Origin of the sequence: Flavobacterium cheongpyeongense, from assembly GCF_003202435.1 — a bacterium.
Classification (GTDB): domain Bacteria; phylum Bacteroidota; class Bacteroidia; order Flavobacteriales; family Flavobacteriaceae; genus Flavobacterium; species Flavobacterium cheongpyeongense.
In genome coordinates this window covers 57,672-115,342 of sequence record NZ_QJHK01000013.1, presented here as the reverse complement: position 1 = coordinate 115,342, position 57,671 = coordinate 57,672, and the positions used below count along the sequence as shown (strand labels likewise).

54 protein-coding genes and 2 pseudogenes (2 of these 56 cut by a window edge) are annotated in these 57,671 nt (G+C 35.0%); 23 read left to right on the top strand and 33 right to left on the bottom strand.

What is annotated here, in order from left to right:
- A protein-coding gene (locus DMB65_RS14875) for an exodeoxyribonuclease III (RefSeq protein WP_110307430.1) crosses the window boundary here: on the bottom strand, positions 1 to 174 show its 5' portion. Its footprint begins 588 nt before the window's first position; the window shows 174 of its 762 coding nt (coding positions 1-174); its start codon is at positions 172 to 174; its stop codon lies beyond the left edge, outside the window.
- 115 nt (positions 175 to 289) lie between these two features.
- Between DMB65_RS14875 and DMB65_RS14870 the strand changes: the two genes are divergently transcribed.
- Positions 290 to 2,098, top strand: coding sequence for a GNAT family N-acyltransferase (locus DMB65_RS14870; RefSeq protein WP_110307429.1), 1,809 nt, complete (start codon positions 290 to 292; stop codon positions 2,096 to 2,098).
- A 54-nt stretch (positions 2,099 to 2,152) separates the two neighbouring features.
- On the opposite strand, the gene DMB65_RS14865 is transcribed toward DMB65_RS14870, so the two are convergent.
- The 12 genes from DMB65_RS14865 to DMB65_RS14810 all read right to left on the bottom strand — a co-directional run bounded on the left by DMB65_RS14865 (position 2,153) and on the right by DMB65_RS14810 (position 12,962).
- Complete coding sequence (locus tag DMB65_RS14865) at positions 2,153 to 2,434, bottom strand: TM2 domain-containing protein (protein ID WP_110307428.1); 282 nt, start codon at positions 2,432 to 2,434, stop codon at positions 2,153 to 2,155.
- A 22-nt stretch (positions 2,435 to 2,456) separates the two neighbouring features.
- Positions 2,457 to 2,879 carry a DUF805 domain-containing protein gene (locus tag DMB65_RS14860; RefSeq protein ID WP_110307427.1) on the bottom strand — a complete coding sequence of 141 codons (423 nt, stop codon included), beginning with the start codon at positions 2,877 to 2,879 and terminating at the stop codon, positions 2,457 to 2,459.
- Positions 2,880 to 3,045: 166 nt separating this feature from the next.
- Positions 3,046 to 3,993 (bottom strand): 2-hydroxyacid dehydrogenase, encoded by a 948-nt coding sequence (locus DMB65_RS14855; protein ID WP_110307426.1) that lies wholly within the window; start codon positions 3,991 to 3,993, stop codon positions 3,046 to 3,048.
- A 131-nt stretch (positions 3,994 to 4,124) separates the two neighbouring features.
- Positions 4,125 to 4,901 (bottom strand): pyrroline-5-carboxylate reductase, encoded by a 777-nt coding sequence (proC, locus tag DMB65_RS14850; RefSeq protein ID WP_110307425.1) that lies wholly within the window; start codon positions 4,899 to 4,901, stop codon positions 4,125 to 4,127.
- Positions 4,902 to 5,002: 101 nt separating this feature from the next.
- Positions 5,003 to 6,352 (bottom strand): magnesium transporter, encoded by a 1,350-nt coding sequence (gene mgtE / locus DMB65_RS14845; RefSeq protein WP_110307424.1) that lies wholly within the window; start codon positions 6,350 to 6,352, stop codon positions 5,003 to 5,005.
- Positions 6,336 to 7,121, bottom strand: coding sequence for a 16S rRNA (adenine(1518)-N(6)/adenine(1519)-N(6))-dimethyltransferase RsmA (gene rsmA / locus DMB65_RS14840; protein WP_110307423.1), 786 nt, complete (start codon positions 7,119 to 7,121; stop codon positions 6,336 to 6,338). Before rsmA ends, mgtE begins: the two co-directional genes overlap by 17 nt.
- 167 nt (positions 7,122 to 7,288) lie before the next feature.
- Positions 7,289 to 7,606 (bottom strand): DUF4286 family protein, encoded by a 318-nt coding sequence (locus DMB65_RS14835; protein ID WP_110307422.1) that lies wholly within the window; start codon positions 7,604 to 7,606, stop codon positions 7,289 to 7,291.
- Between the two features lie 60 nt (positions 7,607 to 7,666).
- Complete coding sequence (locus DMB65_RS14830) at positions 7,667 to 9,448, bottom strand: tetratricopeptide repeat protein (RefSeq protein WP_110307421.1); 1,782 nt, start codon at positions 9,446 to 9,448, stop codon at positions 7,667 to 7,669.
- A 102-nt stretch (positions 9,449 to 9,550) separates the two neighbouring features.
- Positions 9,551 to 10,822, bottom strand: coding sequence for a serine--tRNA ligase (serS, locus tag DMB65_RS14825; RefSeq protein WP_110307420.1), 1,272 nt, complete (start codon positions 10,820 to 10,822; stop codon positions 9,551 to 9,553).
- Positions 10,823 to 11,054: 232 nt separating this feature from the next.
- Positions 11,055 to 11,981 carry a hypothetical protein gene (locus DMB65_RS14820; protein ID WP_110307419.1) on the bottom strand — a complete coding sequence of 309 codons (927 nt, stop codon included), beginning with the start codon at positions 11,979 to 11,981 and terminating at the stop codon, positions 11,055 to 11,057.
- Between the two features lie 185 nt (positions 11,982 to 12,166).
- Positions 12,167 to 12,709: a DMP19 family protein gene (locus tag DMB65_RS14815; RefSeq protein ID WP_110307418.1), complete on the bottom strand. Its 543-nt coding sequence runs from the start codon at positions 12,707 to 12,709 to the stop codon at positions 12,167 to 12,169.
- A 67-nt stretch (positions 12,710 to 12,776) separates the two neighbouring features.
- Complete coding sequence (locus DMB65_RS14810) at positions 12,777 to 12,962, bottom strand: hypothetical protein (protein ID WP_110307417.1); 186 nt, start codon at positions 12,960 to 12,962, stop codon at positions 12,777 to 12,779.
- Positions 12,963 to 13,370: 408 nt separating this feature from the next.
- Here DMB65_RS14810 and DMB65_RS14805 point away from each other — a divergent pair, with 408 nt between their 5' ends.
- From DMB65_RS14805 to DMB65_RS14795, 3 genes and pseudogenes are all read left to right on the top strand, one after another.
- On the top strand, positions 13,371 to 13,865 hold the full coding sequence (locus DMB65_RS14805) for a TlpA family protein disulfide reductase (RefSeq protein WP_110307416.1): 495 nt from the start codon (positions 13,371 to 13,373) through the stop codon (positions 13,863 to 13,865).
- Positions 13,862 to 14,418 (top strand): annotated as a pseudogene (locus DMB65_RS14800) (YdeI/OmpD-associated family protein). The gene DMB65_RS14805 and the pseudogene DMB65_RS14800 overlap by 4 nt, the downstream one beginning before the upstream one ends.
- Positions 14,419 to 14,551: 133 nt before the next feature.
- Positions 14,552 to 15,454, top strand: a complete 903-nt coding sequence (locus tag DMB65_RS14795) for a PhzF family phenazine biosynthesis protein (protein WP_110307415.1) — start codon at positions 14,552 to 14,554, stop codon at positions 15,452 to 15,454.
- Between the two features lie 191 nt (positions 15,455 to 15,645).
- On the opposite strand, the gene DMB65_RS14790 is transcribed toward DMB65_RS14795, so the two are convergent.
- Positions 15,646 to 15,873 carry a CDGSH iron-sulfur domain-containing protein gene (locus DMB65_RS14790; protein WP_110307414.1) on the bottom strand — a complete coding sequence of 76 codons (228 nt, stop codon included), beginning with the start codon at positions 15,871 to 15,873 and terminating at the stop codon, positions 15,646 to 15,648.
- 323 nt (positions 15,874 to 16,196) lie between these two features.
- Here DMB65_RS14790 and DMB65_RS14785 point away from each other — a divergent pair, with 323 nt between their 5' ends.
- The 9 genes from DMB65_RS14785 (at position 16,197) to DMB65_RS14740 (ending at position 26,768) form a co-directional block, all read left to right on the top strand.
- Positions 16,197 to 17,084: a 3-keto-disaccharide hydrolase gene (locus DMB65_RS14785; RefSeq protein ID WP_110307413.1), complete on the top strand. Its 888-nt coding sequence runs from the start codon at positions 16,197 to 16,199 to the stop codon at positions 17,082 to 17,084.
- A 219-nt stretch (positions 17,085 to 17,303) separates the two neighbouring features.
- On the top strand, positions 17,304 to 19,439 hold the full coding sequence (gene metG / locus DMB65_RS14780; protein ID WP_110307412.1) for a methionine--tRNA ligase: 2,136 nt from the start codon (positions 17,304 to 17,306) through the stop codon (positions 19,437 to 19,439).
- 327 nt (positions 19,440 to 19,766) lie between these two features.
- Complete coding sequence (locus tag DMB65_RS14775) at positions 19,767 to 21,158, top strand: hypothetical protein (RefSeq protein WP_110307411.1); 1,392 nt, start codon at positions 19,767 to 19,769, stop codon at positions 21,156 to 21,158.
- 87 nt (positions 21,159 to 21,245) lie between these two features.
- On the top strand, positions 21,246 to 22,133 hold the full coding sequence (locus tag DMB65_RS14770) for a DMT family transporter (RefSeq protein WP_110307410.1): 888 nt from the start codon (positions 21,246 to 21,248) through the stop codon (positions 22,131 to 22,133).
- Positions 22,134 to 22,266: 133 nt separating this feature from the next.
- Positions 22,267 to 22,974: an HAD family hydrolase gene (locus tag DMB65_RS14765; protein ID WP_110307409.1), complete on the top strand. Its 708-nt coding sequence runs from the start codon at positions 22,267 to 22,269 to the stop codon at positions 22,972 to 22,974.
- Complete coding sequence (locus DMB65_RS14760; RefSeq protein ID WP_110307408.1) at positions 22,974 to 23,603, top strand: chloramphenicol acetyltransferase; 630 nt, start codon at positions 22,974 to 22,976, stop codon at positions 23,601 to 23,603. Before DMB65_RS14765 ends, DMB65_RS14760 begins: the two co-directional genes overlap by 1 nt.
- Positions 23,604 to 23,639: 36 nt before the next feature.
- Positions 23,640 to 25,121, top strand: a complete 1,482-nt coding sequence (locus DMB65_RS14755) for a hypothetical protein (RefSeq protein WP_110307407.1) — start codon at positions 23,640 to 23,642, stop codon at positions 25,119 to 25,121.
- A gap of 80 nt (positions 25,122 to 25,201) precedes the next feature.
- Positions 25,202 to 25,720: a ferritin gene (locus DMB65_RS14750; protein WP_110307406.1), complete on the top strand. Its 519-nt coding sequence runs from the start codon at positions 25,202 to 25,204 to the stop codon at positions 25,718 to 25,720.
- 355 nt (positions 25,721 to 26,075) lie between these two features.
- Positions 26,076 to 26,768 carry a DUF2461 domain-containing protein gene (locus tag DMB65_RS14740; RefSeq protein WP_110307404.1) on the top strand — a complete coding sequence of 231 codons (693 nt, stop codon included), beginning with the start codon at positions 26,076 to 26,078 and terminating at the stop codon, positions 26,766 to 26,768.
- Between the two features lie 70 nt (positions 26,769 to 26,838).
- Here DMB65_RS14740 and DMB65_RS14735 read toward each other — a convergent pair whose 3' ends face one another.
- Complete coding sequence (locus DMB65_RS14735; RefSeq protein WP_110307403.1) at positions 26,839 to 27,162, bottom strand: single-stranded DNA-binding protein; 324 nt, start codon at positions 27,160 to 27,162, stop codon at positions 26,839 to 26,841.
- 181 nt (positions 27,163 to 27,343) lie between these two features.
- On the opposite strand from DMB65_RS14735, the gene DMB65_RS14730 reads away from it, so the two are divergent.
- The 3 genes from DMB65_RS14730 (at position 27,344) to DMB65_RS14720 (ending at position 31,306) form a co-directional block, all read left to right on the top strand.
- The gene (locus tag DMB65_RS14730; protein WP_110307402.1) at positions 27,344 to 27,874 is read left to right on the top strand and encodes a hypothetical protein; all 531 of its coding nucleotides are present in this window, start codon (positions 27,344 to 27,346) and stop codon (positions 27,872 to 27,874) included.
- Positions 27,875 to 28,531: 657 nt separating this feature from the next.
- Entirely contained in the window at positions 28,532 to 28,879 is a 348-nt protein-coding gene (locus tag DMB65_RS14725) for a hypothetical protein (RefSeq protein ID WP_110307401.1), read from the top strand.
- Positions 28,880 to 28,888: 9 nt separating this feature from the next.
- Positions 28,889 to 31,306, top strand: a complete 2,418-nt coding sequence (locus DMB65_RS14720) for a M28 family peptidase (RefSeq protein ID WP_110307400.1) — start codon at positions 28,889 to 28,891, stop codon at positions 31,304 to 31,306.
- Positions 31,307 to 31,354: 48 nt separating this feature from the next.
- On the opposite strand, the gene DMB65_RS14715 is transcribed toward DMB65_RS14720, so the two are convergent.
- On the bottom strand, positions 31,355 to 31,750 hold the full coding sequence (locus DMB65_RS14715) for a rhodanese-like domain-containing protein (protein ID WP_110307399.1): 396 nt from the start codon (positions 31,748 to 31,750) through the stop codon (positions 31,355 to 31,357).
- 140 nt (positions 31,751 to 31,890) lie between these two features.
- Between DMB65_RS14715 and DMB65_RS14710 the strand changes: the two genes are divergently transcribed.
- From DMB65_RS14710 to DMB65_RS14675, 7 genes are all read left to right on the top strand, one after another.
- The gene (locus DMB65_RS14710; RefSeq protein ID WP_110307398.1) at positions 31,891 to 32,793 is read left to right on the top strand and encodes a LysR family transcriptional regulator; all 903 of its coding nucleotides are present in this window, start codon (positions 31,891 to 31,893) and stop codon (positions 32,791 to 32,793) included.
- Positions 32,778 to 33,227, top strand: a complete 450-nt coding sequence (locus DMB65_RS14705) for a GNAT family N-acetyltransferase (RefSeq protein ID WP_110307397.1) — start codon at positions 32,778 to 32,780, stop codon at positions 33,225 to 33,227. Before DMB65_RS14710 ends, DMB65_RS14705 begins: the two co-directional genes overlap by 16 nt.
- A gap of 133 nt (positions 33,228 to 33,360) precedes the next feature.
- Positions 33,361 to 34,176, top strand: a complete 816-nt coding sequence (locus tag DMB65_RS14700; protein ID WP_110307396.1) for an NAD-dependent epimerase/dehydratase family protein — start codon at positions 33,361 to 33,363, stop codon at positions 34,174 to 34,176.
- A 59-nt stretch (positions 34,177 to 34,235) separates the two neighbouring features.
- Complete coding sequence (locus DMB65_RS14695; protein WP_110307395.1) at positions 34,236 to 34,712, top strand: methylated-DNA--[protein]-cysteine S-methyltransferase; 477 nt, start codon at positions 34,236 to 34,238, stop codon at positions 34,710 to 34,712.
- A 122-nt stretch (positions 34,713 to 34,834) separates the two neighbouring features.
- The gene (locus tag DMB65_RS14690) at positions 34,835 to 35,548 is read left to right on the top strand and encodes a 3'-5' exonuclease (protein WP_110307394.1); all 714 of its coding nucleotides are present in this window, start codon (positions 34,835 to 34,837) and stop codon (positions 35,546 to 35,548) included.
- A 486-nt stretch (positions 35,549 to 36,034) separates the two neighbouring features.
- On the top strand, positions 36,035 to 37,474 hold the full coding sequence (locus DMB65_RS14680) for a nucleoside recognition domain-containing protein (protein ID WP_110307456.1): 1,440 nt from the start codon (positions 36,035 to 36,037) through the stop codon (positions 37,472 to 37,474).
- A gap of 240 nt (positions 37,475 to 37,714) precedes the next feature.
- Positions 37,715 to 39,319, top strand: a complete 1,605-nt coding sequence (locus DMB65_RS14675; protein ID WP_110307393.1) for a fumarate hydratase — start codon at positions 37,715 to 37,717, stop codon at positions 39,317 to 39,319.
- Positions 39,320 to 39,409: 90 nt separating this feature from the next.
- Here the strand turns inward: DMB65_RS14675 and DMB65_RS14670 are convergent, their stop codons facing one another.
- From DMB65_RS14670 to DMB65_RS14600, 17 genes and pseudogenes are all read right to left on the bottom strand, one after another.
- Positions 39,410 to 42,187 (bottom strand): M4 family metallopeptidase, encoded by a 2,778-nt coding sequence (locus DMB65_RS14670; RefSeq protein ID WP_110307392.1) that lies wholly within the window; start codon positions 42,185 to 42,187, stop codon positions 39,410 to 39,412.
- Positions 42,188 to 42,532: 345 nt separating this feature from the next.
- Complete coding sequence (locus DMB65_RS14665) at positions 42,533 to 43,189, bottom strand: 3-oxoacid CoA-transferase subunit B (RefSeq protein WP_110307391.1); 657 nt, start codon at positions 43,187 to 43,189, stop codon at positions 42,533 to 42,535.
- A 110-nt stretch (positions 43,190 to 43,299) separates the two neighbouring features.
- A complete protein-coding gene (locus DMB65_RS14660; RefSeq protein ID WP_110307390.1) occupies positions 43,300 to 44,001 on the bottom strand; it encodes a CoA transferase subunit A in 702 nt (233 codons plus the stop codon).
- Between the two features lie 165 nt (positions 44,002 to 44,166).
- Positions 44,167 to 46,476, bottom strand: coding sequence for a penicillin-binding protein 1A (locus tag DMB65_RS14655; RefSeq protein WP_110307389.1), 2,310 nt, complete (start codon positions 46,474 to 46,476; stop codon positions 44,167 to 44,169).
- A gap of 8 nt (positions 46,477 to 46,484) precedes the next feature.
- Complete coding sequence (locus DMB65_RS14650; RefSeq protein ID WP_110307388.1) at positions 46,485 to 46,964, bottom strand: gliding motility lipoprotein GldH; 480 nt, start codon at positions 46,962 to 46,964, stop codon at positions 46,485 to 46,487.
- Entirely contained in the window at positions 46,948 to 48,315 is a 1,368-nt protein-coding gene (locus DMB65_RS14645; protein ID WP_110307387.1) for a PSP1 domain-containing protein, read from the bottom strand. Before DMB65_RS14645 ends, DMB65_RS14650 begins: the two co-directional genes overlap by 17 nt.
- Positions 48,316 to 48,490: 175 nt before the next feature.
- Positions 48,491 to 48,712, bottom strand: a complete 222-nt coding sequence (rhuM, locus tag DMB65_RS22460) for a RhuM family protein (RefSeq protein WP_394336114.1) — start codon at positions 48,710 to 48,712, stop codon at positions 48,491 to 48,493.
- A gap of 177 nt (positions 48,713 to 48,889) precedes the next feature.
- Positions 48,890 to 49,252 (bottom strand): annotated as a pseudogene (rhuM, locus tag DMB65_RS22455) (RhuM family protein); the annotation flags it as partial.
- Positions 49,253 to 49,309: 57 nt separating this feature from the next.
- Positions 49,310 to 49,507 carry a hypothetical protein gene (locus DMB65_RS22450; protein ID WP_230470684.1) on the bottom strand — a complete coding sequence of 66 codons (198 nt, stop codon included), beginning with the start codon at positions 49,505 to 49,507 and terminating at the stop codon, positions 49,310 to 49,312.
- A 348-nt stretch (positions 49,508 to 49,855) separates the two neighbouring features.
- Positions 49,856 to 50,086: a ferredoxin gene (locus tag DMB65_RS14635; RefSeq protein WP_110307386.1), complete on the bottom strand. Its 231-nt coding sequence runs from the start codon at positions 50,084 to 50,086 to the stop codon at positions 49,856 to 49,858.
- Entirely contained in the window at positions 50,086 to 51,327 is a 1,242-nt protein-coding gene (locus DMB65_RS14630; protein WP_110307385.1) for a peptidase U32 family protein, read from the bottom strand. Before DMB65_RS14630 ends, DMB65_RS14635 begins: the two co-directional genes overlap by 1 nt.
- Positions 51,328 to 51,333: 6 nt before the next feature.
- Positions 51,334 to 52,692, bottom strand: a complete 1,359-nt coding sequence (trhO, locus tag DMB65_RS14625) for an oxygen-dependent tRNA uridine(34) hydroxylase TrhO (protein WP_110307384.1) — start codon at positions 52,690 to 52,692, stop codon at positions 51,334 to 51,336.
- 259 nt (positions 52,693 to 52,951) lie between these two features.
- The gene (locus tag DMB65_RS14620; RefSeq protein ID WP_099717906.1) at positions 52,952 to 53,362 is read right to left on the bottom strand and encodes a BrxA/BrxB family bacilliredoxin; all 411 of its coding nucleotides are present in this window, start codon (positions 53,360 to 53,362) and stop codon (positions 52,952 to 52,954) included.
- 162 nt (positions 53,363 to 53,524) lie between these two features.
- Complete coding sequence (locus DMB65_RS14615; protein WP_110307383.1) at positions 53,525 to 54,685, bottom strand: lycopene cyclase family protein; 1,161 nt, start codon at positions 54,683 to 54,685, stop codon at positions 53,525 to 53,527.
- An 18-nt stretch (positions 54,686 to 54,703) separates the two neighbouring features.
- Positions 54,704 to 55,168, bottom strand: a complete 465-nt coding sequence (locus tag DMB65_RS14610) for a thioredoxin family protein (RefSeq protein WP_110307382.1) — start codon at positions 55,166 to 55,168, stop codon at positions 54,704 to 54,706.
- A 174-nt stretch (positions 55,169 to 55,342) separates the two neighbouring features.
- On the bottom strand, positions 55,343 to 57,544 hold the full coding sequence (locus DMB65_RS14605) for a TonB-dependent receptor (protein ID WP_110307381.1): 2,202 nt from the start codon (positions 57,542 to 57,544) through the stop codon (positions 55,343 to 55,345).
- Between the two features lie 106 nt (positions 57,545 to 57,650).
- Positions 57,651 to 57,671, bottom strand: the end of a protein-coding gene (locus tag DMB65_RS14600; protein WP_110307380.1) for an NAD(P)/FAD-dependent oxidoreductase. 885 nt of this gene lie beyond the right edge of the window; the window shows 21 of its 906 coding nt (coding positions 886-906); its start codon lies beyond the right edge, outside the window — the gene reads right to left on this strand; it ends in the stop codon at positions 57,651 to 57,653.

The following is a 57,671-nucleotide window of genomic DNA, read 5'->3' as shown; positions in this document are numbered from 1 at the left end:
GTAATATTGGTACGGATAACCTGCAGCCGTAATATCTTCGGTTGGAATTTGTTCCTGAGTAGCCTTAATTTCCTGCAGACAAATTACATCAGGATTCGCCTGCTGAAGCCAGTTAATAAAGCCTTTTGAAATAGCGGCGCGTATTCCGTTTACATTATAAGAAATAATTTTCATTCGATTTTTTTAGATTCTCAAAAGTAATAAAAATGCGGAAAGTTTGCATAACAAACAGTAAAAGTAGAGTTTTTTGTTATCTTTGTTCGCTGTTCTAATAAATTAAAAATAGTAGATGGGTTTAGTTACCGCGAAAGAAGTTGCAAAGGCAATAAATGTTGAGAAGTACGGAGTTTTCGGTACTTTTTCTGGCTGGATTCTTATGAAGGTTCTTAAGATATCGACCCTTAATAAAATTTACGATCACAACAAACATCTGGAAGACGTGCCTTTTTTAAACGGGATTCTGGACGAATTACAAATTAAGTTTGAAATTCCTGAAGAAGATTTAAAGCGTTTACCAAAAGACGGTGCCTATATTACTATTTCAAACCACCCGCTTGGAGGAATTGATGGAATTTTACTCTTGAAATTAATGCTTGAGAGAGAACCAAACTTCAAAATTATTGCCAACTTTCTGTTACACAGAATTGTTCCGTTAAAAAAATACATCATGCCGGTAAATCCTTTTGAAAATCATAAGGATGCTAAATCAAGTGTGGTGGGAATCAAAGAAACTTTGCGTCATTTAAGCGATGGAAAACCATTAGGAATTTTCCCTGCCGGTGAGGTCTCCACTTACAGGGATGGAAAATTAGTTGTCGATAAACCTTGGGAAGAAGGTGCTTTGAAACTGATCAGAAAAGCAAAAGTTCCGGTTGTTCCTATTTATTTTCATGCCAAAAACAGTCAATTATTTTATTGGCTTTCTAAAATAGACGATACTTTGCGGACTGCAAAATTACCATCAGAGCTTCTTACGCAAAAAGACCGCGTGATTAAGGTTCGTATTGGTAAACCCATTTCAGTAAACGAGCAAAACGAAATCGAATCTTTTGAAGAATACTCTGAATTTTTAAGAAAGAAAACCTATATGTTGGCCAATCCTTTTGAAAAAGAACATAAATTACTGGATCCTGCCAATTTGAAAATTCCGAAAGCCCCTAAAAAAATCGTTACTGCGGCAAACGAATCAGAAATGATTGATGAAGTACAGGCTTTAAGAAATAGTGATTGTCGTTTATTGCAGAGTAAAAACTATGAGGTATTTTTTGCTAGAGCGAAAACAATTCCGAATATCCTGCATGAAATTGGGCGTTTACGTGAAATTACATTTCGTGAAGTGGGAGAAGGAACCAATGAATCTATTGACTTAGACCAATTTGACCAATATTATCATCACATGTTTTTGTGGGATGAGGATACTAAAAAAATTGCAGGTGCCTACCGCATGGGCTTAGGTTCTGAAATTTACCTAAAATACGGAATAGAAGGTTTTTATCTGAATGATCTTTTTAGATTTGAACCGGAGTTGCATGATATGATGCACAAATCAATCGAAATGGGACGTGCTTTTATCATCAAAGATTATCAGCAAAAACCAATGCCTCTTTTCTTGTTATGGAAAGGAATCATCCATACAACGTTACGTTATCCTGAACACAAATATTTGCTCGGTGGTGTAAGTATCAGTAACCAGTTCTCTGACTTCTCAAAATCGTTAATGATTGAGTTTATGAAGTCGAACTATTATGATCCGTATATTGCGCAATACATTCACCCAAAAAAGGCTTATAAAGTAAAACTGAAAGACGCTGATAAAGATTTTATTTTTGACGAAGCTGAATCAGACCTGAACAAATTCGACAAAATTATCGATGAGTTAGAACCGGGTAATCTACGCTTGCCGGTTTTAATAAAAAAATACATCAAGCAAAATGCGCGGGTAGTCGCTTTTAACGTTGATCCACTGTTTAATAACGCCGTAGACGGATTAATGTACATCAGGATTGCAGATATACCGGAAAGCACCATGAAACCGGTTATCGAAGAGTTTCAGATAGAACTGGAACGCAAGTTAGCAGAGAAAGAAGATATTAGTTAAAATATTTATATAAAAAGACAAACCCCAACTCTTTAGAATTGGGGTTTTATGTTTTTAAAACCAGCCTTTTTTACCAACCTGGTAGGTTTGATAGAAATCTTCGTCTGTTTTTGTCAGGTAAATGATTCCTTCCACAAAACCAATTAGACTTCCCATTCCACAAGTAACTAAAGTTACTATTAATTGGATTATTCCTTCCTGAGTATAGCCTAAAACGAATTTATGCACACCAAATCCTCCTAATACAATACCAAGGACACCTGCTAAAACTTTTTTATTTTCTTCTCTACGAACTGGAGGATTATTCCAATGTTCTTCTGGTTTTGTTGTTTCCATTTTTTAAATATAAATTAATTAATTATGCTTCTTTACTTCCAATTTCGTTGATTTCGTCAAACTCTTCTTTAGGATCTAAACCATAGTTATTTTCTCCATAGTTACCTTCAGTACATAATAAAACAAGTATCCATATACCTCCAATAACAGGGATAAAACGAACAAGATAAAACCATCCACTTTTACCAATATCATGCATCCTTCTCACAATTAATGCCAAATACGGTATTAAAATTGCCAACAAATAAATTCCAACAATACCAAATGCTATAAGAAAACCATCCTCACTACTATTGAAAAAAGTTCCTATAAACGACCCTATAGCTATAACTCCGAAAATAATTAAAATTTGAGCTAATACGAAGTACCAATATTCACTTCTTCTGGCACGACCATTAAAATTTGCATAGTTTTCAAAAACCACTTTTTTGTACCATTCAATCATAATAAAATCAATTAATTGTTCCTACTCTTTGGATTTTCGGTTACTCCCTATTTAAAATTTTGTTAAATTTAACAACAATATTAAAAAAAAATAACTTGAAAAACTAATTCTGTAAATTAATTTTACAGAAAAAACCTGTTATTAAAACCTAGGTCTAAATCTGAAATTATTTTAAATACAACGCTTTTATTTTATCTACAATTACCTGCGCCAGACGTTCATGACTTTCAAATGTCCATCCCGCAATGTGTGGAGTCAGAATCACTTTTTTACCGTCTAAGAGGTACTGAAAAGCTTCCGGAGTATTTTTATCCTGAAAAAGGGTTTCGAAAGATAATTTTTCATATTCCAAAACATCCAGACCAGCACCTAAAACCTTTCCAAACTTCATAGCTTCAACTAAATCTGCTGTGACGATATTTTTGCCACGAGATGTGTTTATAATCCAAAATGGCTTTGCAAATGCATTTATAAAATTCAGGTCGATCATTTTGTCTGTTTCCGGAGTCCAGGGAATATGCAAACTTAAAACATCTGTTTTTTGTTTTAGTTCCCGCAACGAAACCTGTCTTGCGTTTTCATCTCCTTTATTATCAGCAATATCATAGCACAAGACCTCAACATCAAAACCACGTAGTTTTTTTGCAAAGGCTTTCCCCATGTTTCCATATCCAATAATCCCAACCGTTTTACCGTCGAGTTCATGACCACGATTACTTTCTCTGTTCCATGCTCCGGAACGGATTTCGCTATCTGCCTGATTTAGTTTATTAAAAAGAGACAAAATCATGCCTAATGTATGTTCTGCAACAGCATTGCAATTACCTTCCGGAGCCGCAATAAGGTTAATATCTTTATCTAAAGCATAATCACAATCTATGCTTTCAAGACCTGCTCCTACTCGGGCAATAAACTGAAGGTTGACCGCTTTGTCTATAAACTGTTTATCGATTTTAAAACGGCTCCGAATTACAATTCCGTTATAATTCTCAATTTTGGATTCGATTTCCTCTTTTGAAGAGGTAAAATCGGCATGATTTTCAAAACCTGCTTCTTCCAATTGCTGCCAAAGAATGGGGTGGTTGCTGTCGATATGTAAAATCTTTATACTCATTGTTTTTTAATTTGATTACAAAAATACAGTTTATACTCGTGAAGAGTAAATCTCCACCTAAAAACAAAATTCCAAATTCAAACGTTTAGTTTAGAATTTGGAATTTTTTATATCGGAATTTCTTTTAAAAATTATCCTTTTATCTGTTTCAAAGAAGTTTTGATTCCTTTAATTAATGACGAACTGAAACCATTATGCTCCATTTCATTCAGACCAACAATAGTACAACCCTGCGGAGTCGTTACACGATCAATTAATTGTTCCGGATGCACTCTTTCTTCTAACAGCATTTTGGCCGCTCCTTTAACTGTCTGTGCTGCAATTGCAAGAGCAGTCTGGGAATCAAACCCGATTTCGATTCCAGCCTGCATTGAAGCACGAATATATCTTAAAGCATAAGCTGTTCCGCAGGCACCTAAAACAGTTGCTGCATCCATTAATTTCTCATCAATTACCGGAGCTGTTCCTAAATCCTGAAATAAATCGACAATTGGCAAAGCTTTCTCCCTGTCTTTTTCAGGAAAAGAAATACAAGTTGCCGATTCGCCAAATTGTGCCGCGATATTGGGCATAATCCTAACAACGGGATATTGATTATTTGTTTTTGACTGAAGCATCTCCAGTGACAATCCGCTTACTGCAGATGCGATCGTTCTTCCCTGAATAACAGGTAAAATCTCGGCTAAAACAGTATCAACCTGATACGGTTTAATCGTTAAAATAATTACATCTGCTTCCTCAATATTGTGTTTATTGTCAGATGAAACTGCAATTCCAAATTCTGTTAAATATTGAATACTGTCCGTATTTCTTCTCGTTACAGTTACTTTGTGGCTTTGTGAGAATTTAGCAATTCCCAGGGCAATAGAAACACCAAGGTTTCCTCCTCCTATGATATGTACTTTCATTACTAATTAGTTGGCTTATTAATAGCATGTTTTTTCGGTCACAAATTACGTCGATTTTATAAATCTATAATCACGATAATACATCAATTTGTGGAAAAAATCTAAAATCCTAAAATGATTCTGGCTACTCCAAAATAGAGCATAATTCCAAAAACGTCATTGGTTGTTGTGATAAAAGGTCCGGTTGCTATTGCAGGATCTATTTTGTTTTTATGAAGAAAAAGCGGTACCAAAGTTCCTAATGTTGCGGCAAATAAAATGACCACAATCATCGAAATTGAAATGGCAAATCCTACCAAATATTGTTGATACATGATAGAATGAAATCCTAATAAAAGCAATGAAATAATGGTTCCTGAAATCATTGAAACCGTAATTTCTTTGGTAAAATATCCTCTGCTGAATTCTTTTAGCGTTCCATTTGCCAAACCCTGAACCACGATTGCCGATGCCTGAACCCCAATATTTCCAGCAGTAGCTGATAATAAAGGCACAAAAATAAAGAGTGTCGAATATTTTTGAAAAAGACCTTCATTGCCTTTCAATACAAATGAAGCAATAATTTCAATCACCATCCCTATTAAAAGCCAGGGCAAACGTGCTTTTGTAAGTTCAAGAACACTATCATTTGATTCTACGTCCTGCGTAATACCGGCAGCCATTTGATAATCTTTATCGGCTTCATCCTTGATTACATCTACGATATCATCAATTGTGATCCTCCCAACAAGACGACCCAATTCATCTACAACCGGAATTGCTTCCAGGTCATATTTTTGCATGATACGCGCTACCTCGACATCTTCGGTATCTACATTTACAAAATTTAATTTTCTGATATAAATATCCCCAATCTGGGTTTTGGTCGAAGTGGTCAGTAAATCTTTGAGTGACAATCTTCCTTTTAAGCGGTTCTCGTCATCAACTACATAAATAGAGTGTACTCTGGACACATTTTCGGCCTGAATACGCATTTCTTTTACGCAAGTCAGTACATTCCAGTTCTCATTGACTTTTACCAGTTCTTTTCCCATCAAACCACCGGCAGAATTTTCGTCGTAACGCAATAAGTCAACAATGTCCTTTGCGTGCTCAACGTCAATTAATTCCGAAATTACCTCTGCTTTGATTTCCTGTGAAAGTTCGGCAATAATATCTGCGGCATCATTGGTTTCGAGTTCATCAAGCTCCTCGGCAATTTCTTTTGGCGAAAGCCTGCTTAGGATATTTTCACGCAGATCATCTTCTAATTCAAGAAGAATTTCAGCGGTTTTATCACTATCTAAAACCTTAAAAATATAGGTTGCATCGTCAAAATCCAGTTCATCGAGGATTTCAGCAATATCGGCGTGATGCAGATCGTTCAATAAAACTTCAAGTTCTTTGTCGTTTTTCTGAACAATGTGCTCTTCTAATTGGTGAATTAATTCTTTGCTAACTTTGAACTCCATCGGCTTCTATTTTTTGAGTCAAAAAAATAAATTCATCAACGCTAAGTTGCTCTGGTCGAAGATCAAAGATAGTGTCTTCCCGCAAATTATCTGATAAATTTAATGTTTTCAAACTGTTACGTAATGTTTTTCGTCTTTGCTGAAAAGCCGTTTTTACAACTGTAAAAAATAACTTCTCGCCACATGGAAGACTATAATCTTCCTTTCGGGTCATTTTCATCACACCCGATTTCACCTTGGGCGGAGGAATAAAAACATTTTCGTCAACAGTAAACAAATACTCAGTATCATAGAAAGCCTGAGCCAAAACGGATAAGATTCCGTAAGCTTTTGAGCCTTTTTTCTCGCAGATTCGTTCTGCAACTTCTTTTTGAAACATTCCCGAAAACTCTGGGATCTGATGTTTAAACTCTAAAGTCCTGAAAACGATCTGTGTCGAAATATTATAAGGAAAGTTTCCGATAATGGCAAACTGCTTGTTTTCGTAAACTTCGTTGATATTGTATTTCAGGAAATCCTGAGAGATAATTTTATCTTTTAATTTTGGATAGTTTTCACCCAAATACACTACAGATTCACCATCTATCTCAATTACGTGTGTGTTAATTGGTTTTTCAAGCAAATATTTAGTAAGCACACCCATCCCCGGTCCTATTTCTAAAACCTCATCGTATCCTTTTAAGCTCAAAGTATCTGCAATCGCTTTTGCAATACTTTCGTCTTTAAGGAAATGTTGTCCTAAATGTTTTTTGGCTTTTACTTTTTCCATTTTCTTACTTGTTTTGCCACGAGGGCGCAAAAGTATTCATTTTGCTGCGAAGGCACTAAGAAGCAGAGCTTTATTTTTATTTTTTTTGCCCAAAAGGGTCAAAGGTGAAAAATTTAGTAATTTTATTCTCTATCTTCCATTATTAAAACTGAAAATTGAGACTGATACTAAGATAAATGCTCCGAAATAACTTCCAATTCTGTTCTGAAAGAAAGCATTTTATCAGCAAACAACTCTAAAGCTTCCTGACGAAATTTTGGTGCATCCTCCAGATAATATTGTTCTAAAGTTGCTTTGCTGTTTGTAGTGTATTGAACCGAATAGGTAATTCCACCCATTTCTTCTTCAATTAAAACTTTTACAATTCGTGCCGAAGAAAATTTGTTTGTAGCCAGAATTTCCGGGATGTGTTTTTCCTGCATCCATTTTAACCATTGGTCATGAACGCTTTCGTGTATATTGGTGGTAACGTTGTATATTATCATGCTTTTTTGTTTAAACGTTTATTCGGTTAAACGTTTAACGGAATAAACGTTTAAACCGAACTATAAATTTGTATCTCCCCTCAACTGTCGGTATTTTTTTCTCGCATCAACAAAATAAATACTGTCCTGATGATTGAAAATTACTTTTTCATATAAGGGTTTTGCCTTTTCAGCATCTTTTAATTCGTCGTTATAAATTTCTGCGGAGAAAAACAATGCCTCATCTACATAAATTCCGTCACTATGATGGTCAATCACTTGCTGGTATTGGCTTAAAGCCAAATTATAATCTTTCTGACTTTCGTAAATTTTGCCCAAACGCAACATTGTTACAGCCTCAATTTCCTGCCCTTTGAAAGACTTTAAAATGTTCTGAAACTGTACAATCGCTTCAGGTTTTTTATTCTGATAAATTAAAAAATCACCTTTTGCAAATTGTTTTAATGCTGTTTGTGTCGAATCAGCAACGGTATTATCGTTAATCAGTAAAAAATATTCAAGTGCATCATTGGCAATCAATTGCGTATTGGCTGACTTTAATTCTTTGAACTGCTTTAAAGCCCACTCAAAATCGGTTTTAAAATAGCTCGTTTTGGCTGCCTTCAAACTTGCTTCATGCGACATAACATCATTTTTTAAATCCAGCTGAATCTGGGAATAGTAAATTAGCGCCTGATTGAATTTTTCTTCCAAAAGCAAAATATCACCCAACTCCATTTTGGCATCTGCTTTTTGATATTCGTTTAAATTGAGTTCCAAAGCTTTTTTTATGACCGCCCTACCTTCTTCTGTCTTTTTTAAATTAAAAGCCAGAAAATGTGCCTGAATGATTTGCAAAGATAAGGTAAAAGGAGAAATTCCATATGTTCCAAGTAAATATTCCAGCTCAGTACGTATCGCAGGATACGCTGCTTCAGATGCTTTATCAATTTTAATCTGCATCAAGCTGGCATTAGTCCGGATCAGTAAATCCTGATCTCTTGTATTCAGCAAAATGAAATTTAATATTTCAGAAGCTGTATCGGTGTCATTTTCATTCATTGCAAACTGACTCAGATTTACAATACTGATTAAAGATTCAGGTTCACGTTTGTAGATGGCTTTTTCCTGAATAAAAGCTTTTCCGAATTCTTTTTGCTGTACATAAAACCAACTCAGATAATGATTCCAGAAAACATCCTGATCTTGCTGCGTTTTCAGTATTAAGGCTTTTCGCATAGCATCCTTAAAAGCAGTACTGTCGTTTTCACCATTCATGAAACGGGACAACTGTGTCTGTATTAAATTGGTGTTTTGAGGGTTTTTAAAAGATTCTGTCAATAAGAGGTCAATCATCAGATCTGTTTTCCCCAGCTGTCCATACAGCATTCCAATTTGAAAATTAAAATTGTAATTGGGCTGAATTGTAATGGCTGTCTGATAGGCTTTCAAAGCATATTCCAACAATACCTTCTTCTCGAATGAATTTGCAATTCCGTAAACATCATTCGGATTCGTTTTAATTTTCCCAATTGCCTGATCGTAGTAAGATTTGGCTTTTGATTCGTTTTTCTGCAACTGAAAATTATACCCCAGTTCAACCAAAAAAACACCTTGTTTGTATCTGTTATATCGTTCCTGAATCGCTTTTTCAGCATTGGTAAATTGCTGGAGCTGCTGATAACACTCTACTGTTCTTAAAAAATACTGGGTATTAGATGGTGAAGCATTTAAAAGCTGTTCGTAACTGATCTTGGCTTTTTCAAAATCGCCTTTATCATAGTAATATTGAGCAAGTTGCTCATTTTGGGAAAATGAAAAGGAAGACCACAACAAAACGATATAGATAAAGGCTTTTTTCATATTTCAGTCTCTTTTTAGTCGTAGTCTATTTGAATAGTATTCAGTCGCAGTCAACGTTTTCAGTTTTTCAACTGTGACTGGATACTGCGACTGTAAACTTTTTTAATTTATAATATCAAATCCGCAGTAAGGACGTAAAACTTCTGGGATTACGATTCCTTCCGGCGTTTGGTAATTTTCTATGATTCCGGCCAAAACTCTTGGCAGAGCCAGTGAGCTACCGTTTAATGTATGAGCCAATTGGTTTTTACCATCTTTGTCTCTAAAACGCAATTTTAAACGGTTCGCCTGAAAAGTCTCGAAGTTAGATACAGAACTAATCTCTAACCAGCGATCCTGAGCTGTAGAAAACACTTCAAAATCATAGGTTAAAGCCGATGTAAAACCCATATCACCTCCGCAAAGACGTAAAACTCTATATGGAAGTTTTAATTCTTTTAAAATATCTTTTACATGTTCTACCATTCCATCAAGTGCTTCGTATGACTTTTCAGGATGTTCAACACGTACAATTTCTACTTTATCAAATTGGTGCAAACGGTTTAATCCACGCACGTGCGCTCCATAAGACCCGGCTTCACGACGGAAACATGGTGTATAAGCCGTATGTAAAACCGGAAGGTCACTTTCGTTTAGGATAACATCGCGGAATAAGTTTGTTACAGGAACCTCTGCTGTCGGAATCAAATATAAATCATCAATTGTTGAATGATACATTTGACCTTCTTTATCCGGCAACTGACCTGTTCCATAACCTGAAGCCTCGTTTACTAAATGTGGCACCTGAACTTCATGATAACCTGCTGCTGTATTTTTATCCAGAAAATAATTGATTAATGCACGCTGCAATCTGGCTCCTTTTCCTTTGTAAACCGGAAAACCTGCACCTGTAATTTTTACACCCAGTTCAAAATCGATAATATCGTATTTTTTTACCAGTTCCCAGTGAGGCTGAGCACCTTCATGTAAAACCGGAATATCTCCTTCCTGAAAAACGTTTACATTTTCCTCGGGCGTTTTCCCTTCAGGGACAATGTCAGCCGGAAGGTTGGGCAGGGTGTATAATTTATGAGTTAATTCAGTTGCCAAAGCTTCTGCTTTTTCGCCTAATTCTTTGCTTTTTTCTTTTAATGAAACCGTTTTTTCTTTTAAGATAGCCGCTTTTGCTTTCTCACCTGCCTTCATTAATTCTCCTATGTCTTTGGACAATTTATTAGATTCGGATAAAGTGTTGTCTAATTCTGCCTGAGCTGCACGACGGTTTTCGTCTAGTTGCACCACTTCTTCTACAACGCTTTTAGCATCGATATTTCGTTTTGCTAAAGCCTTGATTACTTTTTCCTGATTTTCTCTAATAAATGCGATTTGTAACATAGTTTGGTTTTTATACTATTGTATTTTTTATAACGGAAGCAAATTTAAGGAAATGTTTCCTAAGATTACGACAAAGTTTTAGAGGAAAATGTAATCAGAAAAATGTTACGCAAAATTGGATTAATGTTGCACAGAGATTCGCAAATGTTTTTCCCCAAAAGCAAATTAATCTTATGTAAGGATAAAAGCATTTCGTCTTATACGATTTTTAGTTTACAAAGCTTCAGAAATTTTAATCATAATCCAGAAACCTGTATCGGTCATCTTTTTTAAACACATACATTTTTCCGTTATATTTTATCCTTTCAGATTCTTTTTTGACTTTAGTGGTACTTTGTTCATCTGTACCTTTTTCTTCATCTGCTTCTACAGCCGCTTCGTATGAAAAATTTTTTGATACAATTAAATCTAAAAAACCATTTGTTTCTGTATCAGAAATTATTAATCCTGTTTCTAATGTTTCCAATTCAAAAGAGCCTCCACCGTTTGAATCTCCTTGCGTTTTCCGAATAGGATATTCATACAACAACTTTTTAATTTTATCATTTATTAAGGCAATTACTGTAAATTTTTGCTGAGAATATAAACTTACACGGCTTCCGGAAGCTTCTTCGGTATAAAATGCAACTCCTGTAATATTTTCGTTTAACTGAATTAGGTCTTTAAGGATATAGGTCTTAGAGAAATGCATTCCTTCATTTTCATTGTAACTCAGATTAAAATCTGTTTCCTGAGCAATGATTTTCCCGTCTTCTTTATTGACAAAAAGGTATTTTCTTTCGAAATAATCACCCGGGTTATCCTCTCCTGTATTTGGCTTTTCCGGCTCTTCTGTTTTAACTAAATAAGTAATGACAAAAAAAGCAATTTCATCATTATAACTAACAGAAGTTGTTTCGTTGATTCTTAAATCAGAATACCTGATATTTAGATTTACGACTGCTCTTTTTAAGAGTTTCAAATCCAATTCTTCAGATAGTAGTATCGCATCATTGTCTTTAAAAAGAAGTTTTTTGACTGGTTTATATTTTAGATTTTCAGGCTGAACCTGCTCTGATAAATCTGGTTCTTTTTCATCAATGGCTGGTTTTTTATTCTTATCACAGGAGCTAAAAAACATAAAGATCCCGATGAGAATGGTGCAGGTTTTAATTTTCATAGTTGATTTTAGTATTTGGGAGCATCCAAATATAAAATTTTCTTACAAAGATTTTTACATAAAATCCAAAAAATGAACTTATTGTGCAAAGATTCGCTAAATGCTCCGGGATATTCAAAGCAATTTTATAAAGTCAACTATCCTGCAGAATCGCAAAATTTATGGTTTGAAAAATTGGTAATTAATCAGGCTTTCTTGATTTCATGCCCTATAAATTCTTCTAAAACTGAAAATATCTCATCTACCGGAAGCACTTCAAAATCAGGATGGTTTTTTAAAAACGCTGCATTGAGTTCAACTAAGTTTTCATCTAATTCGAAAAAAGTATCACTATTAAGCAAATCTCTTGTTGGGTTTACTCCTTCGAATTTGCCCTTTAAGAATTTATCAATTTTAACGCTACTCAGCAATTTAACTCTTTTAGCCTGATTCTGAAACAATTCCAAATGTTTTTCGGCACCAATTAATGCGAGGCCTTCTTCGATTAATTCGTTCAGTTCTTTATTCCAGCCAGATTTATAAACAAATTGGGCAAAATTTCCTTCGGCATATTGTGACCAGTAATAATCCAGATAATAACTCATCAACGCATCTTCGTGAATGAACTCGTCATCGACACCTTCTTCGCGCATTAAATTGATTACCGAAATATTTGAGTGAATGACATCCTGAAGATTTTCACTTTTCATTGCCGTTTCTGAAACTATTATTCTACCGAATTCTTCCATTTTGATTTGTTTTGGGATTGATTGTAAATTTCAGTTAAAATAAAACAGAAAAGAAATACAATCTAATTTATATAGCATCACCATCGCTGCTCTTCCTTTCATTCATTTTTGCTACTAAGGCTTTCAAACGTAATGCACGTTCTTTTTTCTCCTCCTGAAGTTTTGCCTTTTTCCGGTTTAGCAATTTGGTATGCAAAGCCTTGTTTTTGGTGTTTTTTTCAGGTCCTTTTGCCATGATTTCTTTGCTTATCATTAATTTCGTCTGCAAATATAAGAAACTGAATAATAATTATTTTTTGGGCGTTACCCTCCGGGGCGGGCTTTCGGCTTTATCTTTTGCCTTACTTCGCCGGCAAAAGGATACCGCCTCTATCCCTAACGCAATCTCGTTTTCGTAAGAAAATTGGTTTTGTGTCAAATTTTCAACATTAAAAAAGAGTATTTTAGCCTTAAATCCAAAAAAATATTACAGTAAAAGAATTTGAAAATCAATTAAAAGAATCTTTGCTAAACCATTATTAGTTTACACGAAAATATTATAAAAAATAAAACTTAAATGAAAAAATATCAATTATCAGTTGTTTTGATTTAGCTTCCTTGATTAACAATAAGAAAGAACAAGATATAAAAAACATTACTAAACCAAAATATCACAAACCGCATGAAAAAAACGATACTCGTATTAACCTGTTTAATGGTCTTAAATACATTGGCACAACAAAAAAGACTTTGGGCTAAATCAATTATTAATCAAAAAGCACCTAAACTAGATGTAGAAAAATGGATTTCGGACCAACCTGAAACAAAAGGAAAATTTATTCTGATTGATTTTTGGGCAACCTGGTGCGGTCCGTGCAAAATAGCCATACCTGAATTAAACCGCTTCAAAAAAGAATTCGAGAATGAGCTGGTGGTAATCGGAATCAGCGATGAATCAAAAGAAGCTATAAATGCCCTCGAGACTCCTAAAATAGAATATTACAGTGCCATAGATACCGGAAGAACAATGTACAATAAATTGGAAGTTCAAGGAATTCCTCATTGCATCTTAATAGATCCGGATGGCATTGTTCGTTGGGAAGGTTATCCTATCTTAAATGGTTTTGAACTTACGTCAGAGGTAATAAAAGACATTATTACGAAATATAAAAAATGAGACCAACCTTCTTCCCAACCCAGGAAAATTTCAGAGCATGGCTGGAAAAGCATCACCAAACCGAAACCGAATTATTGGTTGGTTTTTATAAAGTAAGCTGCAAAAAACCAACGATATCCTGGTCAGAATCTGTAGATCAGGCACTTTGTTTTGGCTGGATAGATGGTATTCGAAAAACTATTGACGATGAAAGTTATACGATTCGGTTTACACCGAGAAAGAAATCCAGCATCTGGAGTGCGATTAATATCAAAAAAGTTGAACAGCTTACAAAAGCAGGACTCATGACTGAAGCCGGTCTAAAAGCTTTCGAATTCAGATCTGGAGAACGTTCCCGAATTTATTCACACGAAAAAGAAGCTTATATCCTCGATCCCGAATTTGAAAAACAATTCAAAACCAATAAACCTGCCTGGGAATTTTTTGACAAACAGGCACCATCTTACAAAAAGTCGTGATCCACTTGATTATGAGTGCCAAACAGGAAAAAACCCGAATTTCGAGACTTAAAAAAACAATAAGCGTAAGTGCTGAACAAAAAAGAATACTTTAATTAGAAAAGCGAACTTTTAATCATAAAGTAATACTAAAATAACGCATGGAAGGTTAATCTTATAAGTGAAATACAAGAATAAACCGTAATTTTATTCCCTCTAAAAAGGTTTGAAAGTCTAAGATAGGAAAGTATGACAGACAGAAAAGTATTAGAATATTATGTTTTAGATGTATTCTCAAATAAAAGTTACAAAGGAAATCCATTATCTGTTGTTTTTACTGATGGCGATTTAGCACTTCAAACCTATAAGGATATTTCTAAGGAATTTGGTTATTCTGAAACTTCATTTGTTTATTATTCAAAGGAACAAAAAGCATTAAATGTTCGTTCGTTTACCCCAACCGGAATCGAAATAGATGGTGCCGGTCATAATTTACTGGGTGCAGTATGTGGTGCTTTGCTCAAAAAAATGCCCATCTTTGAGGAGCAACAGGAAAACAGCAAATTTGTAATCATGAAACAATCACCGATTGCATTAACGGTAAATTTCGATTCGGTTACTTACGATCCTGTTGTGCAAATGCATCAAAAAACAGCTGTTATCAAAAAGGAAATCCCAACTTATAAACTGGCTGTGGCTCTTGGCTTAAAAATGGAAGATTTAGACAGCAATGATTTTGTCCCGACAATTGTAAAAACGGAGGTCGCTCATATCATGGTTCCGATAAAAAACAGTCAGATCTTAAACAGCATTGTTCCTGATCACAAGCTTTTAATCGAAATCTCAAAAGAATATCAATCCGAAGGATTTTACTGCTTTACTATTTCAAATCAAAAGGAAGGCAACATTGCCGAAGCCAGATTCTTCAATCCTGTAATCGGAATTTATGAAGATCCTGCTACCGGAACTGCCGCCGGTCCGTTAATTGGTTTTTTGACTTCTAAAAAACAGGCAAAACTAAACACAGAATACAAGATTTTACAGGGCGTAAAATTAAATCAGCCTTCTGTTATTGAAGTCATGATAAGGGAAAATGATATTTTGGTTGGCGGTTCTTCTGTGATAACCATGAAAGGGGAACTTTATGTTTAAAGAAAACTGGAGAAGTTTATAAACTAATAAAAAGGAGATGATACATTAGTAATGACGCAGCCTTTTCATATTGTTAAAATTCCAGAATCTAATAAAAAAGTAATCTTCAACGAAAAATAACAATTCAAATACTGTAAACAAAAAAACCACATCCTAAAAAAATGTGGCTTCTGTATTTAAAAAACAAAAAACTAATTTGTCTTCATGGGCGGTAAATCAAACGCTACAGAATCATGTTCGAAATTATTTCTGTGCCCACCATCGCAAAAAGGTTTGTTATTTGATAATCCGCAACGGCAAAGCCCTAATGCTGATCTTCCTTGCAGTCCGTAAAGAGTTCCTTCTGAATCCATGATTTCAAAATCACCTTCGATTTTAATTGATCCATTTTTATTAATGATAAGTTTTGTCTTGCTCATAAAATTGTTTTGTTGTTGTTTTTGAATGGTAAAGATTGCGAAATATATTTTGAAAATTTTACCTGTAGTGATTGTTTAAACTGGTTCTATTTAAAAGTAAGTTTTTAAACTTTAGATAAATTTCAAGGTTACTGATGATTAGGTTCACCGTTTTTTATTCTTGCAAATTATCTTTTAATTAAAAAAACGGATCACAATGCTTATAGTATTTCAGAAAGATAAAATACAAGAATGGTACCTGATTTTGAATTAATAAGACATTATAACTGAGACATTATTTTGTAGATTTGAGAAATCATTTTATCTTAATTATCAAACCACTTATGAAAAAACACTCCATTCTGATAGCTTTTTCCTTTCTTTTTAGCCTGACTTCTGCAACTACAGCAACAAACTCATTCGAAGATGGCTGGATAAATTTATTAGACCACAACCTCAGTAAATGGGACATGTATCTAAGTTATAAACACCAGAACGGATACTCCGGTAAAATCCCAACGGATGTTAATGGAAACGAAATACCACCTATTGGTTATAATAAGAATGTAAACAATATGTTTATGGTGATTCGGGAAAACGATGAAAATGTACTTAAAGTCTCAGGCGAATATTATGGCTGCGTGTTCACCAAAGAAAATTTCAAGAACTATCACCTTAAACTAAAAGTTAGATTTGGAAATAAAAAATGGGAACCCAGAACGAATAAACTCATGGATGCTGGTGTGTTATATCATTCGCAGGGGAAAGCGGGCGTAGATTACTGGCGGGCCTGGATGTTATCACAAGAGTTTCAAATAATGGAAGGCCATTTTGGCGATTATTGGAACATTGCTAATTCAGCAATTGATATCAAAGCCTATCTCCCCGAAGGAGGAATGAATGCCGTAGCAGATGAAGGACAACCATTTATTCCGTTTGGAACGCATACTGAAAATACGGGATTTTGCATGCGAAAAATGAGAGCTGAAACAGCTAATAACGGCTGGACAGAAATAGAATTGGTTTGTTTTAAAGGAAAAAGTCTTCATATAATTAACAAAAAAGTAGTCATGGTTTTACAAAATTCCCGTTATTTTGATGGTGAAAAATTTATGCCTTTAACCGAAGGAAAAATACAATTGCAAAGTGAAGCCTGTGAAGTTTACTATAAAAATATCAAAATAAAACCATTAAGTAAAATGCCCGTTGAGTTTGGAAATTATTTCAAATAAATTAGGATTATCAGCCAATTACTTTACGCAATCACTAATTGCAGTTTCGTTAAGTGAATTTTAGTTGAAGAAAAAATCATTTTTTAATCGCTTATCTGTGGCATTAATTTAAAAAGCTTTGCAACTCTGCGACTTTGGGATTAAAAACTCAGCGATTCTCGGTGAAATAACAAATTCTCAATTCTATTGCTTATTTTTGCACCCAATAAAATTCATACAATGATTCAGAATCCAAAAAGATATACAATCACAGCGGCATTACCTTATACGAATGGTCCTATACATATTGGGCATTTGGCAGGAGTTTATGTACCTGCAGATATTTATTCGAGATACCTTCGTTTGCAGGGAAAAGACGTTGCTTTTATTTGCGGAAGCGACGAACATGGTGTTGCCATTTCGATGAAAGCCAAAAAAGAAGGAGTGACACCACAAGAAGTTATTGACAAATATGATGGCATTATTCGTAAATCGTTTGCTGATTTCGGAATATCATTTAATAACTATTCCAGGACTTCGGCAAAAATTCATCATGATACGGCTCAGGAATTCTTTAGAAAATTATACAAAAATGGTGATTTTATCGAAGAAGTTACAGAACAATTGTATGATGCAAAAGCTGACCAATTTTTAGCGGATCGTTTTGTAGTAGGGACCTGTCCGAGATGTGATAATCCGGAAGCTTACGGCGATCAATGCGAAAAATGCGGATCTACACTCAATGCTACCGATTTGATCAATCCAAAATCAACGATAACAGGAGAAACCCCAATTTTAAAATCGACAAAACACTGGTTTTTACCTTTAGACCGTTATACTGAATTTTTACAGGAATGGATTTTAGTCGGACATAAAAACGACTGGAAACCTAATGTTTACGGACAGGTAAAATCATGGGTTGACGGCGGACTTGAACCTCGTGCAGTAACGCGTGACCTTGATTGGGGAATCGATGTCCCGGTGGAAGGTGCCGAAGGAAAAAAATTATATGTTTGGTTTGATGCGCCTATCGGATATATCTCTTCTACAAAAGAATGGGCGGCTCGCGAAGGAAAAGACTGGGAACCTTATTGGAAAGATCAGGATACCAAACTGGTTCACTTTATTGGTAAAGACAATATTGTTTTTCACTGTATTATTTTCCCGGCGATGTTAAAAGCAGAAGGAAGTTATATTTTGCCGGACAATGTGCCTGCAAATGAGTTTTTGAATCTGGAAGGAAACAAACTTTCGACTTCTAAAAACTGGGCAGTCTGGTTACACGAATATTTGGATGAATTTCCTGAAAAACAAGATGTTTTGCGTTATGCATTGACAGCAAATGCTCCTGAAACAAAAGATAACGACTTTACCTGGAAAGATTTTCAGGCGAGAAACAATAATGAATTGGTTGCCATTTTTGGGAATTTCATTAACCGTGTGGTGGTTTTAACCAACAAATATTACGATGGTGTTATTCCAACGCCAAATGAATTATCCGAAGTTGATGAAAATACTTTAGCTGAATTAAAAGCCTATCCGGCTGTGATCTCAAGTTCAGTAGAACGTTACAGATTCCGTGAAGCTTTGGGCGAATTGATGAATGTTGCCCGTTTAGGAAATAAATATCTGGCAGATGAAGAGCCCTGGAAAGTAATGAAAGACAATCCGGAGCGGGTAAAAACCCAAATGTATGTGGCCTTACAGATTGCTGCTGCTCTGAGCGTTTTGGCTGAACCGTTTTTACCATTTACAGCTTCTAAGCTTTCAGGAATTCTTAAATTAAGTGATCTGAAAGAACATTTTGAAGGATTCAGCAAGTTTCTAAAAGAGAAAAACCCAGATGCAAAAGACATTATTATTGATAAAACGTTGGGTTGGAATGATATTGCTCAGCATTCCGATTTGATTCCGGCTGGACATAAAATTGGTGAGGCAGAATTGCTTTTCGCAAAAATAGAAGACGAAGAAATACAAAAACAAATAGATAAATTGGAAGCAACAAAAACCGCTAATCTTGCCGAAAGCAAACAGCCGGAACCACAAAAAGATTTGATTCAGTTTGAGGATTTTGCTAAAATGGACATTCGTGTAGGAACTATTCTGGAGGCTGAAAAAATGCCAAAAGCAAACAAACTTTTAGTGCTAAAAGTGGATACCGGAATCGACGTTCGTACCATTGTTTCCGGAATTGCAGAAAGCTTTACTCCGGAAGAAATCATCGGGAAAAGAGTTTCTGTTTTAGCCAACTTAGCTCCAAGAGCTTTACGCGGCGTAGAAAGCCAGGGAATGATTTTAATGACAACAAATGCCGAAGGGAAATTGGTTTTTATCAATCCTGATGCTGATGCTCCGAATGGTGCGACAGTGAACTAAAACGTATACATCATATAAATTGCGTGAATCGGTTAAGAGATTAATTGATTCACGTTTTTGCTTTTAAAAACAGTTTTGTTTTTAACCAGATTAATAGCAAAAATATTCAATTCTGATAAGACAATAACGCTCTCAAAAAAATAGAATAATAAAGCGTACTTCTTAATCAACGAACTTTATTATCCAGGTAGTTATGAAAAAAAGACGCAAAACAATTTATTATTAGAAAATTTGAAGATTAGCATATATCATCCCTGAAAAAAATATCAAAATGTTAAGTTTCTATTTTGCTTAATTAAAATTAAAACGGTTAAAACCAATAATACCATGAAAAATACAACTTTTTTAATCTTTTTATTACTAGGAGGCATAACAGTTTCAGCTCAGGAACTTGTCAATTCTGTACCCCTGGAGCCAAAGAAAAATCGTGATGTCTTTCAAATTATTGACGATGAAAAAAATACAGTTACATTATTTGTAAGCGATACTGAAAAAGTAAAAGCAATAAATCTTAATGAAAAGATGCAAATTATAGATAGTATTTCTGCCAACAAACCAAATACAACAACTACGAATGTGATTGGCTACAATAGCAGCAATACGGGTACGAGGTTATATTGGTCTTCTAATAATGATGAAAATATATTTGTCCAATTGTACGATTTTAACAATCATAAAACCACGACAAATGAATATAACCTAATTTTAAAAAACGAAAAAGTTATACAAAAATTCAGCGAAAATGAAAAATTTTATATTCTGGCCGTTTTAAAAAACAGTAATACCTTCAAACTGTATGTTTTTGACAAAGAAGGCATTTATACAGAGAAGATAATTCCTTCAGAAGGATTTCATTTTTTTACATCAGATTATAAAAAATCAGATTTGTATGAGGTTTTTGCCGAAAACTTACTCCCTTTTGAATCACCTTTTTCTTTAGAGAATATCACTATCGAAAATCATACATCATTAACAAAAGCAGCCAAGAAAAGAAAATGTTATTTAAATAATAAACAAATTGTAATAACGGTGGACACCAACATCGATTTTACACAGGTTATTTTAATTGATTTAAACAATTTTACTGCTACCGAAAAGATGGTAAAAAAACCCTATTTGGTTGGCAATCGAACATTTTTAAATTCAAACTCTTTTTATTTTGACAATAAACTGTATCAGATAAAAACCTCATCAGGCAGTTTTTATTTTACAATAAAAGATTTAGAAGACAACCTTATAAAAGAATACTTTGCCAATACAACCATTCCGATTAAATTTAAGAATTCAGAGATTTATGAAGGAGGAGGCAATTTTAGAAGTAAAAGAACTTTACCCAACAGTAACTTGTTTATCCTTAAAGCAAATAATATGCATCTTGGTCTTTCTTGTTATCAAACTGTCCCGAACACATTGATTACTTTTGGCGGTGTTTCTGATTTAGCGCAATCAACAGATCAAATTGATGCAGTTTTGAATCCAAAAACAGAAGTTTTATACCCTTATTCTGATCGAAAATTGATTAAAATTGAAGGATTGTTTGATGGTCATGGAAATCATGTTAAAGGAAAATTACAACCATTAGCTTTTGAAAAAATCAGCACCTTTCTGGAGAAAAATACGGATATTTCATCACAGACTTTATTCAAAACAGATGCTTATTATCTGGGATATTACGATAACAAAACAAAAGAATATGTCATTAGAAAATTCACAGATTAACCTAAAACTCCCGATTTCCCAATTTGGGATTTTTTGTCTAAAAACGTTTCAAAATGCTAATTTTGCATTCGATAAATAAAGAACAAAATGAAACTCACAAAACCAAGATTAGCCTTAATCTGCGGAATACTTTGCATTTCCATCTTCCCTATCTTGGTAAAACTCCAATTAGCTCCGGGATTAATTTCGGCATTTTACAGAATGTTTTTTGCTGTGACTTTGCTCTTGCCTTATGTGCTTCTGAGCAAAAACTTTAAACTTCCAACATTAAAATTTACACTTTTAGCAGCACTTTGTGGCATTTTATTTTCTTCTGATGTTGCCGTTTGGAATATTGCTATTCAGGATTCGAGTGCAACACAAGCTTCCTTATTGACCAATTTATCTCCGCTTTGGGTTGGTATTGGTTCTTTCTTCTTTTTGAAAGTAAGACCTGCAACCAATTTCTGGATTGGAACTGTCGTTTCGTTATTCGGAATGATCACTTTGGTTGGTTTCAGTTTTTTTATGGATTTAAATTTTAATCAGGCTTTTCTATTTGCCGTACTCTCCGGAATTTTATATGCGATTTATCTTTTGGTCAGTAAAAATGTCCTTTCGCAAGTTGATGTTTTATCCTTTATGACGATTAGTTTAATTGCCTCAAGTATGTATTTGGGAATCCTTTGTTATTCTTTAAATCAACCTTTTACCGGGTTTTCGAATACTGGCTGGTTTGTATTAATTCTTCAGGCAGTAATTTGTCAATTGTGTGCCTGGCTATCGGTCAGTTATGCAACACAACACATGCGTGCTACAAGGGTTTCGTTAAGTTTGCTGAGCCAGGCAATAATTACTTCAATATTAGCTTGGTTGTTTTTAGAAGAACAAATAACTTTACAAATGGTTTTCGGCGGGATTATTTTGCTTTTCGGAATCCGCATCACGTTTTATAACAAAACAATTGCTTTAAAGAGATTGTTTTCTTATAATTAAATTTCTTGCTGATTTTGCAGATCAAACAGATTAAAATCTTTTAAATCCAATCAATTTATGGCGAAAATTAAAATAGATATTTGCTCTGTCATGGCAAAACCTGAAACAAACAAAACCTGAAACAAAATATTTTATGTTACATAAAAATAAAATCCCTAATTTAAAAGTAATCGCATTCGATGCTGATGATACTTTGTTTGTAAACGAACCTTATTTTCAGGAAACTGAGCATAAATTTTGTGCGCTGATGGAAGATTATCTTTCGCATCAGGGCATTTCGCAGGAGTTGTTTAAGATTGAAATCGGTAACCTGCCTTTATACGGATACGGAATAAAAGGTTACATCCTCTCGATGATTGAGGCCGCCATGAATATCTCGAACAATACAATTCCGGTTGAAGTCATTGAAAAAATTATTCAATATGGAAAAGAATTACTCGAAAAACCAATCGAACTTCTGGACGGAATCGAGGAAACCCTTCAGTCTTTACACGGAAAATACAAACTGGTCGTAGCCACAAAAGGCGATCTGAAAGATCAGCACAGCAAATTGCATCGCTCTGGTTTAGGACATTATTTTCATCATATCGAAGTAATGTCAGACAAACAGGAAATCGATTATGAAAAACTGCTTGGACGTTTAGATATTCAGGCTCATGAATTTTTAATGATTGGAAACTCCTTAAAATCAGATGTTTTACCCGTACTCGGCATTGGCGGTTATGCCGTTCATATTCCGTTTCACACGACCTGGGAACATGAAAAAATCAATCACAAAGTTGAACATGAACATTTTAGCACTTTTGAAAAAATTACAGAAGTAGTTCACAAGTTATTATAATGAAAACCCTTTTAGACTTAGAAAACTGGAACCGAAAAGAGCATTTTGAGCATTTTAACAAAATGGATGAACCATTTTTTGGCGCAACAGTCGAAATAGATTGTACAAAAGCCTGTCAAACCGCTAAAAACCAAAAAACTTCTTTTTTCATCTTTTACCTGTACAAAACTTTAGCAGCAGTGAATTCAATAGAGAATTTTAGATACCGAATTTCAGAAAACAAGATTTACATTAACGACCGAATTGATGCTTCAGCAACTATTGGCCGAAAAGATGGCAGTTTCGGATTTTCATTAATGGAATATAATCCTGTTTTCAGGATTTTTGAAAAGAATGCTTATGCAGAAATTGACCGGATTCAAAATACTACCGGACTTTTTACAAGATCGTTTGATGATGATAATTTAATTCATTTTTCGGCAATTCCGTGGCTCAATTTTACTTCGCTTTCACATGCACGCAGTTATTCGTATCCGGACAGCTGTCCTAAAATTTCTTTTGGAAAAATGATTACCTTAGACAATGGTAAAAAAACAATGCCTATGTCTGTACATGTTCATCACGGATTAATGGATGGAATTCATCTAGGGAAATTCGTGGATCTTTTTCAGGAACTCATGAATCAATAGGAAAATAAACGGAACAATTTTTGAGCAGCAAAACACATGAAAAAACTACTACTTCTTTTGTGCGTGTTTTATAATACTGTCCTGCTAAGCCAAACAGTATTAAACTCTTTTGCATTAAATTTAAATGAACCTTTAGAAAATGGTCAGATTCTGAATATAGTAGACGTAAAAACAAAAGATATTTATGTTTTTGCCGCAGATGATAAATACATTAATATTTTAAAATACAATAAATCGCTTTTCCTCAAAGATCAATTTACTGATTCAATCAAAATGACAGAAAACAGATCTTTAATTGGACATAGTATTAGCGATGACGGAAACCCGCTTCTTTATTGGTCAACAAGTAATTTAAGAAACCTCCGAATTATTAAATATTTCATGGAAACGAAAACTTCCAGAGCTTTAAATTTTGATTTGCCTTCAAACACTGAATACATTATTACGACTTACCAGAAAAACAATCTTTTTTACATTCTGACTAAAGAAGCAAAACAACCGCATCTGTTACTTTATGAATTCAATGACGGAAAATGCATAATAAAAATGTTTGATTTATCTACAATTCAATTCGAAAATGAAAAAGGACAAAATGTAGCTTTCAATACCATTATTCGATATTATCCTATTGAAAAAATGGATACTGACTATTTTACTCCTTTGGATAAAACCATTAACAAAACCAAAATGTATGTATCAGACAATCATATCCTTTTGGTATTTGATTACGCTTTGAAAAAAACACAGATTTTAGATCTCAACCTCATTACTACTGATGTTACGGAGAAAAATTTTAATCAGCCTATAAGTAAAAACCCATCTAAATCTTCCAATTCTTTCTTTTACGAAAATAAAGTATTGCAAATCAAGTCGGGCAAAGAAGAGCTATTACTTGAGATCAAAGATTTTGATTCAGGTAAAACGCTTAAAAGTGTGGCTGTTTCAAAAAAAGATTCAATTGAATTTAAAAACTCTCCTTTCTTTTTACAGATAAACGCAAAAAAACCTCAGGAAATAAAAACAACAGAAAAATTCCTAAAACAGCTATCTGTATTAAACTCCGGAATAACAGCTTTTAAAAACAAGAATAACACCTTAATAACCTTTGGGGGATTTGCAGAATATCAGGTTTCAGGTTTTGACTATATACAGAGTAATGCACTGGCTGATTTTTTTGATAATGACTTTGGCGGCTATTCGGAGTACTCCAATAAAATGGTTTATTTTGATGCTATGCTCAATGCTGATTTAGAATTTGTAAACCAAAAACAAGCTGAGCCTCTGGCCATTGATAATCTCTATTATTATCTGAACACTAATAAAAACATAATACTTCAAAACACGCTTAAACTTAAAGATTACTACATTTTAAGCTATTACGACACCGCTTCCAGACAATTTATCATGCGTAAATTTACAGATGGCTTTATAAATGACAATCCCGGAAATCCAATTATGAACAAGGCATTGTTATCTCATCCTGCCGAATTTAGCAAGATTAAATTTAGAAAAGATTAATCCAAATGCATTCATGTTTTTCCAGTTTACCAGAAAAGTTATAACTTATTTTCATTATTTTTATAAAAAAGACACACATTATGCTATCAAAAAATATTGAAACGGCTTTAAACAAGCAAATCCGCATAGAAGCAGAATCTTCGCAAACTTATCTTTCTATGGCTTGCTGGGCTGAAGTACATGGATTAGAGGGAATCGCCCAATTTATGTACACCCAATCAGATGAAGAGCGTGCGCACATGCTCAAATTGATAAAATATGTAAATGAGCGCGGAGGACATGCTCAGATTACCGACCTTAAAGCACCAAAAACAAGTTATTCAACATTCAAAGAAATGTTTGAAACGCTTTACAACCACGAAATTTTTGTTTCGGAATCCATCAACGAACTGGTTCACATTACTTTTGAAGAGAAAGATTACGCAACACATAACTTTTTACAATGGTATGTTTCTGAACAAATCGAGGAAGAGGCCACAGCTAAATCTATTCTGGATAAAATCAACTTAATTGGTGATGATAAGGGCGGACTTTACTTGTTTGACCGTGATATTCAGCAGTTAACCGTTACCAGCTCAATAGCAATTAATCCAAAATAAAAAAGTTAAAATTTATTTAGAATATATAAAAATAATATTTTCTTTTTATATTTGTTCCTGTTTTTAATTCAGAACAAAAGTGGGCAAGAAAGAAAAGGACAAGGACAAAAAAAAGGATAAAAAGAAAAATAAAAACGCAGCTATCCTGGACAAACTCAAGAAGGTTGAAAATTGTAAATCGTCTTGTTGTGAGAAATATAAAAAGAGCGAAAAAAAACGCTGTTCACGCTGTCCTATGTTTGATTTATTCAAGAAAACAGCCTAACTATATATAACAAAACCCACCCGATTTTTCTGGTGGGTTTTTTAGTTTTAAATTGCGGTTAACTTCTGATTTTTAAAGACTCAAATTTATATGGAAAACCAAATCATTATTCCCAAATCTGCTCTTGATTTTTTACAGCTGCTTAAAGAAAACAATAACAAACCCTGGTTTGAAGCCAATAAACCAAAATACCTCACTGAATTAAATCATATTGAATCTTTTGCAGATGCATTGCTTCAGGAACTTTCTAAAACGGATGTTTTGGAAACTACTTCTGGCAAAAAAAGTGTGTACAGAATATATCGTGATATTCGTTTTTCTAAAGATAAAACTCCCTTTAAGACCTTTTGGGGAGGAAGTTATACTCGTGCAACTGCAGCAAGACGCGGTGGTTATTATTTTCATTTGGAAAAAGGAAACAGTTTTTTTGCAGGTGGTTTTTGGGGACCAAATGCAGCTGATTTAAAACGCATCAGAACCGAATTTGCACAGGATCCGGAAACCTTTCAGAAGATTTTAAATTCGAAATCTTTCGTCAGCAATTTTGGCACTTTACAAGGTGAACAGCTCAAAACAAAACCAAAAGGTTTCGATGTAGATCATCCGGCAATTGATCTGCTTCGTTTCAAACAATTTTTGGTAATTAAACATTTTACAGATGATGAAGTATTAAGTCCTGTTTTCTTAGAAGAGGCTTTGGAAGCATTCAAAAACATGAGACCCTTTTTTGATTATATGAGTGAAGTACTTACAACGGATAACAATGGCGCTTCAGTTTTATAAAACTATTACCTAAATAGAAAAAACCGACAGGTTTTTAAAGCCTGTCGGGTGCAACCAACAAATAAAAATCTTATTTGCTAAGCAGCAAAATTTCGTTTACTACAATTTCCGTAACATAACGTTTTTCTCCGTTTTTATCATCGTAGCTTCTGTGTGTCAGTTTTCCTTCAACGGCGACTTCCTTTCCTTTCACCACATATTTTTCGATAATTTCGGCTGTTTTCCCCCAGGCAGTAACCCGGTGCCATTCGGTTTGCTCTACTTTTTCACCTTTATCGTTAGTGTACTTGTCGTTAGTGGCGATGCTTAAATGCGCTAATTTTCTTCCGCTTTCTAATGTTTTGATTTCAGGATCATTCCCTACGTTACCGATTAATTGTACTTTGTTTTTCATTGCGTATACTATTTTTAAGGTTTATATAAAATTGAATTCATTCGTCAAATTCAACAGTGCAAAGATGTAGCGGGTTTCAAAAATTAGTCGGTTGTAAACTATTTACTTTCGGTTGTAACTGTTTGTAAACGTTTGTAAATGGAAAATAATTTAGTATATTTGAGTTAGGCAACATTTAAAGATGGACAACAACCAACAAATCTCTGAAAGAAAATACGCAGCCAATTTAGCTCGAAAATATCTTAGTGGAGAAATCTCCAAAAATGAAATATTAAGTAAATTACCTAATCAGGTAAAAGATTTTAAAATTCAACTTCTTTACAATCATATTATCAAAAAACCTAAGAAGAGCTGGTTTTTCTTGCCATCAAAAGAAAAATTTAAAAAATTCATATTAGAAGCATACGAAATAATTGAATATTTAGAATCAGATAAATTAAGATTCAAAACCATGAAAACGCTTTTTAAACAATTATGGTTGGAATCTAATGAATGTAATGAACCAATTGAAAATATAGGAATACATATTTATGAAGTTTCAAAAATAACCTCTACTCCTAAAATTGAAATTATGAGATACTTAAATTTATTAATTGAGAAAAATTATATTACAAAAATATCTGATCAACCCTATCTTTATAAATTTACTGAAAGTGGAAAAAATATAAAAACCGATTCAGCAATTGAAGAGATAATAATGACCGTTGATTAACAGCTACAAAGATTTGGTCAATCCTCTTAATGTGAAGTTGGTTTTGTTTTTCTGATAATTAGTAACTCCAAAAAAAGAACTTAATCTAAATCCTAATAAATTATAGTAGCAGAACAAAACCACACAAAATGAAAACACAAATCAACAAAGTAGAATTACGAAATTTAGAATTTGACGAATACAAACAACTAAAAAGTTCGATGGTGAAGTAGAAGGCTCAGCTTTGTCCCTCATTGTTGATGAAAAATAATTAGTAGATTTTAAGAAAAAATGATCCGAAAACAACTAAATGTTAGTTCGAGTGTTTTGGCTGATATATTTCTTTTGAAAATAAAAATTCATTAGCCAAAAATGTATCCAAAAGTCTTGTTTACATAAAAATTCTGGATAGAATTTCATAAAAAATGCTATCACTATTTTATAAAATCACTTGAACTGATGAAAAAAATTTGAAAAACCATACAGTATAATTAGCCCTGAATACTTCACTTAATTCTATTTTACTGGAGTTCAGCGAACTGTTTTTGAGACGGTATCCTCGCAACGTAGTGAAGAAGTATAGACCAAAGCAGGAACCCGTGTTAATAATACAAAACCATAATTCGGTCAAAAATAAAACAAATCAAGTTGCCCTATTTTCAACTTAAAAACTAAATAATGAAAACATGCCTTGAATGCTCAGAAAAAATTGTAGGCCGGGAAGACAAAAAGTTTTGCTCAGATAGTTGCCGTAATGCCTATAACAATAAAATAAACAAGGACAGTACTAATTTTATGCGGAATGTAAACAACAAGTTGCGTAAAAATTACCGTATTTTGTGTGAATTAAATTCGGAAGGAAAATCTAAGGCAACAAGAGAAAAAATGCTCAATAAGGGCTTTGATTTTGATTTTTTTACCAATATTTTGCAAACCAAAACAGGCAATACCTACTATTTCCTGTACGATCAGGGATATCGGTCTTTGGACAATGATTATTTTATGCTCGTAAAAAAAGAAATTTAATACCACACTATGAAAAAAAAACCTACTTCAATTCTGGCTTTTTTAGGAGTCTTAGGAATTCTGGCCATCATCTTTGCCTCTATGATGCCCCAGTATATCTCGAAAGATGAAGAAGCCCTTGCCGAATTCTCAACAGAACGAGCCCTAAACCAGGTTCAGATTATAGCCCAAAAGCCCCATTTTGTTGGCTCTACAAATCATGAATTAGTTGCTAATTACCTTATACTGGAATTAAACCGAATAGGTTTGGAAACCAGTATTCAGGAAGGGTTTACCCTTAATAATAAAGGTCTTTTGGTTAAATCCAAAAATATCCTGGCCCGCAAAAAAGGAACTTCCAGTTCAAAAGCCCTTTTATTACTTTCGCACTATGACAGCGCCCCGCATTCTTTTTCTAAAGGAGCAAGCGATGATGCCTCAGGAGTAGCCACTATTCTTGAAGGTGTCCGTGCTTTTTTATATGCCAATGAAAAGCACAAAAACGACATCATTATCCTTTTCTCAGATGCCGAAGAATTAGGTTTAAACGGTGCTGACCTATTTGTGAATCAGCACCCATGGTCCAAAGATGTTGGTTTAGTCCTGAATTTTGAAGCAAGAGGTTCATCGGGTCCAAGCTATATGCTGATGGAAACCAATCAGGGAAATCAGGCACTTGTACAAGAATTTAGTAATGCCAAAACAAAGTATCCGGTTTCAAATTCGTTGATGTACAGCATTTATAAAATGCTCCCAAATGACACTGACTTAACAGTTTTTAGAGAACAGGGAAATATTCAGGGTTTCAACTTTGCCTTTATCGATGGTCATTACAACTATCACACCCAGCAAGACGACATCCAGCATTTAAACAAAACCACATTGGCACATCAGGGTTCTTATTTGATGCCGCTTTTAAAATACTTCTCCAATATTGATTTAAACTCTACTCATACTACTCAGGACAATGTTTATTTTAGCGTTCCGTTCGGGTTCTTTATAAATTATCCCTTTTCATGGGTTTTCCCTATGAGCATCATCGCTTTGGGGCTACTGATATTATTTATTTTCGTAGGGAAAGCAAAGCGTGTTATTTCTTTCAGAGAAATTTTCAGAGGATTTGTACCTTTATTAGGTTCAACGATTATTACAGGTCTTGTTACTTTTTTGGGATGGAAAATAATTTTGCAGGTTTATCCGCAATATTCGGATTTGCTGAATGGATTTACATATAACGGACATGCTTATATCGGTGCATTTGTGACACTAAGTATTGCCATCTGTTTTGCTTTTTATCACCATTTTTCAGAAGAAAAAGTAACAATGAACCATTACGTAGCTCCACTGCTACTCTGGATCATCATCAATTTGATATTAGCCAATCATTTAACAGGTGCAGGATTTTTGATTATTCCGGTTTTTTTCGGAATCATTCTATTTGGGATTTTTATATTTACCAACCATTTCAGCGTTGGTTTAAATTTATTATTCTGCATTCCCGCACTGGCAATTATCGCTCCTTTTATTGTGATGTTTCCGATTGGTTTAGGTTTAAAGATCCTTTACGGAAGTGCCATTCTTACCGTTTTGCTTTTCGGATTATTGCTGCCTTTATTTGGATCATTCGCTAAAAAAGGAATCTGGACGATGCTTTTTTTCGCCATTTCTATCAGCTTTTTTGTTTATGCAGGTTATCATTCCGCTTACGAACCCGGAAAAGCAAAATCAAACAGTTTGTTATATGTTTATAATGCCGATACCGATTCTGCTGTCTGGACAACTTACGACACCAATCTGGACGACTGGACCAGAAACTATCTTGGAAATATAAATCAGAAAGCGGTTGGTTTAAACAACCTGCCAATAGCGAGCAAATACAATACTGCTTTTACCTACAGCGATATTGCCCCTAAAGTTGATCTTCCAAGACCAACGATTTCATTTTTAAGAGACAGCCTTATCGGAAGCAAAAGATACCTGAAAATAAAAATTACTCCAAATCGAAAAGTCAATCGTTACGATATCTACGCCAATCCAAAAATGAGTTTTTATAATTTTAAAGCCAATGGTGTTTCGACTTCAGGACAAAAAGGAAATCTTCTGGAAAGAAAAGACAGCAAAATTTTATGTTATTATGTCGTACAAAACGAGCCTCTTGTCTTGGAATTCATTATTAATAAATCAACTATTTTTGACATGGATTTAATCGAAAGCTCTTTCGATTTAATGACTAATCCGTTGTTTGATATTAAACCAAGAAGCAACTGGATGATGCCAACTCCTTTTGTTTTAAATGATGCTATTTTGATTCAACAAAAAATAAAAAGATACGTTCCTCAAATAAAACCAGTTGAAAATGATCCGGTTATTCATCATTTAGCTGTTGCAAAAGACAGTTTAAAGCCTGTAATGAAAATTAAAAAAGAAGTAATAAACCACCAACAGTAATATCTAAAAAAATTAGGGCAGACTTATCAAAATAGTCTGCCTTTTTATTTAACACGCACATTCAATTTTCAGTCCGCCTTTATTTCCTTGCGTTCCTTCCGTTGCATATCCATCAAATTTCCACCACGCTATTCCGCCAATTAATTCTTTTACCCTGAATCCCAAACGGCTCATGTTTAATGCGCCTTTTGTCGAAGCATTGCAACCAATTCCGTCGCAATAAGTTACGTATAAAACAGCCTTATCTAAATGCTGCGTGGTTTCTAAATTCATTTCACGATGCGAAATATTAATCGCGTTCGGAATATGTTCTGCCTCAAATCCAAAAGGTTTCCTGGCATCAAGTGCAATTATTTTTTCTCCTTTGTTCATTGCTTCAAATAAATCTGAGGGATCCATTTCGAACGCCAGTTTATTTTCATAAAATTTAATCTGATCTTCCATTGTTTATTTAGTTTTCGTTTTTTCAAAAGTAGCTGAACATTTAATTCCATAAAAACGAAAAGAATTCATGAATCACATTATTTTTTTTCATAGAAAAGCCAGTCTGAAATTTTGTTTCTTTGTGTATCAATACTATCAAAATGGAAATACGTCACTTAAAATTGATAAAAGCAATAGTTGAAGAAGGCAGCATTACAAAAGCGATCGACAAACTTCATCTAACACAATCTGCCCTGAGTCATCAGCTCAAAGAAGCAGAATATCAGTTGGGCACCGCCATTTTTTTAAGAACCAACAAAAAACTGGTTTTGACAAAAGCCGGCGAAAAAATTTATGAACTCGCCAATGAAATCCTGAACAAACTCTCAGAAACTGAAACCCAGATCAAACAAATGATTTTTGGAGAACATGGCGAAATCAGAATCAGCACCGAATGTTTCTCGAGTTATCACTGGCTTCCTTCAGTTTTAAAACAATTCCATCTTTTATATCCAAATGTTGAATTGAAAATTGTAATCGAAGCGACTCATATTCCTTTGCAGAAACTTCTGGACAATACAATTGATATTGCCATTATAAGTGATCCTATTAAAAACAGTAATATAAAATACACCGAACTTTTTCAGGACGAAGTAATGATGGTCGTATCTGAAAATCATTCCTGGGCAGATAAAAAATATGTCATTGCAGAAGATTTCATCAATGAACACCTGATTATTCATTCATTGCCGATGGAAACCGTTACCATTCATCAGTTTCTTTTGGCTCCAGCCAAAGTGACTCCAAAGAAAATCACGCCAATGCCTTTGACAGAAGCCTCTCTGGAAATGGTAAAAGCCGATATGGGCGTAATGTCAATGGCAAAATGGGCCGTTCAGCCTCATTTGAAGTCGAGTTCAATAAAAGCCATTAAAGTGACTAAAAATGGTTTGAAAAGAAAACACTTTATCGCTACACGAGCCAATGAAAATTATCCTGATTATTTCAATCATTTTATTCACTTCCTGCAAACCGAAATTAACCTGCAATGGAATATTCAATAAGAAACTGCGAAATAGCTGATTTACCTAAGTTAATCATGCTATGCCAACAACATGCTGAATTTGAGAAAGCCGAATTTTCCACAGAGGGAAAAAAACAAAGTCTGAAAAATGCTCTTTTTGGTAAAAATCCGAAATTATTCTGTCTGGTCGTAGCCATAAAAGAAACAATCATTGGTTATGTATCCTACACTTTTGATTTTTCAACCTGGGATGCCGCTACATTTTTATATATGGATTGTTTGTTTCTTGAAGCAGAAGCCAGAGGTTTCGGAATAGGAGAAGTACTAATCGAAAAATTAAAAGAAATTGCAACTACAAACAACTGTGTCAATATGCAATGGCAAACACCAGAGTTCAATGCCAGAGCCATTAAATTTTACAACAGAATTGGTGCAAAGAGAAAAGACAAAGTCCGATTTACTTTAACTTTGTAAAATATTAATCTCGCAAAAACGTAAAGTTTTTTAGTGTTTTATGCAGATTTAAAAAGATCTAAGCTGATTTTCGCTGATTAAAAAAATAATCTGCGAGAAAGAAAAAAGCTTCTTTATCCTTAATCTCAAAAAAATGACAAAAATAAGCATACTTGGCTGTGGCTGGTTGGGCTTACCGCTAGCAAAAAGACTAATCGAAAAAGGAAATTCAATAAACGGTTCCACTACTTCAGAAAACAAACTTTCTATCTTAAAAGAAGCTGGTATAAATCCGTTTTTGGTTGCGCTTGAAAGCGAAAGTGTTTCTGAAAGCATCAATGACTTTTTAGCGGAAAGCGAAATCCTGATTATCAATATCCCACCAAAATTGCGGACTGTCAATCCCAATTCTGAAAAAAAAATTTTTGTCGAAAAAATCAAAAATCTCATTCCTTTTATAGAAAAATCGACGGTTAAGAAAGTGCTTTTTGTAAGTTCAACATCCGTTTATGGTGATAATAATGATTCTGTAACTGAAGAAACTAAACCGAATCCAGATACTGAAAGCGGAAAACAATTGGTTTTAGCTGAAAAGCTTCTTCAAGAAAATCAAAACTTCAAAACCACTATTCTGCGTTTCGGCGGATTAATTGGAGAAGATCGTCATCCTGTGACTTCTTTGTCAGGAAAAGAAAACTTAGCAAATGCAGATGCTCCTGTAAATCTGATTCATCAAAACGATTGCATCAGCATCATTGAAGAAATCATAGACCAATCTAAATGGAATGACGTTTTTAATGCTGTTGCACCATTTCATCCAACTAGAGAAGATTATTACACGCAAAAAGCAGTGGAACAAAACCTGATTTTACCGAAGTTTAGTGCTGGGAAATCTAATAGTAAAAAGGTTATTTTAAGCGCAAAAATTGAAACCGTTTTGGATTATCAATTTAAGCTGGAAAATTATTAAGCAAAATATTAGCGAACTTTGCGAAAACCTTGTGTCTTTTGCGGTTAAAACCAAGAACTATGGAAACAGCTTATATCAATTCGCCTCTCGGTATCACCAAAATTATTGGTGATAAAAACGGTATTTCAGTAATTTCTGTTTCCGATGTTGGAACAAGTGAAGTCTCAAAAACCATTCCTGAAGTTCTGAGTGAAGCTGTTTCGCAGTTAAACGAATATTTCGAAGGCAAAAGAACCGATTTTGACTTAAAACTAAATCCAAAAGGAACCGAATTTCAACAGAAAGTCTGGAAAGCCTTATTGGAAATTCCGTATGGAAAAACAGTAAGTTATATGGATCAGACTAAAAAGCTTGGCGATGTAAAAGCAATTCGGGCTGTAGCAGCGGCAAATGGTAAAAATCCGCTTTGGATTGTGATTCCGTGTCATCGGGTTATTGGTACAAACGGATCTCTTACGGGTTATGCAGGAGAAATATGGCGCAAAAAATGGCTTTTGGAGCACGAAAGTCCTTCTGTACAACAAAGTTTATTTTAAAACACAAATTTCACAGATTTTTACAAATTAATTTATAGCTTTATATTTACAAAATGGTAGATTTGGTGTAATGTTTTTACCAAAAAATTGGTGTTAATTAGTGTAATCCGTGTTTAAAGAAAATGATTGAAAAAATAAACCTCAACAACATTTTATTTCTCGATATAGAAACTGTTCCTGAAGAAGAGAATTTCAATTCGCTTGACGCAGAAATGCAGTCACTTTGGGATTTAAAAACGCAATATCAGCGTAAAGACGATTTTACTCCTGAAGAATTTTATGACCGTGCCGGAATTTGGGCTGAGTTTGGAAAGATTATCTGTATTTCAGTTGGGTATTTTACCATCAAAAGTGATATTCGGAATTTCAGGGTAACTTCTTTTTTTGGAGAAGAAAAAAAGATCCTGAAAGACTTTAATAATCTTCTGAACAATCATTTCAATCAGCCACAACATCTTTTGTGTGGGCACAATGCCAAGGAATTTGATATTCCGTTTCTCGCACGCCGAATGATTATCAACCAAATTGCAATTCCGGACAAACTGAATTTATTCGGCAAAAAGCCATGGGAAATTCCACATCTGGATACGTTGGAATTATGGAAGTTTGGTGATTACAAACACTTTACTTCTTTAAAATTACTGACCAAAATCCTCGGAGTTCCCTCACCAAAAGGCGATATTGATGGCAGTCAGGTAGCACAGGTGTATTACGTAGAAAAAGACATAGACAGAATTGTAACCTATTGCGAAAAAGATACAATAGCCGTAGCACAGATTTTTCTTCGTTTGCGCAGGGAAGATTTATTGATTGAAGAAGAAATTATTCATGTATAGTTTTTTGGGCTGCAAAGTTACAAAGGCTCTGAGTCTCGCAAAATTGAAATGAACTTCAATAACTTATATGATTTAAAACCAAATAAATACCATCAGGAAGTTTTACATCACCGGCATGTTTCTCCTTAGGAAATTGTGAAGCTCCTATTTTATTGGAACATCAACCCAAAGCGTTTTCTAAAAACGGAAAAGCCACGGGTATCTGAAAAAGAACAATCAAAAAAAGAGCATGCCAAAATCAAAACAGACTTTTTTAATACAACCGAGAATCATAAAAAAGCAGTTCTTTTTGAAGGGATTACATCTTTTTAAAAGTACTTAGAAACAAAAATTGTGATTGAATACACTAATTTTAATGATTTATTTTATTTTCTCTCGTAAATTTTAAAGACAAATTCAAATTAAATTAATTTCGTGTTAACTACGAAATTGACTTTTGCAATTGTCATTGCAATTGATTTATTACATTTACAAAAAATTACAATTATGGTATTAAGCAGATTTTGGTTAGCGATTTTTATTTCTTCGATTGTCTTTATTGTCATCAGCCTTTTTTCACAAAATAATTATACCATTGATTATGTTTTGAATGGTAAAAAAGACGATCCTATTCTGGTTTCAGAGAAATATGCTGAACAGCTTCCTGCTTTTATAAAAGACAGCATCAAAAACGCTCCGGATCAAACGATGATTATCGATCGTGATACGCTTAATGCCGACACCACGTATGTTTATAAAAATAAAACGGTAAAAATATACAGCGGTGTTCAAAAATCGGATGGTTTATTGCCAACTTGTAAAAACACGCTTGTTGATTTAATCTTGCCTCTTATCGCTTATCTGGCTTTTTTCTGCGGATTGATGGAACTTCTGATTATTTCAGGAGCATCAGGAAAATTAGCAAAAGGCCTAAGCCCGGTATTTGTAAAAGTGTTTCCGAGTATTCCAAAAAACCACCCTTCCATTTCGTATATGACGCTGAACTTCGCTGCCAATTTCTTAGGACTGGATTCGGCTGCGACTCCTTTTGGATTAAAAGCCATGGAAAGTCTTCAGGAAATAAATCCCGATAAAGACAGGGCGAGCGATGCACAAATTATGTTTATGTGCCTTCATGCTTCCGGTTTAACTTTAATTGCAACTTCGATTATTGGCTATCGTGCAGCTGCCAATGCCAGCAATCCGGCCGATGTGATGCTACCGTGTATCATAACTTCTTTCATTGGTACAATTGCTGCTTTTTTAATTGTGGGTGTTAAACAAAAAATCAATTTCAAAAGTGCTTCTTTGGTTATCGCTTTAATCATGTTGATTGCTGCAATCATTGGATTGTTAATGTATGTGAATCACTTAGATTTGATAGGAAAGAACCTTTTTACTTCTAATCTTTCTGCATTAATATTAATTGCTATTATTGCCTTTACTTTACTTTTTTCTTTCATCCATGAAAAGAAATTTACTGAAGCCAATACAACAGTTTTTGAATCGTTTGTTGTCGGGGCAAATAACGGAGTTAAAACCGGAGTTACGATTTTCCCTTATGTTATGGGAATGCTGGTAGCAATTTCCTTATTCAGAAACAGCGGATTATTTGAAATTATCAGTGATGGAATTGCATTTGTCTTTTCGAATATGGGAGTCAGTAAAGAAATTACTAACGCCTTACCTGTAGCCATGTTACGTCCGTTTAGCTCTGCCGGATCACGCGGATTTTTAATTGATTCCATGAATACTTTTGGAGCTGATTCCTTAACAGCAAGACTGAGCAGTATTTTTCAATGCAGCGCCGAAAGTACGTTTTATGTGATTGCGGTTTACTTTGGTTCTGTGAATATCAAGAATACCCGTTATGCGTTGGGAACGATGTTATTAGTGGATTTGATTTGTGTAATTACGGCTATTTTTGTGGCTAGTTGGTTTTTTTAATTTGATGTAAACATTCAGAGTTCAAAAATTCCGTAGGAATGATATGTATTGTAGCGACGGATTTTAATCCATTGAAAACAGATTTGAACGTTTCAATAAGTTCAGTAGGAACGGATCATATAATATTCGCAAACTTTATAGAATTTAATGAGTTTCATAATCAACAATAAAGTTGCTAAACGTATATAATTCAAATTCTTTCTTAGGTAAATAATTTTTAACTTTGTCAAAAACAAAGAAATGATTGATTTTATATACCAGGATCCCTATCCTATTTTAAAAGATGAAACACAATACCGCAAAATTTCTTCAGATTTTGTAAAAGTTGAAAAATTTGGAGAACGCGAAATTCTTACTGTTGATCCAAAAGGATTGGAATTATTAGCTGAAGAAGCTTTAACAGATGTTTCGTTTATGTTGAGAACGACACATTTGCAAAAACTAAGAAACATTCTGAACGATCCGGAGGCAACGGATAATGATCGTTTTGTAGCTTATAATTTACTTCAAAATGCTTCTGTTGCTGCTGAAGGTCAGTTGCCAAGCTGCCAGGATACCGGAACTGCAATTGTAATGGCCAAAAAAGGTGAAAATATTTTTACCGGAGTAGATGATGCAGAATGGCTGAGCAAAGGAATTTTCAATACGTACCAGAAACGTAATTTAAGATATTCTCAGATTGTACCGATTTCGATGTTTGAAGAAAAAAATTCAGGATCAAATCTTCCGGCACAAATCGATATTTATGCGAAAAAAGGGGCTTCTTACGAATTCTTATTTATGGCAAAAGGTGGCGGATCTGCGAACAAAACCTACTTATATCAACAAACAAAATCGTTATTAAACGACAAATCCCTTGACGCTTTCATTCGTGCTAAAATCAAAGACTTAGGAACATCTGCCTGTCCACCTTACCATTTGGCTTTGGTGATTGGAGGAACCTCTGCCGAAGCAAATTTAGCAACCGTAAAAAAAGCATCTGCAGGCTACTTTGATAATTTGCCTACTTCAGGAAACATGGCCGGTCAGGCGTTTCGTGATTTAGAGTGGGAAGAACGTGTTCAGAAAATCTGTCAGGAAAGTGAAATTGGAGCTCAGTTTGGAGGAAAATATTTTACACATGATGTTCGTGTAATCCGTTTACCACGTCACGCAGCTTCCTGCCCGGTAGGATTAGGTGTTTCTTGCTCTGCAGACAGAAATATTAAAGGAAAAATCACGAAAGACGGAATCTTCCTTGAACAGTTAGAAACGAATCCAAAACAATTTTTACCGGAAACAGCACCACATTTAGAAGCTCCGGTTGAAATTGATTTAGATCAGCCAATGGCCGATATTTTAGCCAAATTATCACAATACCCAATCAAAACCCGTTTGAAACTAAACGGAACTGTTATTGTAGCCCGTGATATCGCACACGCAAAAATCAAAGAATTATTAGACGCCGGAAAACCAATGCCGGACTACTTTAAAAATCACCCGGTTTATTATGCAGGTCCTGCTAAAACTCCTGAGGGAATGGCTTCCGGAAGTTTTGGCCCAACAACTGCCGGACGTATGGACGTTTATGTGGATGAATTCCAAAAACATGGTGGCAGTATGATTATGCTGGCTAAAGGAAACCGTACCAAACAAGTGACGGATGCCTGCAACAAATACGGTGGATTCTATTTAGGATCTATCGGAGGTCCGGCCGCTATTTTAGCTCAGGACAATATCCTTAAAGTTGAAGTGGTTGATTTTGAAGAATTAGGAATGGAAGCTGTTCGAAAAATTACCGTAAAAGATTTCCCTGCTTTTATTATTACCGATGATAAAGGAAATGATTTTTTTGAGAATTTATAAAGTGAGAAACTAATTTTCTAAAGATATTATATAGAAAAACCGCCCTATCAGGCGGTTTTATTAATTTATATTATACTATAAAGAATAAAATTATTTTTTTATGAACTTTTTGATTACTCTTTTTTGACCAATATTCAATTCAATAAAATAGATTCCTGCACTTAATTTGCTTACATCAATTGATCCTTCAGAAAACTGACCTGAACTCACCAGCTGACCTAATGCATTTGTAATTGTAAACTCAGAACCCTTTTCCTCAAATGATGAAATATTCAGTTCATTTTCAACTGGATTTGGATATAAAGTTATTTCAGGACTTGCTTTATCTGTGTCAGCAATTAATTCATTAACAACTACAGTTCCTGCAGCGGTAATGTTTATCGAATAGTCTTCAACTTGTCCATAGGAAAAAGACTCACAGGCTGTTGGAATTCCGTTGTATTTCATAGAAATTCTCATTGTTGTGGTTCCTAAAGTCGCTGTTGCAGGAATTGTAATTGAGCCTGTAACCGGAGTAGTTGTCGAAGCTGCTTTTGTCCAAACTGTTTCGCCGGAATCAGTAAAATCACCATCTTTATTATAATCAATAAACACAGCATAACCTTCACTGTATACTGAAGATGCCCATGTTGGTGTAATCGTAATAGTATACGCGGTTCCTCTGCTGGCATTAGTAGAAACTGATGTGAAGTTTTCATAACCGGTTGTTGCAGTAGAAGTATTGCTAATAGTACCAAAAACAACTTTACCAATTCTTTCGTCTGTTGCATCATTTCCTTTTGATGTACAATATGTTACTGTACCCGCAAGTGTAGTAACATTTACTGTACTGCTTGATGCAGAAATATTTCCAGCTGCATCTTTGGCTTTTACAGAAAACGTATAAGCAGTTGAAGCGGTTAAACCTGTAACAGCATAAGTTGTAGTTGTAGACGAACCTTTTAAAGTTGTTCCTTGGTAAATATCATATCCTGTTACTGCTACATTATCTGTTGATGCTGTCCAGGATAAATTAGTAGTTGTAGCAGTTGTACCAGAAGCTGCTAAAGCTGTTGGTGCGGAAGGCGCAGTTATATCACTTGATCCACCAGAATAAGCTGCTCCAACACCCACTGCATAAAATGCATTTGTTGTTGCAATAACTTCAGCAGAACCTGCTCCGTATAAATCAATAGCTGACTGTATTCCAGAAGTTCTGGCATTCGCATACGTTGAATTGGAAGTTAAATAAACACTTTCTAAACGGTAAGCAATTTTTGCCGCTTTGTCAATTGTTATTCCGGTAACATTATAGGCATTTCCAAGATCATTTGTACCTGATTTACCTATAGACAGGATATAAAACCAGTGATTTAATACCCCTGAGTTTGTATGAACCCCACAATAATCATTACTGCTTGTTGGCGTACAGTTTACGTTTACCCAATTGGTTCCGCCATAAGTATCCGGCTGACCTTCAGAGTTTGGATCACTCATAGAACGTAAAGCTGCATGACCTGATCTTCTTTCTATATCTTCACCAATTAACCAGGTAGATTTTGTAGGTGCTGCACGATATTCGATACAGGCTCCCCAAATATCAGAAAAAGCTTCATTCATCGCTCCCGATTCTTTTTGATATGCTAAATTTGCAGTATACGTACAAACAGCATGACCTATTTCATGTCCGGCAACATCCATTGAAGTTAAGATATCAAACCCTCCTGTTCCGCTTCCGTCACCATAAGTCATAACACTTCCGTTCCAGAAAGCATTATTATTGCTAGAATATCCGGCTGCGATTAAATTATAATGCACATAACTTTTAATTTTGGCACCGGCATTATCATAACTGTTTCTTCCATGTACAGCCGACCAATAATCGTATGTCATTTCGGCTCCCCAATGAGCATCGAGTGCCCCATTGTCTTTGTTTGTATTATTATATTCAGTGGCAGTCCAGTTATTATCAGTATCCGTAAAATTTGTAGTTGGATACGTTGCTGTTCTGGCTGAATTATAAGTCTGAATTCCATTTCCACGGGTTCCGTCAAGCAAAATATATGAAGACCCGCTTAGTGTCGTCTGAATTGTTTGGGTACCGCTGTAACGGGTTGCTGCATTTGCCGCAACTATCGCCTTTAAATTCGAATTCTCTTTTTTAGAAGCCACATTTACAGATTTTGAATTTCCGTGGCCGTACTCGCCAAGATGTTTTATAGTTGCATTATAAAACAATACTTTTCCGGTTATGGCATCTATATATAAATCACCACGACTTAATGGGTTTGTCGCATAAATATCAAATTTATATGCTAAATTAACTTTATCTGTAGTTCTTTCTGTTCCCTGAGCTTCCATATCAGGCAAAAAAACCAACTCTCCTTTAGGTTTCTCATAATTCATAGCTGCCGCATCTTCTGGAGAATCCCAAAGATATTGCTTGGCATCTGTGTAGAGAACGGCTTTGTTAAAAGCTTCCTGTGCCGAAAGTTTAGGCATTGTAACTGCATTTGTGATATTGTAAAACTCACCATTCATTGAAGCCAGCTTACCGTTTTTTGAATGTAATGTATAGTTTGCAAATTCTACTTTGATTCCTTGCTCGTATAGTTGAAACTTTTCATGCACATAACCTTCCTGGTCTGATTCTGTTTTAATTTTTGCAAAAGACTGATTGTCTTTTAAACCTAATTGCTCCTTAAAGACGGCATTAAAATCAGAGCCTTTGTAAGTAGATTGTTCACTAAAGGTAATTAAGCCAGGAAGTCCGTTTTCAGATAAATTTTTCTGACTTACGCGTTTGTCAGTTACCTGGGAAAATGCAGTTAAAGAAAATGTGAGCATAACAACTGTCGTAGTGACAATTTTTGGTAATTTTTTTTCCATAATAAAAGGGGTTTAAAATTGGTAATGGATTAAAAAAACAAAAATATTTACTGTAAGTAAATACTTTGATTTATGGCAAAAGTATTTTAATTTTGTTATTTAATCGATGAAATTTGCTTTTAATCGATGAAATACAACACTTTTTTCCTTAAACGCACTTTTATTTAACAATTTGTAAAGATTTTACAAAAATATATACTAAAATTAACATATTATTGAATCACAAAACGTTGTAAAACAGGCTTTATTAACTCCTTTTAAAAATAAAACAGGCCATTTTTTAAATTTATACTACAAAAAAAGCCAGCGTTTAAGCCAGCTTTTGATAAGTTCAAAAAAAAGAAATCATCTTATATCCATCTCCGGAATTTCTCCCTCTATAATTAATTCAGCTTCTGTTGAAGCTATGATATGCTCTACAGAAACTCCTGGTGCACGTTCTAAGAGCTTAAAACCCTTTGCGGTTACTTCGAGAACTGCCAGTTCCGTAACTATTTTTTTAACACAGCCTACACCAGTCAATGGCAAAGTACATTTTTTAAGTATTTTGGATTCTCCTGCTTTGTTGACATGCATCATGGCAACTATAATATTTTCGGCTGAAGCCACCAAATCCATCGCACCTCCCATTCCTTTTACCATTTTGTCAGGAATTTTCCAGTTGGCTATGTCTCCGTTTTCAGAAACTTCCATCGCGCCCAGAATCGTTAAATCTACTTTCTGGCTGCGTATCATTCCGAAACTAAAAGCCGAATCAAAAAAACTCGCTCCGGGAAGTGTGGTAATAGTCTGTTTTCCTGCATTGATAATGTCTGCATCTTCTTCTCCTGCAAAAGGAAAAGGTCCCATTCCCAAAACACCGTTTTCACTTTGAAATTCAACCGAAATATCATCCCGGACATAATTCGCAACCAAAGTTGGAATTCCGATTCCGAGATTAACAAAATATCGGTCTTTTACTTCTTTTGCAATTCGCTTTGCTATATCTTCTTTTGTTAACATATTTTCTTAATGTGTCAATTTATTGAATGTGCCAATTAAAAAATTTGATAATTAGATAATGCTCCGTTTCACGAAATCAACATTAATTATCTAATTGACAAATTATCTAATTACGCTCTTTGCCTTACAGTTCGCTGTTCAATTCTTTTCTCAAACTTTTCTCCCTGAAAAATACGCTGTACCATAATTCCCGGAATATGAATCTGATTTGGATCTAAGGTACCAACAGGAACCAGCTCTTCGACTTCAGCAATCGTAATTTTTGCTGCGCCCGCCATACAGGCATTAAAATTTCTTGCCGTTCCTTTGAAGATAAGATTTCCAGCCTCATCCCCTCTCCATGCTTTGACGATGGCAAAATCTGCTTTGAAAGCTTCTTCCATAATATGCATTTTTCCGTTGAACTCCCGAACTTCTTTTCCTTCGGCAACTTCGGTCCCGTAGCCTGCCGGAGTAAAAAATGCGGGAATTCCGGCTTGCGCAGCCCGACATTTTTCTGCCAGAGTTCCCTGAGGTGTGAGTTCGACTTCTAATTCACCCGAAAGCATCTGACGCTCGAACTCGGCATTTTCACCAACGTATGAAGAAATCATTTTTTTGATTTGTTTTTTCTGAAGAAGCAAACCTAAACCAAAATCATCAACCCCTGCATTATTAGAAATACAGATCAAATCCGATACCTGGGTTTTAACTAAAGCCGCAATCGTATTTTCTGGAATTCCGCACAAACCGAAACCGCCAAACATCAGAGTCATTCCAGATGCGATATCCTGAACAGCCTCCTCAACATTTTTAACTTTTTTTGTTATCATAACAAACTGACTTTATAATCTTATTATTTTATTAAAAATACGATTTTATGGTTATAAAAATAGCTATTTCATAAAAATAAAAAACAGCTACAAAAAAAATATCCCTTTAGATCTTTCGGATTTCAAAAGACTTAAAAGGATATTTAATATTATGAGATAATCTAATTACAGCTCAAACTCCTCTGTATTCTGTTCTGTCTGGGTTGTGTCTTTTACAACAGCGGCTGGTCGGCTATAACAATCCACTTTTATAGAAAGATTTTCCGGACGCTCAAACTCTGATTTTGAAACCTTAAGATCAGGATCAGCATAACATTTTTTCATAAAGTAAGCCCAAACTGGCAATGCAGCAGTTGCTCCCTGGCCGTAAGTCAAACTTTTAAAACGTGCCGAACGGTCTTCGCAACCAACCCAGACGCCCGTAACTAAATTTGGAACCATACCCATGAACCAACCGTCAGACTGGTTTTGTGTTGTTCCTGTTTTACCTGCAATTGGATTTGTAAACATATATGGATAACCTGTCCAGCGGTTGTCGCCACTTCCACCGCCCTGCGTACGTAAACGTGCGCCTGAACCAGTTTCTGTCACACCCTGAAGCAATTTGATTACAGCAAAAGCAATGTCTTTATTTAAAACATCATGCGATTCCGGAATTGGCTCATAAATAACCTCTCCGCTTTTGTTTTCAATTCGGCTCAAAAATTGTGGTTTTACATACACACCCTGATTCGCAAATGTGCTGTAGGCTGCCACCATATCTTCTACTGTAATATCAACAGCTCCCAAGGCAATTGAAGGCTGTACGGGAATTTCTGTTTTAACACCTAATTTTCGTGTCAGTTCTACAACGGCTTCAGGACCAGTTCTGTCTATTAATTTTGCAGAAACTGTATTGATGGAACCGGCTAAAGCCTGTTTTAAAGTCACCATCCCGCGGTAAGTGTGGTTTGAGTTTCTTGGTTCCCAGTCTTCTGTTACATGATGCCGCCCTTTATGAATCATGAATGGTCCGTCTAAAATGGAATCACAAGGAGACATATTCAATTGCTCAATAGCTGTTGCGTAAACAAATGGTTTAAATGTAGAACCTACCTGTCTTGCTCCCTGTCCTACGTGGTCGTATTGAAAATATTTATAATTGATTCCGCCGACCCAAGCTTTAATTGCTCCTGTTTGCGGTTCCATTGCCATTAAACCCGACTGTAAAAAATGCTTGTAATAACGAATGGAATCCATTGGTGTCATAACCGTATCACGCTCTCCTTTCCAGGTAAAGACTGTCATTTTTGTTTTTACTTTGAATGAAGCAATAATATCATCTTCGCTTTTGTCCATTTCTTTCATCTGAGCCCAACGAACAGAATTTTTCATCGCCTGCATCATGATCCTGTCTGTTTCAGCTTGGGTAATATTTACAAAAGGTGCATTTTTATTGTTTTTCATATCAATAAAAAACTGCTGCTGCAAATTTTTCATGTGTTCAGCAACCGCTTCTTCTGCATACCCCTGCATTCTTGAATCGATTGTCGTGTATATTTTCAGACCATCTTTATAAATATCATAATCAGATCCGTCCGGTTTTTTGTTATCTGCCATCCATTTCTTCATGTAATCCCGAAGAAATTCCCTGAAATAAGTTGCCATTCCCTCACGGTGGCTTTCTAATTTAAATTTTAAAGCTATCGGTAATGCCTTGTATTTTTCTTTTTGAGACTCAGTAATCATCTTGGCTTTTACCATCTGGCCCAGTACTACATCACGACGGTTTTTAACTCCCTCAGGATTTCGCAAAGGATTGTAAAGGGAGGAATTATTAAACATTCCAACTAAAATTGCCGATTCGTCTATAGTCAGGTCTTTTGGATCTTTGGAAAAATACGTCTGAGCTGCCGAACTTACCCCAACAGCGTAATTCCCGAAATCATACACATTACAGTACATCGCCAGTATTTCATTCTTAGTATATTGTCTTTCCAGACGAATGGCAATGATCCATTCTTTTACTTTTTGTACTATTCTAAAAGGCAAAAAGGTAGATCCGCCACGATGAAATAATTGTTTGGCTAACTGCTGTGTCAGGGTACTGGCTCCTCCATTGGTTCCCAAAGAAAAAACAGCACGTAAAGTCCCGCGGCCATCAATACCGGAGTGTTCATAAAAACGGGCATCTTCAGTTGCAACTAAGGCGTCTACAAGATTTTTGGGAAGGTCAGAATATTTCAGCTGTGACCTGTTGGTTTTAAAGTATTTACCAATTACAACTCCATCAGAAGAAATAATTTCGGTAGCTAAATTAGAATCCGGATTTTCTAAATCTTCAAAGGAAGGCATTGAACCAAAAATTCCCCATGAAGCAAATAAAAAGAAGGCCAGAATACCTAATAAACTGTATGCAAAAATTCTCCAAAATTTCTTTTGGTAATATTTAATATCTTTCGTGCTGTTTGATTGATTGTTTTTTTTGATAGCCATAACTTTTTCTAATCTTTTTGTTCTATTCTAAAACCTACATCTGTAATACCTTCTAATTCCTGAACTCCCGGAATTTTCCCTGATTGCCTCACAGCCTGTTTGATGTGCACTTTGTACTTGCCTCTAAATCTGACATTTTCTTTCAAATACAATTTGCTTTCTTTAATATCCGTAAATCCGTTTCCTAAAAGTGTTCCGTCCGGATTTGCCATTTGATATTCAAGGGTATCTACTTTTGTAAATCCGTTTGGCATTTCAATGGCCACTATTAAAAATAAATTATTGAAAGGATAATTATTGTTGTCCCTCAAATTTACAAATAAATTGTATCGTTTTGTGGAGTCTAAGACTGGCAAATCGAAGGTTACAATACTGTCTTTATGCCACGCACTTCCAACAGATTTGTACTCATCAAATACTCTTTTTTTATCACATGAAAAAAGGAGTATAGCTGCCAAAAAAAGAATTCCGCTATTTTTTATGCTCATTTTTAGTAATAATTATAGGTTTTCTAGGTTCAGCTGGTTTATTATCGTTCGTTCTGGGTTTATTCGAATGATTTGGTTTTTTATTATTATTTGGTTTGTTCTGGTTATTTTGATTGTTTGGTTTATTCTGATTGTTTGGTTTATTTTGGTTGCCTCCTGTGGGTTTGTTGTTGTTTGTCTGCTGAGGCTTTACTGGCGCAGCTGCAACAGCCGTTTCAGCATTTTGTTTGCGTTTTCGGTTTGGTTTTTTCTTCTTTTTTGGCTGGTCAAAACGCGTCAAACTTTCCTGACCCATGGCGTTATTGAAGTCTTTTTCTGGTTCTAAAATTACTTCGATAGCGAAATCTTCCAATGAAGAAACTTTGTTTTTCTGTTTGTTTTCAGCAATGATTTCTTTAACCTGATCGATTTTTAAAACATGCCAGTTAGCAAAATTGTTGGTATAGGCAAACCACATCAATCCTTTAAAAATATCTTGTTTCTGACAGATGGCATCTCCTTTTTCGGTTACTAATTTAGTATCGTAATCCGGAAAATCCTTCAACGCATCCATGTAAGTGTCTAATTCATAGTTGAGACAACATTTCAATTTTCCGCATTGTCCGGCTAATTTTTGCGGATTAAGAGACAATTGCTGGTAACGTGCTGCCGATGTGTTGACACTTCTAAAGTCTGTCAGCCAGGTTGAACAGCAAAGTTCACGTCCGCAAGAACCGATTCCGCCCAGGCGTGCCGCTTCCTGACGGAAACCAACCTGTTTCATTTCGACCCTTGTACTGAATTCTTTTGCAAAATCCTTAATCAGCATTCTAAAATCGACACGATCGTTTGCTGTGTAGTAAAATGTTGCCTTTGATCCGTCTCCCTGAAACTCGATATCCGAAATTTTCATTTCCAGTTTGTGCTGAATTGCCAGTTCACGAGCACGAACTTTCATCGGTTCCTCTCGATCACGAGCCACAGACCAAATATCAATATCTTTTTGAGATGCTTTTCTGTAAATTTTAGGAATTTCGTTACTATCCGGATTTACCCCTTTTTTCTTCATTTGAATTTTTACCAATTCGCCTGTCAAAGTAACAATTCCGATATCATGTCCTGGTGAAGCAACAGTTGCTACAATATCACCAATACTTAAAGTTAATTTCTCTGAATTTCTAAAGAATTCCTTGCGTCCGTTTTTAAAACGTACCTCAACACAATCAAAAATTGCCTCTCCATTAGACGGACTCATGTTCGCGAGCCAGTCAAAAACCGTTAATTTATTGCAGCTGTCGGTACCGCAAGTCCCATTATTTTTACAACCCTTTGGTGCGCCACCATCAGAGGTTGAACAACTTGTACATGCCATAATTCTATATGTAGTGTTGCAAAAGTGCAACTTAAGTTCATAAACGTTTGATCGGTAAAGATAGTATTTTTTTTAGTTTGCGTTTTATGGATTAAAACTAAAGGGGTGTTAAATATAAAAACCTATTCTGTTTGACACAAAATAGGTTTTTAATGTTCCTCAGAACTAATTTATTTTAGCTGACAGTCTGTCCACTACTTTTTTTGATTTCCTTATCAAAGTCTGAAATTATTTTTTGGGTCTTATTGAAAACTTCATATTCAATAACTGCCCTTTTATCTGCTTGTAATTTAGAGATTTTCCCTTTTCCTTCGAGAATTTTATAATCATTAAAAGTTAGGAATTTGTTGACACTCGCTGCCAATTGCTCCATAGTAAACGTATTCTCGCGTTCAATAGACCCTCTATATAATCGAAGTAACCTGTTACAGTACGTTCCAGTTGTTTGATTTCTTTTTCATGTAAATATTTTTAGCAACCACTACATCCGATTTTCAAACCCATCCGTTTGGACTGTTTTCCAGGTAGTCAATCCCATATTTTCTTTTTTGGCATCAGCCGTTTTGAAAATGATTTAAGCAGCCGTTTTTCCAGTTATCGCAAAATGAAATTTGTTTTGAACGATAGCATAGAAATTTTTAGTTACTTCAGAATTGCTGTCATAATCAATACTGCATTCAGCAAAAATATCGGTTACCTGCTGGTAAATTCTTCTTTCGCTCGCCCGGATTGAACGAACCCTTTGCAGTAATTCCTTGAAATAATCTTTACAAAAAATAGCCTGACCTTGTTTTAAACAATTGTCGTCCAACACAAAACCTTTTACAATATATTCTTTTAAGGTTTGGGTTGCCTAAATCCTGAATTGGGTGGCTTTAGTAGAATTTACTCGATAGCCAACTGAAATTATGGCGTCTAGGTTATAATATTTTGTTTCTTTTTTTGAATTTTGTCTTTAATTGCGCCATGTTGAGTGGTATGTTCCAAAATGGAACTAACCATTTTTTTTTTCCAATTCTCCCGTCTCAAAAATATTACCTAAATGTTTTGTAATTGCTGGTCTTTGAACTCCAAACAAATCCGCTATTGCTTTTTGAGTCAACCAAACCGATTCATTTTGAAGCAAAACATCAACTCGAATTTCTCCGCTTGGTGCTGTGTATAATATAAACTTTTTTAAATCGTCGTTCATGATTATTCGATTTCTATTGCATCAATTGGTTTTATTAACCGGTTGGTTAATCCGGTGCCCCGCATTGCTGGCGCTTGGGTTAATTGGTTACCGTAACACACTTGCCATACTTTCTATAAGCTGTTTTAAATCGCCACGATAAATATGTTCTGCAGCGTTTCCTCTTTGATATGCCGAATGTATATTTTGAAGGTATTAGTCAATGGTCATAAACAGTGTTGTGAAATGAAGTCTGACAAATATAAACAGAAGTTGCCTGATATAAGTAATGCTCTATCCATTTTTAGCTAAACACTATGGGTGCGGGTGCTTAAAAGTATATTGGTATTCAAAGGTATCAATGCAGCGTTACGTCTCCTTCACCGAAATAATTTTTACAGGACAGGCTTTAGCGGCCAGTTCACAGCTTTCTACAATTGTATGATTTGGAGATTTCAACGTAAAAAATCCTTTTGCGTTCTGCGAATGAAGTAAGACCGATTTTCCATCTTTTTTTGACATCTGAAAATGAACAGGATCCATTTCGACACAATAATTACAGCCAATACATTTATCTCTTTGTAAAGTAATAATCACCATCAGGCTTCGACAATTTTATATAATTTATCAGACATCCGGATTCTGAAAGGCAGTTTTAAAGTACAATCGTCTCCTTTTGTTGCTTTTTCTGCTGCTGTATCATTGACAAACATTTCGTCGATAATCATTTCCTGAGCTCCTGTACTAGGTCCGGTTACTAAGATTTTATCACCCACTTTTATATCGTAAGCTTCAATCCTGAACTGCCCAATTTCGGCTTTTGGGAAAAAGTGAATTCCTTTACCTACATATACTTTCTTTTGTGTTGCTGCTGATCCCGGAAGATCGCTCCATTCGCCTAATTCCTGACCCAAATAATAACCTGACCAGAATCCTCGATTGTAAACGGTATTTAAATCTTCCATCCAAACAGCCATTTTTTCTTTCGAAAAACTACCATCATAATAGGCATCAATTGCTTCACGATAGGTTTTGGTCACTGTTGCCACATATTCCGGGGCACGGCCTCGTCCTTCCAGTTTTAAAACCTGAATTCCCGAATCGATAACCTGATCTAAGAAATCTACTGTGCACAAATCTTTTGGCGACATCATGTATTCGTTGTCCAATTCGATTTCAAAACCCGTTTCCTGATCGATAACAGTGTATTTTTTTCGGCAATTTTGTTTGCACGCACCGCGGTTGGCAGATGAATTATGAGAATGTAAACTCAGATAACATTTTCCCGAAACTGCCATACACAAAGCACCGTGACCGAAGATTTCTATTTCGACCAATTTGCCGTTTGGTCCTTTGATTTGTTCTTTCTCAATTTGTTCTGTGATTTTTTTTACCTGGCGTAAACTTAATTCACGGCTCAAAACCATTGTATCAGCAAACAAACTGTAGAATCTGATGGTTTCGATATTGGTAATATTCAATTGAGTCGAAATATGAACTTCTATCCCGATTGCCCTTGCTATTGCAATCACCGCCTGATCTGATGCAATTACAGCCGTAATATTCGCTTCTTTGGCTTTGTTCAGCAATGTTTTTACAACTGATAAATCATGATCGTAAATAATAGTGTTTAAAGTAAGATAGCTTCGAACGCCTTTTGTTTCGCAGCGAAGGGCAATTTCTTTTAAGTCTTCAATGGTAAAATTAACGGTCGATCTTGCGCGCATGTTCAGTTGTTCTACACCAAAATAAATAGAATCTGCACCGTTATCAAGCGCAGCCTGAAGTGACTCAAAACTCCCGGCGGGAGCCATAAGCTCAATTTTATTATTCAATGCCATGCTAAATTATCCTAAAATCTTATATATTTTATCTGACAACCGGATTCTGAACGGAACTTCGAAAGTGACTTTATCGCCAATAGTAGCAGATGAAGTTTCTGCTCCATTTACAATTAACTTTTCTAAAACCAATTCCTGATCCCCTGTTGTGGGACCTGAAATTAAGATTTTATCACCGCTGTTCAATTCGTGGTTTTCAACGGTAAATTGTCCAACTTGTGCTTTTACGTAGTAATGTTCGGCTTTGCCCAGTAATACTTTTTTCACTTTTACCTTTTGACGGATATCAATTGGCTTTTCTGCAGAAGCTAAAGCAGCATCAGGTAACTCTCCTGAATGTTTGAATTTTAAATTCTCTGATTTTCCTTTTCTGAAAACCTTGTTCCCAACCTGTTTTCCTGCTCTTAACCTGACCTGATCTACCAAAGGCATGTTTACCACTTCAAGACATTCTGCAGAACAGCAGTTTTGCATAGCTGCCTTACATTCATCACATTGAATAAACAATAAATGACAGCCGTCGTTTTCGCAATTGGTATGATTGTCGCAAGGTTTTCCGCATTGGTGGCATTGCGAGATAATGTCATCTGTTATTCTTTCGCCAAGACGGTTATCAAATACAAAGTTTTTGCCTATGAATTTGCTTTCGAGGCCTTCTTCTTTTAGCTGTTTAGCGTAGTTGATGATTCCGCCTTCTAGCTGGTAAACGTTTTTAAATCCCTGATGTTTAAAGTACGCACTTGCTTTCTCACAACGAATTCCGCCGGTGCAATACATGACCAGGTTTTTATCTTCTTTATGGTTTTGAAGTTGTTCGTTGATTATGGGTAAACTTTCCCTGAAAGTTTCAACATCGGGAGTGATAGCGCCTTTAAAGTGTCCAACTTCACTTTCGTAGTGATTTCTAAAATCGACTACAATGGTATTTGGGTCTTCCAGAATTTCGTTGAATGCTGCGGCTTTCAAGTGAATTCCTTTATTAGTAACATCAAAAGTTTCGTCATTTAAACCGTCGGCCACAATTTTATCCCGAACTTTAATAGTCAGTTTTAAAAACGAATGGTCGTCATGTTCTACAGCTTCGTTCAGCCTTATGCCCTTCATGAAATCATAAACTTCAAGAGTAGCCCTAAAAGCTTCGAGATTTTCTTCGGGAATACTCATTTGAGCATTTATTCCTTCGGTGGCAACGTAAATTCGGCCTAAAGCATCGAGCTTATTCCAGGCTATAAATAAATCGTCACGAAATTTTTTGGGGTCTTGAATTTTGGCATACGCATAGAAAGACAACGTGAGTCGTTGTTTACCGGCATCATCGATCATGATGGCTCTTTCTTCTGCGCTTAAGGTGTTGTACAGTTGCATGCTATAAACAGTTTAAGTTGAGAAATTATTTTGAGCGGCAAAGTTATGAAAAAGGTCCTAAGTAGCAAAGGTTCTTAAATACTAAGTTTACTGGTTAAAACGTAAGCTCTCAAGGTTCTGATTTTTTAGCCCGGATGGAAACGGCATCCTTTTGTGCCGGGGTTCGGCACAAAAGATATAGTGTACAGCCGGATTGGCTTCAAATAAAAAAGACTGCCTAAATGAATAGACAGTCTTGATATAATTTAAATCTTAAGAATTAACAGAATTCGTTAAACGCATCCTGTAAATTTTCCGCTATCATTTCAGCAGGACGTCCTTCGATATGGTGACGCTCTAACATGTGTACCAATTCTCCGTTTTTGAACAAAGCCATAGAAGGCGATGATGGAGGGAAAGGAAACATGTGCTGTCTTGCAGCATCAACCGCTTCTTTGTCAACACCTGCGAAAACAGTGATTAAGTGATCTGGTTTTTTAGCGCCTTCTAAACTCATTTTTGCTCCCGGACGTGCATTTCTTGCTGCACAACCGCAAACAGAATTTACAACTACTAATGTGGTACCTTCAGCTTTGATCGCATTATCTACAGCCTCTGCACTATGTAAATCTTGAAAACCAGCAACTGTTAATTCAGCCTGCATTGGTTTTACCATTTCTTCTGGATACATATTTTTTATTTTTAAATTTTACTTTTGAAATGCAAAGTTACAAAGTTTAGCCGCAACTAGTTAATTTGAAGTATAAAGTTTTGTTATAGTTGGATTGATGAAAGTCAAAAGTTTGAAAGTTATAAAGTCGAAAGTCAAAAACAGATATGCAAAAATGTTTTTTCATTTCATCAAAACCGTAAACAATGCTTTTATGAATGGTTTTTTTGGGCATTTTAAAATTACTTTAAGATCTTCAATCAAACTGGTTTCTTCGTCTAAGAACTTAAAAATCAAAGCCGGATTTCCTTTTTTGAATAAGGATGAAAAAATGGAACTCCCCAATTCATTGTGGCGGTAGAGGATATCCAAAAGCAATAAATCGTAAAACCAAAATTTGCTTTTTTTATGAAAGGCAGCCATTTTTGGGTTTTCATTTTGAAGATAGGCAACTAATTTTGATGACTTTTTATCTGAATTTTTAAAGGTATAACCCGTACTCGCCTTTGTCCATCCTCCGGCAGTTCCGATGTTGAGGACACGTTTTGTGTTTCTTTTCCAAAAAGGAAAACAGGTCATTGGGATACTTCCATGCTCTTTTTCCTGAATTTTATATTGGCTTACACCGAGTTTTTTCAGATAAATTTCAATCTCTTTTTCATAGTCTTCTTTCGCAAGCAATTTTTCTGAAAACAAAGTATATTCTACCAAAGCTTCGGTTTTGGATGTAGGCAAAACATACATAAACCTTGTATTGCCTTTCTGCTCTACTGAAAAATCCATAAAAGTTGCCTGTTCCGGATTGAAAATTTCATTTGCTGATTTTACAAACCAGCCTGTAAAATGTTGTTGTAGAACCGGATATCCCGTTTGGTTTTCGACGAAAGCTTTTGTGTAAATACTATTGAATAAATAATTGCAAGTAAATCGGTTTTCTTCAGTTCCGACATAAACGTGTGTTTCGAGTTCGTTGATATCGGTAACTTTTTCCTTTAGAAAAGTAATATTGTCTTGTTTAGAAAGTACTTCAAAAACGAAATTATAAAAATCTACAGCCCGGATTTGATTGTATTGATATGGTTCTAAGCCCAGATTACGTCTGAAATCTTCATTAGCAAATAATGCCGAATCCCATTTTTTTAAAATAACGGGATTCCAGATTGTTTCTTTTTCAGACCAAAAACACCAGGTTCTGTCATTTGTTTTTTTTGAATTTTCATCCAGCAGCAAAACCGATTTATCTGTGAATTTTTGAGATTGTATCATTTTGTAAACAGTCATCAAAGCTGATAAACCTGTACCGGTGAAGATGTAATCGAAGTGTTTGATTTGAGAGGAATCCATGCTCAAAAATAAGAAAATTTATTCTTTCAATTTTTCCAAAAGCAATTTAAAATCCTGTGGGTTTAAGTAGTTATTACACTGGAGAATGATTTCATTTTTATCATTTAAAACACATAAAACCGGATAAACAATTTGTTTATTCATGGTTCCTAACTGTAGGGCCAGTTCATGAATCCCGACATTATTGCCTGTTGGCTGATATTTAAAGATCTGATTATTAAATTGTATGTTGCGTTTTTCCTCAGCATTAAAATCAACAAAATAAAAATCCGAAATCAGTTTTTGCATAATTTGCTGATTTTTGAAAGTTGTGCTCTTCATTCTCTGACAAAACTGACACCAATCTGTATGGATAAAAACGATTGTTTTTCGCTTTTGAATTTTCTGTAAACGATCAATTTCTTCAAAAGCATGACTTTTGAACTGGGAAAATCCGGCTGAAGTAATTCCGAAAAAGAAAATAAGTAACGCTAGTTTTTTCATTGTTCCTTTTTTTTACTACAGAGATTAAAGGATTAAAAAGATTTTAAAAACTTAAATACCTCACTTTATTATTGAATTATTTTGTCTTTCCGCAGGAATCTCTACACAATGATTATTTAGTGCCTTGAGATTTCTACGGAATGACAAGATTGTGTAAAATCCGATGTAAAAAATTTATCTAAACGTATATCGCAATCCCCAAAATCCTCGAATGGTCTGATTCTGGCCGTACACATAAGTCGTATCAAAAGGCAGTCCGTCAGGATTTTTATCGAAAGGATCATCAGCTCCTGCAATCAAAAACGGATTATTCTGTTTTGGTGTGAAATTTAAAAGATTCTTGATTCCGCCGTAAACTTCAAAATTCTTCCAGCCTGAATAGGTAAACTGAATATTCTGAATGCTGTACCAGGGAGAATCAGGACTTCTGGGATCGGTTTCGCTCAATAAAGGCAGTTTCATCGGACTGTATACATTTCCGGTATAGTCTACAGCTAGATTCCACGGTTGAATTTTATAGGAAACAGTCCAGGTACCTGTAAAATTCTCTGTTAGAAAAGGTCTTTCCGAAATTCTGTTTTGCACATTTTTGTTATCCAAAAATGTCGCACCCAGGATAAATTTCAGACCCGACGGAAAATTCAAATCGACATTGGTACTGATTCCCTGACTGATGGCGTAACCCTCAATGTTGTCGTAGATGATTTTATTGGCATCCGTTTCATAATCCGAAATTATTTTATTGCTGAAACGGGTGTAGAACGCCGTAGTTTCAACTCCCATAAAAGTTCCGTTGCCAAAATTAATTTTCTGAATATAATTTAAATTCACATTAACCGATTCCTCCGGTTTTAAATCATTTGCAATCACAACATCCCTGGAACCCGTTAATGCAGCATGGTCTTCTGTAAAAAGATTCACCACACGAAAACCGGTTCCTGCGTTTAATCTTAAAATCGTATTTTCATTTGCCTTAAATCGGTAAGCGAATCTTGGGGTAAAAATTGAACCATGAATCGAATTATAATCGTAACGCATTCCCAATAAAACCTGACTTTTAGGTGAAAACGTAATTTCATCCTGAACAAAAATCCCCGGCAACCATGTGCTTTCGGCATCTTTTGTTGCTGTTGTATTATCGTCGTAATAAGTATATCGGCTTGCAATTCCGGCCAATAAATCATTTTTGCCGATTTTTTTATCCCAGGTCAATTGTAAAAAACCAATTTTCTGATTGGCGATATACGAAGTTGTTCCGTAACGGCTGTCCTGATAATGTACATTTCCTGAGAACGAAAGCATCAGTTTTTCTTCAAAAGGCAATTGATAACTTCCTATCAATTCGGCTCTTTTGGTGTAAATACTTTCGCCGTAGATTTCGTCTCCTCCCCGATATTTTTTCTCCCAGCGAACATCCCCACCCCACCGGTCTTCATACATTCCACGCAATGCCACGGTAAATAATCGATTATTTTCTCTGGTAAAACTCCATTTATTAAAAACAGAAATTCGTTCAGAAAGCGTCACATCGGTAAAATTATCGTGATCCTTATCCGTTACCTGATCGTAATTAAAATAATTTAAGCCTACAATTGCTGTGGCTTTTTTTCCGGCATTGAACTTCATTCCTAAATCAAGATTACTTTCGAAATAAGAAGTCGTAAAATAATCAGCAGAAAAGACAGGAGCGTTTGTTGGATTTTTGGTGATAATGTTAATTAGTCCTCCAACTGCTTCACTTCCATACAGAGAAGATGCCGGGCCTTTTACGATTTCAATTCGTTCGACCAGAGAATTCGGTATTCCGGATAATCCGTAAACTGTCGAAAGACTGCTGACAATAGGCATTCCATCAATTAAAACTAAAGTGTACGGTCCTTCCAGACCATTTATATGAATATCTCCCGTATTGCAAACCCCGCAATTGAGCTGCGGACGAACTCCATTGATATTTTGAAGTGCATCATAAATACTTGGTGTTGGGTTTTTCCTAAAGAAAGCTGGAGAATAAACCTCAACCGGAACAGCACTTTCTAATCGTTTTACCGGTTTTAAAGTTCCCGAGACGACCACTTCATTCAGTTCATTTTGATCTTCTTTTAATTCGAAATCAAGAATTACAGCTTCATTATTAACAGAAATTTTTTGGGTTATGGTTTTCAATCCAGTCGAAGTTACCTGAATTTTATAGTTTCCCTTTGGCACATTTTCTATTCTATAATTACCTAAGCTATCTGTTTGCGCTTTAAAATCAGTATTTATTAATCTGATATTAATCTCTGCTACAGGATTATCAGAAGTGAGTTTTCCGGAAATAGTTTGGGAAAATGTGGCTTTCGCTGAAATAAAAAACAATACCGAAAATAAATATTTCATTGTTATAAAATTAAATTTAGACAAATCTAAAAATTAAATTTGATAAATAATTATTATGAAATAGTTTTTTTAAAACATTTCAATTTCAATCCGTCAAAAAAGAGTATTAAAACTTCTCGCCAATAAG

What these genes read in the sequence shown, in the direction of transcription:
- DMB65_RS14870 (WP_110307429.1), top strand. Translation starts at nt 290, where the DNA reads ATGGGTTTAGTTACCGCGAAAGAAGTTGCAAAGGCAATAAATGTTGAG.
- DMB65_RS14865 (WP_110307428.1), bottom strand. Translation starts at nt 2,434, where the DNA reads ATGGAAACAACAAAACCAGAAGAACATTGGAATAATCCTCCAGTTCGT.
- DMB65_RS14860 (WP_110307427.1), bottom strand. Translation starts at nt 2,879, where the DNA reads ATGATTGAATGGTACAAAAAAGTGGTTTTTGAAAACTATGCAAATTTT.
- DMB65_RS14855 (WP_110307426.1), bottom strand. Translation starts at nt 3,993, where the DNA reads ATGAGTATAAAGATTTTACATATCGACAGCAACCACCCCATTCTTTGG.
- proC (WP_110307425.1), bottom strand. Translation starts at nt 4,901, where the DNA reads ATGAAAGTACATATCATAGGAGGAGGAAACCTTGGTGTTTCTATTGCC.
- mgtE (WP_110307424.1), bottom strand. Translation starts at nt 6,352, where the DNA reads ATGGAGTTCAAAGTTAGCAAAGAATTAATTCACCAATTAGAAGAGCAC.
- rsmA (WP_110307423.1), bottom strand. Translation starts at nt 7,121, where the DNA reads ATGGAAAAAGTAAAAGCCAAAAAACATTTAGGACAACATTTCCTTAAA.
- DMB65_RS14835 (WP_110307422.1), bottom strand. Translation starts at nt 7,606, where the DNA reads ATGATAATATACAACGTTACCACCAATATACACGAAAGCGTTCATGAC.
- DMB65_RS14830 (WP_110307421.1), bottom strand. Translation starts at nt 9,448, where the DNA reads ATGAAAAAAGCCTTTATCTATATCGTTTTGTTGTGGTCTTCCTTTTCA.
- serS (WP_110307420.1), bottom strand. Translation starts at nt 10,822, where the DNA reads ATGTTACAAATCGCATTTATTAGAGAAAATCAGGAAAAAGTAATCAAG.
- DMB65_RS14820 (WP_110307419.1), bottom strand. Translation starts at nt 11,981, where the DNA reads ATGAAAATTAAAACCTGCACCATTCTCATCGGGATCTTTATGTTTTTT.
- DMB65_RS14815 (WP_110307418.1), bottom strand. Translation starts at nt 12,709, where the DNA reads ATGGAAGAATTCGGTAGAATAATAGTTTCAGAAACGGCAATGAAAAGT.
- DMB65_RS14810 (WP_110307417.1), bottom strand. Translation starts at nt 12,962, where the DNA reads ATGATAAGCAAAGAAATCATGGCAAAAGGACCTGAAAAAAACACCAAA.
- DMB65_RS14805 (WP_110307416.1), top strand. Translation starts at nt 13,371, where the DNA reads ATGAAAAAAACGATACTCGTATTAACCTGTTTAATGGTCTTAAATACA.
- DMB65_RS14795 (WP_110307415.1), top strand. Translation starts at nt 14,552, where the DNA reads ATGACAGACAGAAAAGTATTAGAATATTATGTTTTAGATGTATTCTCA.
- DMB65_RS14790 (WP_110307414.1), bottom strand. Translation starts at nt 15,873, where the DNA reads ATGAGCAAGACAAAACTTATCATTAATAAAAATGGATCAATTAAAATC.
- DMB65_RS14785 (WP_110307413.1), top strand. Translation starts at nt 16,197, where the DNA reads ATGAAAAAACACTCCATTCTGATAGCTTTTTCCTTTCTTTTTAGCCTG.
- metG (WP_110307412.1), top strand. Translation starts at nt 17,304, where the DNA reads ATGATTCAGAATCCAAAAAGATATACAATCACAGCGGCATTACCTTAT.
- DMB65_RS14775 (WP_110307411.1), top strand. Translation starts at nt 19,767, where the DNA reads ATGAAAAATACAACTTTTTTAATCTTTTTATTACTAGGAGGCATAACA.
- DMB65_RS14770 (WP_110307410.1), top strand. Translation starts at nt 21,246, where the DNA reads ATGAAACTCACAAAACCAAGATTAGCCTTAATCTGCGGAATACTTTGC.
- DMB65_RS14765 (WP_110307409.1), top strand. Translation starts at nt 22,267, where the DNA reads ATGTTACATAAAAATAAAATCCCTAATTTAAAAGTAATCGCATTCGAT.
- DMB65_RS14760 (WP_110307408.1), top strand. Translation starts at nt 22,974, where the DNA reads ATGAAAACCCTTTTAGACTTAGAAAACTGGAACCGAAAAGAGCATTTT.
- DMB65_RS14755 (WP_110307407.1), top strand. Translation starts at nt 23,640, where the DNA reads ATGAAAAAACTACTACTTCTTTTGTGCGTGTTTTATAATACTGTCCTG.
- DMB65_RS14750 (WP_110307406.1), top strand. Translation starts at nt 25,202, where the DNA reads ATGCTATCAAAAAATATTGAAACGGCTTTAAACAAGCAAATCCGCATA.
- DMB65_RS14740 (WP_110307404.1), top strand. Translation starts at nt 26,076, where the DNA reads ATGGAAAACCAAATCATTATTCCCAAATCTGCTCTTGATTTTTTACAG.
- DMB65_RS14735 (WP_110307403.1), bottom strand. Translation starts at nt 27,162, where the DNA reads ATGAAAAACAAAGTACAATTAATCGGTAACGTAGGGAATGATCCTGAA.
- DMB65_RS14730 (WP_110307402.1), top strand. Translation starts at nt 27,344, where the DNA reads ATGGACAACAACCAACAAATCTCTGAAAGAAAATACGCAGCCAATTTA.
- DMB65_RS14725 (WP_110307401.1), top strand. Translation starts at nt 28,532, where the DNA reads ATGAAAACATGCCTTGAATGCTCAGAAAAAATTGTAGGCCGGGAAGAC.
- DMB65_RS14720 (WP_110307400.1), top strand. Translation starts at nt 28,889, where the DNA reads ATGAAAAAAAAACCTACTTCAATTCTGGCTTTTTTAGGAGTCTTAGGA.
- DMB65_RS14715 (WP_110307399.1), bottom strand. Translation starts at nt 31,750, where the DNA reads ATGGAAGATCAGATTAAATTTTATGAAAATAAACTGGCGTTCGAAATG.
- DMB65_RS14710 (WP_110307398.1), top strand. Translation starts at nt 31,891, where the DNA reads ATGGAAATACGTCACTTAAAATTGATAAAAGCAATAGTTGAAGAAGGC.
- DMB65_RS14705 (WP_110307397.1), top strand. Translation starts at nt 32,778, where the DNA reads ATGGAATATTCAATAAGAAACTGCGAAATAGCTGATTTACCTAAGTTA.
- DMB65_RS14700 (WP_110307396.1), top strand. Translation starts at nt 33,361, where the DNA reads ATGACAAAAATAAGCATACTTGGCTGTGGCTGGTTGGGCTTACCGCTA.
- DMB65_RS14695 (WP_110307395.1), top strand. Translation starts at nt 34,236, where the DNA reads ATGGAAACAGCTTATATCAATTCGCCTCTCGGTATCACCAAAATTATT.
- DMB65_RS14690 (WP_110307394.1), top strand. Translation starts at nt 34,835, where the DNA reads ATGATTGAAAAAATAAACCTCAACAACATTTTATTTCTCGATATAGAA.
- DMB65_RS14680 (WP_110307456.1), top strand. Translation starts at nt 36,035, where the DNA reads ATGGTATTAAGCAGATTTTGGTTAGCGATTTTTATTTCTTCGATTGTC.
- DMB65_RS14675 (WP_110307393.1), top strand. Translation starts at nt 37,715, where the DNA reads ATGATTGATTTTATATACCAGGATCCCTATCCTATTTTAAAAGATGAA.
- DMB65_RS14670 (WP_110307392.1), bottom strand. Translation starts at nt 42,187, where the DNA reads ATGGAAAAAAAATTACCAAAAATTGTCACTACGACAGTTGTTATGCTC.
- DMB65_RS14665 (WP_110307391.1), bottom strand. Translation starts at nt 43,189, where the DNA reads ATGTTAACAAAAGAAGATATAGCAAAGCGAATTGCAAAAGAAGTAAAA.
- DMB65_RS14660 (WP_110307390.1), bottom strand. Translation starts at nt 44,001, where the DNA reads ATGATAACAAAAAAAGTTAAAAATGTTGAGGAGGCTGTTCAGGATATC.
- DMB65_RS14655 (WP_110307389.1), bottom strand. Translation starts at nt 46,476, where the DNA reads ATGGCTATCAAAAAAAACAATCAATCAAACAGCACGAAAGATATTAAA.
- DMB65_RS14650 (WP_110307388.1), bottom strand. Translation starts at nt 46,964, where the DNA reads ATGAGCATAAAAAATAGCGGAATTCTTTTTTTGGCAGCTATACTCCTT.
- DMB65_RS14645 (WP_110307387.1), bottom strand. Translation starts at nt 48,315, where the DNA reads ATGGCATGTACAAGTTGTTCAACCTCTGATGGTGGCGCACCAAAGGGT.
- DMB65_RS22450 (WP_230470684.1), bottom strand. Translation starts at nt 49,507, where the DNA reads ATGAACGACGATTTAAAAAAGTTTATATTATACACAGCACCAAGCGGA.
- DMB65_RS14635 (WP_110307386.1), bottom strand. Translation starts at nt 50,086, where the DNA reads ATGGTGATTATTACTTTACAAAGAGATAAATGTATTGGCTGTAATTAT.
- DMB65_RS14630 (WP_110307385.1), bottom strand. Translation starts at nt 51,327, where the DNA reads ATGGCATTGAATAATAAAATTGAGCTTATGGCTCCCGCCGGGAGTTTT.
- trhO (WP_110307384.1), bottom strand. Translation starts at nt 52,692, where the DNA reads ATGCAACTGTACAACACCTTAAGCGCAGAAGAAAGAGCCATCATGATC.
- DMB65_RS14620 (WP_099717906.1), bottom strand. Translation starts at nt 53,362, where the DNA reads ATGTATCCAGAAGAAATGGTAAAACCAATGCAGGCTGAATTAACAGTT.
- DMB65_RS14615 (WP_110307383.1), bottom strand. Translation starts at nt 54,685, where the DNA reads ATGGATTCCTCTCAAATCAAACACTTCGATTACATCTTCACCGGTACA.
- DMB65_RS14610 (WP_110307382.1), bottom strand. Translation starts at nt 55,168, where the DNA reads ATGAAAAAACTAGCGTTACTTATTTTCTTTTTCGGAATTACTTCAGCC.
- DMB65_RS14605 (WP_110307381.1), bottom strand. Translation starts at nt 57,544, where the DNA reads ATGAAATATTTATTTTCGGTATTGTTTTTTATTTCAGCGAAAGCCACA.